Origin of the sequence: Streptomyces sp. MH60 (assembly GCF_002939385.1) — a bacterium.
Lineage (GTDB): Bacteria > Actinomycetota > Actinomycetes > Streptomycetales > Streptomycetaceae > Streptomyces.
The window spans coordinates 1-53676 of the sequence record NZ_MULI01000047.1 but is presented as its reverse complement, the minus strand read 5'-3'; the positions used below and the strand labels follow the sequence as shown (position 1 = coordinate 53676).

General features: G+C 72.1%; 54 protein-coding genes and 3 pseudogenes. 23 read left to right on the top strand and 34 right to left on the bottom strand.

Annotated elements, in window-relative coordinates:
- The 7 genes and pseudogenes from BZZ08_RS25325 to BZZ08_RS25295 form a co-directional block, all read right to left on the bottom strand.
- A pseudogene (locus tag BZZ08_RS25325) lies at positions 1-373 on the bottom strand (ATP-dependent helicase); the annotation flags it as partial.
- 123 nt (positions 374-496) lie between these two features.
- Complete coding sequence (locus tag BZZ08_RS25320; protein ID WP_104634565.1) at positions 497-1078, bottom strand: sugar kinase; 582 nt, start codon at positions 1076-1078, stop codon at positions 497-499.
- Positions 1075-2223 carry an ROK family glucokinase gene (locus BZZ08_RS25315; RefSeq protein ID WP_104634564.1) on the bottom strand — a complete coding sequence of 383 codons (1149 nt, stop codon included), beginning with the start codon at positions 2221-2223 and terminating at the stop codon, positions 1075-1077. The genes BZZ08_RS25320 and BZZ08_RS25315 overlap by 4 nt, the downstream gene beginning before the upstream one ends.
- A gap of 138 nt (positions 2224-2361) precedes the next feature.
- Entirely contained in the window at positions 2362-3156 is a 795-nt protein-coding gene (locus BZZ08_RS25310) for an ATP-binding cassette domain-containing protein (protein ID WP_104634563.1), read from the bottom strand.
- Entirely contained in the window at positions 3153-4193 is a 1041-nt protein-coding gene (locus BZZ08_RS25305; protein ID WP_104634562.1) for an ABC transporter permease, read from the bottom strand. Before BZZ08_RS25305 ends, BZZ08_RS25310 begins: the two co-directional genes overlap by 4 nt.
- Positions 4190-5194, bottom strand: coding sequence for a sugar ABC transporter substrate-binding protein (locus tag BZZ08_RS25300; protein WP_104634561.1), 1005 nt, complete (start codon positions 5192-5194; stop codon positions 4190-4192). Before BZZ08_RS25300 ends, BZZ08_RS25305 begins: the two co-directional genes overlap by 4 nt.
- 218 nt (positions 5195-5412) lie before the next feature.
- Positions 5413-6150 carry a myo-inositol degradation transcriptional regulator gene (locus tag BZZ08_RS25295; protein WP_104634568.1) on the bottom strand — a complete coding sequence of 246 codons (738 nt, stop codon included), beginning with the start codon at positions 6148-6150 and terminating at the stop codon, positions 5413-5415.
- Between the two features lie 128 nt (positions 6151-6278).
- Between BZZ08_RS25295 and BZZ08_RS25290 the strand changes: the two genes are divergently transcribed.
- Together BZZ08_RS25290 and BZZ08_RS25280 are read left to right on the top strand one after the other, a co-directional pair.
- Positions 6279-7292 (top strand): Gfo/Idh/MocA family protein, encoded by a 1014-nt coding sequence (locus BZZ08_RS25290; RefSeq protein ID WP_104634560.1) that lies wholly within the window; start codon positions 6279-6281, stop codon positions 7290-7292.
- Between the two features lie 210 nt (positions 7293-7502).
- Positions 7503-7714, top strand: a pseudogene (locus BZZ08_RS25280) (IS5/IS1182 family transposase); the annotation flags it as partial.
- A gap of 4 nt (positions 7715-7718) precedes the next feature.
- On the opposite strand, the gene BZZ08_RS25275 reads toward BZZ08_RS25280, so the two are convergent.
- The 6 genes from BZZ08_RS25275 to BZZ08_RS25250 all read right to left on the bottom strand — a co-directional run bounded on the left by BZZ08_RS25275 (position 7719) and on the right by BZZ08_RS25250 (position 12910).
- Positions 7719-9314, bottom strand: coding sequence for a polyamine aminopropyltransferase (locus BZZ08_RS25275; RefSeq protein ID WP_104634559.1), 1596 nt, complete (start codon positions 9312-9314; stop codon positions 7719-7721).
- 49 nt (positions 9315-9363) lie between these two features.
- Positions 9364-9804 carry a DUF350 domain-containing protein gene (locus BZZ08_RS25270; RefSeq protein ID WP_104634558.1) on the bottom strand — a complete coding sequence of 147 codons (441 nt, stop codon included), beginning with the start codon at positions 9802-9804 and terminating at the stop codon, positions 9364-9366.
- Positions 9805-9865: 61 nt separating this feature from the next.
- A complete protein-coding gene (locus BZZ08_RS25265; protein WP_104634557.1) occupies positions 9866-10261 on the bottom strand; it encodes a DUF4247 domain-containing protein in 396 nt (131 codons plus the stop codon).
- Positions 10258-10764, bottom strand: coding sequence for a DUF2617 family protein (locus BZZ08_RS25260; protein WP_104634556.1), 507 nt, complete (start codon positions 10762-10764; stop codon positions 10258-10260). The genes BZZ08_RS25265 and BZZ08_RS25260 overlap by 4 nt, the downstream gene beginning before the upstream one ends.
- Positions 10765-10889: 125 nt before the next feature.
- Entirely contained in the window at positions 10890-11606 is a 717-nt protein-coding gene (locus BZZ08_RS25255) for a response regulator transcription factor (RefSeq protein ID WP_104634555.1), read from the bottom strand.
- Positions 11607-11650: 44 nt separating this feature from the next.
- Positions 11651-12910, bottom strand: coding sequence for a sensor histidine kinase (locus BZZ08_RS25250; RefSeq protein ID WP_198601686.1), 1260 nt, complete (start codon positions 12908-12910; stop codon positions 11651-11653).
- Positions 12911-13079: 169 nt separating this feature from the next.
- Here BZZ08_RS25250 and BZZ08_RS25245 point away from each other — a divergent pair, with 169 nt between their 5' ends.
- Complete coding sequence (locus BZZ08_RS25245; RefSeq protein ID WP_104634553.1) at positions 13080-13280, top strand: hypothetical protein; 201 nt, start codon at positions 13080-13082, stop codon at positions 13278-13280.
- A gap of 61 nt (positions 13281-13341) precedes the next feature.
- Here the strand turns inward: BZZ08_RS25245 and BZZ08_RS25240 are convergent, their stop codons facing one another.
- A complete protein-coding gene (locus BZZ08_RS25240; RefSeq protein ID WP_104634552.1) occupies positions 13342-13737 on the bottom strand; it encodes a ribonuclease domain-containing protein in 396 nt (131 codons plus the stop codon).
- Positions 13738-13914: 177 nt separating this feature from the next.
- Here BZZ08_RS25240 and BZZ08_RS25235 point away from each other — a divergent pair, with 177 nt between their 5' ends.
- The gene (locus BZZ08_RS25235) at positions 13915-14691 is read left to right on the top strand and encodes an SDR family oxidoreductase (RefSeq protein ID WP_104634551.1); all 777 of its coding nucleotides are present in this window, start codon (positions 13915-13917) and stop codon (positions 14689-14691) included.
- Positions 14692-14794: 103 nt separating this feature from the next.
- Here the strand turns inward: BZZ08_RS25235 and alc are convergent, their stop codons facing one another.
- Together alc and allB are read right to left on the bottom strand one after the other, a co-directional pair.
- On the bottom strand, positions 14795-15925 hold the full coding sequence (gene alc / locus BZZ08_RS25230) for an allantoicase (protein WP_104634550.1): 1131 nt from the start codon (positions 15923-15925) through the stop codon (positions 14795-14797).
- 61 nt (positions 15926-15986) lie between these two features.
- Positions 15987-17324: an allantoinase AllB gene (gene allB / locus BZZ08_RS25225; protein WP_104634549.1), complete on the bottom strand. Its 1338-nt coding sequence runs from the start codon at positions 17322-17324 to the stop codon at positions 15987-15989.
- 251 nt (positions 17325-17575) lie between these two features.
- On the opposite strand from allB, the gene allR reads away from it, so the two are divergent.
- Positions 17576-18397: an allantoin degradation transcriptional regulator AllR gene (allR, locus tag BZZ08_RS25220; protein ID WP_104634548.1), complete on the top strand. Its 822-nt coding sequence runs from the start codon at positions 17576-17578 to the stop codon at positions 18395-18397.
- A gap of 22 nt (positions 18398-18419) precedes the next feature.
- On the opposite strand, the gene BZZ08_RS25215 is transcribed toward allR, so the two are convergent.
- Positions 18420-18734: a DUF5955 family protein gene (locus BZZ08_RS25215; protein WP_104634547.1), complete on the bottom strand. Its 315-nt coding sequence runs from the start codon at positions 18732-18734 to the stop codon at positions 18420-18422.
- Positions 18735-18887: 153 nt separating this feature from the next.
- On the opposite strand from BZZ08_RS25215, the gene BZZ08_RS25210 reads away from it, so the two are divergent.
- Both BZZ08_RS25210 and aceB read left to right on the top strand, forming a co-directional pair.
- Positions 18888-19511 (top strand): nucleotidyltransferase family protein, encoded by a 624-nt coding sequence (locus BZZ08_RS25210; RefSeq protein ID WP_104634546.1) that lies wholly within the window; start codon positions 18888-18890, stop codon positions 19509-19511.
- Between the two features lie 184 nt (positions 19512-19695).
- The gene (gene aceB / locus BZZ08_RS25205) at positions 19696-21318 is read left to right on the top strand and encodes a malate synthase A (protein WP_104634545.1); all 1623 of its coding nucleotides are present in this window, start codon (positions 19696-19698) and stop codon (positions 21316-21318) included.
- Between the two features lie 62 nt (positions 21319-21380).
- On the opposite strand, the gene BZZ08_RS25200 is transcribed toward aceB, so the two are convergent.
- The 3 genes and pseudogenes from BZZ08_RS25200 to BZZ08_RS25190 form a co-directional block, all read right to left on the bottom strand.
- On the bottom strand, positions 21381-22295 hold the full coding sequence (locus tag BZZ08_RS25200) for a HipA family kinase (protein WP_104634544.1): 915 nt from the start codon (positions 22293-22295) through the stop codon (positions 21381-21383).
- 58 nt (positions 22296-22353) lie between these two features.
- Positions 22354-22962 carry a maleylpyruvate isomerase family mycothiol-dependent enzyme gene (locus tag BZZ08_RS25195; RefSeq protein ID WP_104634543.1) on the bottom strand — a complete coding sequence of 203 codons (609 nt, stop codon included), beginning with the start codon at positions 22960-22962 and terminating at the stop codon, positions 22354-22356.
- Positions 22963-23059: 97 nt separating this feature from the next.
- Positions 23060-23532, bottom strand: a pseudogene (locus BZZ08_RS25190) (ATP-binding protein).
- Between the two features lie 149 nt (positions 23533-23681).
- Here BZZ08_RS25190 and BZZ08_RS25185 point away from each other — a divergent pair.
- Positions 23682-24515: a helix-turn-helix domain-containing protein gene (locus BZZ08_RS25185; protein ID WP_198601685.1), complete on the top strand. Its 834-nt coding sequence runs from the start codon at positions 23682-23684 to the stop codon at positions 24513-24515.
- Complete coding sequence (locus BZZ08_RS25180) at positions 24512-24688, top strand: DUF397 domain-containing protein (RefSeq protein WP_104634541.1); 177 nt, start codon at positions 24512-24514, stop codon at positions 24686-24688. Before BZZ08_RS25185 ends, BZZ08_RS25180 begins: the two co-directional genes overlap by 4 nt.
- Here BZZ08_RS25180 and BZZ08_RS25175 read toward each other — a convergent pair.
- Positions 24675-25289 carry a TOPRIM nucleotidyl transferase/hydrolase domain-containing protein gene (locus BZZ08_RS25175; RefSeq protein ID WP_104634567.1) on the bottom strand — a complete coding sequence of 205 codons (615 nt, stop codon included), beginning with the start codon at positions 25287-25289 and terminating at the stop codon, positions 24675-24677. The genes BZZ08_RS25180 and BZZ08_RS25175 overlap by 14 nt on opposite strands.
- A gap of 47 nt (positions 25290-25336) precedes the next feature.
- Positions 25337-26866 (bottom strand): IucA/IucC family protein, encoded by a 1530-nt coding sequence (locus tag BZZ08_RS25170; RefSeq protein WP_104634540.1) that lies wholly within the window; start codon positions 26864-26866, stop codon positions 25337-25339.
- Between the two features lie 151 nt (positions 26867-27017).
- Between BZZ08_RS25170 and BZZ08_RS25165 the strand changes: the two genes are divergently transcribed.
- The 3 genes from BZZ08_RS25165 to BZZ08_RS25155 all read left to right on the top strand — a co-directional run bounded on the left by BZZ08_RS25165 (position 27018) and on the right by BZZ08_RS25155 (position 30681).
- Positions 27018-28544: an IucA/IucC family protein gene (locus BZZ08_RS25165; RefSeq protein ID WP_104634539.1), complete on the top strand. Its 1527-nt coding sequence runs from the start codon at positions 27018-27020 to the stop codon at positions 28542-28544.
- Positions 28545-28606: 62 nt separating this feature from the next.
- Positions 28607-29875, top strand: coding sequence for a vWA domain-containing protein (locus BZZ08_RS25160; RefSeq protein ID WP_104634538.1), 1269 nt, complete (start codon positions 28607-28609; stop codon positions 29873-29875).
- On the top strand, positions 29875-30681 hold the full coding sequence (locus BZZ08_RS25155; protein WP_104634537.1) for a hypothetical protein: 807 nt from the start codon (positions 29875-29877) through the stop codon (positions 30679-30681). The genes BZZ08_RS25160 and BZZ08_RS25155 overlap by 1 nt, the downstream gene beginning before the upstream one ends.
- Positions 30682-30723: 42 nt before the next feature.
- Here BZZ08_RS25155 and BZZ08_RS25150 read toward each other — a convergent pair whose 3' ends face one another.
- A complete protein-coding gene (locus BZZ08_RS25150; RefSeq protein ID WP_104634536.1) occupies positions 30724-31377 on the bottom strand; it encodes a winged helix-turn-helix transcriptional regulator in 654 nt (217 codons plus the stop codon).
- Positions 31378-31464: 87 nt separating this feature from the next.
- On the opposite strand from BZZ08_RS25150, the gene BZZ08_RS25145 reads away from it, so the two are divergent.
- The 4 genes from BZZ08_RS25145 to BZZ08_RS25130 are packed head-to-tail and all read left to right on the top strand — an operon-like array spanning position 31465 to position 34475.
- Positions 31465-32673 carry a pyridoxal phosphate-dependent aminotransferase gene (locus BZZ08_RS25145; protein WP_104634535.1) on the top strand — a complete coding sequence of 403 codons (1209 nt, stop codon included), beginning with the start codon at positions 31465-31467 and terminating at the stop codon, positions 32671-32673.
- A 27-nt stretch (positions 32674-32700) separates the two neighbouring features.
- Positions 32701-33300, top strand: a complete 600-nt coding sequence (locus tag BZZ08_RS25140) for a histidine phosphatase family protein (RefSeq protein ID WP_104634534.1) — start codon at positions 32701-32703, stop codon at positions 33298-33300.
- Between the two features lie 47 nt (positions 33301-33347).
- Positions 33348-33998, top strand: coding sequence for a hypothetical protein (locus BZZ08_RS25135; RefSeq protein ID WP_104634533.1), 651 nt, complete (start codon positions 33348-33350; stop codon positions 33996-33998).
- A gap of 54 nt (positions 33999-34052) precedes the next feature.
- The gene (locus tag BZZ08_RS25130) at positions 34053-34475 is read left to right on the top strand and encodes an acyl-CoA thioesterase (protein WP_104634532.1); all 423 of its coding nucleotides are present in this window, start codon (positions 34053-34055) and stop codon (positions 34473-34475) included.
- 106 nt (positions 34476-34581) lie between these two features.
- Here BZZ08_RS25130 and BZZ08_RS25125 read toward each other — a convergent pair whose 3' ends face one another.
- From BZZ08_RS25125 to BZZ08_RS25090, 8 genes are all read right to left on the bottom strand, one after another.
- Complete coding sequence (locus tag BZZ08_RS25125; RefSeq protein WP_104634531.1) at positions 34582-35970, bottom strand: nucleobase:cation symporter-2 family protein; 1389 nt, start codon at positions 35968-35970, stop codon at positions 34582-34584.
- A 240-nt stretch (positions 35971-36210) separates the two neighbouring features.
- On the bottom strand, positions 36211-37599 hold the full coding sequence (locus BZZ08_RS25120; protein WP_104634530.1) for an 8-oxoguanine deaminase: 1389 nt from the start codon (positions 37597-37599) through the stop codon (positions 36211-36213).
- A 72-nt stretch (positions 37600-37671) separates the two neighbouring features.
- Positions 37672-39084, bottom strand: coding sequence for a nucleobase:cation symporter-2 family protein (locus BZZ08_RS25115; protein ID WP_104634529.1), 1413 nt, complete (start codon positions 39082-39084; stop codon positions 37672-37674).
- 64 nt (positions 39085-39148) lie between these two features.
- Positions 39149-40084, bottom strand: a complete 936-nt coding sequence (pucL, locus tag BZZ08_RS25110; protein ID WP_104634528.1) for a factor-independent urate hydroxylase — start codon at positions 40082-40084, stop codon at positions 39149-39151.
- 8 nt (positions 40085-40092) lie between these two features.
- Positions 40093-40494 carry a hydroxyisourate hydrolase gene (gene uraH / locus BZZ08_RS25105; protein ID WP_104634527.1) on the bottom strand — a complete coding sequence of 134 codons (402 nt, stop codon included), beginning with the start codon at positions 40492-40494 and terminating at the stop codon, positions 40093-40095.
- The gene (gene uraD, locus BZZ08_RS25100) at positions 40491-41006 is read right to left on the bottom strand and encodes a 2-oxo-4-hydroxy-4-carboxy-5-ureidoimidazoline decarboxylase (RefSeq protein ID WP_198601684.1); all 516 of its coding nucleotides are present in this window, start codon (positions 41004-41006) and stop codon (positions 40491-40493) included. Before uraD ends, uraH begins: the two co-directional genes overlap by 4 nt.
- A 149-nt stretch (positions 41007-41155) precedes the next feature.
- Complete coding sequence (locus BZZ08_RS25095) at positions 41156-41524, bottom strand: helix-turn-helix domain-containing protein (RefSeq protein WP_104634525.1); 369 nt, start codon at positions 41522-41524, stop codon at positions 41156-41158.
- Positions 41521-41787, bottom strand: a complete 267-nt coding sequence (locus BZZ08_RS25090; protein WP_198601683.1) for a hypothetical protein — start codon at positions 41785-41787, stop codon at positions 41521-41523. The genes BZZ08_RS25095 and BZZ08_RS25090 overlap by 4 nt, the downstream gene beginning before the upstream one ends.
- A gap of 142 nt (positions 41788-41929) precedes the next feature.
- Here BZZ08_RS25090 and BZZ08_RS25085 point away from each other — a divergent pair, with 142 nt between their 5' ends.
- The 5 genes from BZZ08_RS25085 (at position 41930) to BZZ08_RS25065 (ending at position 46783) form a co-directional block, all read left to right on the top strand.
- The gene (locus tag BZZ08_RS25085) at positions 41930-42769 is read left to right on the top strand and encodes a TIM barrel protein (RefSeq protein WP_104634523.1); all 840 of its coding nucleotides are present in this window, start codon (positions 41930-41932) and stop codon (positions 42767-42769) included.
- Positions 42770-42817: 48 nt separating this feature from the next.
- Positions 42818-43732: a 2-hydroxy-3-oxopropionate reductase gene (locus tag BZZ08_RS25080; protein ID WP_104634522.1), complete on the top strand. Its 915-nt coding sequence runs from the start codon at positions 42818-42820 to the stop codon at positions 43730-43732.
- A 198-nt stretch (positions 43733-43930) separates the two neighbouring features.
- Positions 43931-45394: a catalase gene (locus BZZ08_RS25075; protein WP_104634521.1), complete on the top strand. Its 1464-nt coding sequence runs from the start codon at positions 43931-43933 to the stop codon at positions 45392-45394.
- Between the two features lie 426 nt (positions 45395-45820).
- Positions 45821-46072 (top strand): hypothetical protein, encoded by a 252-nt coding sequence (locus BZZ08_RS25070; protein WP_104634520.1) that lies wholly within the window; start codon positions 45821-45823, stop codon positions 46070-46072.
- Between the two features lie 66 nt (positions 46073-46138).
- Positions 46139-46783, top strand: coding sequence for a TIGR04222 domain-containing membrane protein (locus BZZ08_RS25065; RefSeq protein ID WP_104634519.1), 645 nt, complete (start codon positions 46139-46141; stop codon positions 46781-46783).
- A gap of 67 nt (positions 46784-46850) precedes the next feature.
- On the opposite strand, the gene gcl is transcribed toward BZZ08_RS25065, so the two are convergent.
- Positions 46851-48635 carry a glyoxylate carboligase gene (gcl, locus tag BZZ08_RS25060; protein WP_104634518.1) on the bottom strand — a complete coding sequence of 595 codons (1785 nt, stop codon included), beginning with the start codon at positions 48633-48635 and terminating at the stop codon, positions 46851-46853.
- A gap of 147 nt (positions 48636-48782) precedes the next feature.
- Here gcl and BZZ08_RS25055 point away from each other — a divergent pair, with 147 nt between their 5' ends.
- Complete coding sequence (locus tag BZZ08_RS25055) at positions 48783-49484, top strand: hypothetical protein (protein WP_104634517.1); 702 nt, start codon at positions 48783-48785, stop codon at positions 49482-49484.
- Between the two features lie 4 nt (positions 49485-49488).
- On the opposite strand, the gene BZZ08_RS25050 is transcribed toward BZZ08_RS25055, so the two are convergent.
- Both BZZ08_RS25050 and BZZ08_RS25045 read right to left on the bottom strand, forming a co-directional pair.
- The gene (locus tag BZZ08_RS25050) at positions 49489-51702 is read right to left on the bottom strand and encodes a trypsin-like serine protease (protein WP_104634516.1); all 2214 of its coding nucleotides are present in this window, start codon (positions 51700-51702) and stop codon (positions 49489-49491) included.
- Positions 51703-51749: 47 nt separating this feature from the next.
- Positions 51750-52292 carry a hypothetical protein gene (locus tag BZZ08_RS25045; protein WP_241965562.1) on the bottom strand — a complete coding sequence of 181 codons (543 nt, stop codon included), beginning with the start codon at positions 52290-52292 and terminating at the stop codon, positions 51750-51752.
- A gap of 369 nt (positions 52293-52661) precedes the next feature.
- Here BZZ08_RS25045 and BZZ08_RS25040 point away from each other — a divergent pair.
- Positions 52662-53676 (top strand): ALF repeat-containing protein (locus BZZ08_RS25040; RefSeq protein WP_198601682.1); only part of this gene is annotated, 1015 nt, incomplete at its 3' end.

Below are 53676 nucleotides of genomic sequence, written 5' to 3'. Positions count from 1 at the left end.
GCAGCCGGCCGCGCGCGGTGAGCCGCAGGGCGTGCAGGGCCGCCGCGCCCCAGCAGGCGGTGGCCGGGTGGGCGGCCGGGTCGTGCCGGGCGCGCACCAGCAGCGGCAGCGCCTCGGCGAGCGGCAGCGACAGCGCGGGTGCGGTCCCGCGCCGCACCCCGGCGCCGTGCCGCCGTACGACGGTCAGCTCCGTCGGTTCGCCGGGCCGGTCTTCTTCCGCCTCCCCGGCGACCGGGCCGCCGGCGGGGTCCCAGAAGGCGATCCGTCCCCCGCGCGGGAGCGGCGCGGGCAGGAAGACGGCCGCGAGCCGCACGGGGACGGACGCCGTCGGCGCCTCGGCCCGCCTCGTCTCCGTCACGGCCACGTCACCCATACGTCCTGTCACCTCCCGCCCGTCTGCCCGATCAGATGTCTTCGACTCTACGGGCGGGGTCTGACAATCGGCTCCGACGGCCTGCCGCCGGGGCCCGGGCCACCTGGCCTGGACCTCCGGGCCCTACGGAACGGTGTGTGAGACGACGTACACCATCGGATAGTCCGGGTTCTCCATGTTCACGACGACGTCCTGGGTCGGCGCCGGGTCCTTCTGCTCGTTGACGACGCCCCACCAGGAGCCGGACCCGCCGAACTCCCAGCCGGTGACCCGCTGGGCGCGGTCGCTGATCGCGATTTTGCCCTTCTTCAGCGCGTCCCGGTCGACGCCCAGTCCGGCCAGGAAGACGTCGAGCCCGGCGGCGGTGGTCTCGAACTGGACGTAGAGCCGGCTGGTCTTCCAGTTGTTCGTCTCGTAGTACGCGACCTCTTCGGCCGGCACCGGGACGGGCACCTCGTAGATGCGGCGCTGCAGCTTGGAGGGCCAGCCCTCGGTCATGCCGGTCGCCGCGTACTTCGCCTCCTTGTCCCGGCCGCTGTCGCGGCTCTGGCTGGCGGAGATCGCGAGGTAGCCGGCGGGGACGCCGATGAGCAGCACGATGGTGATCAGGGTGAGCGCACGCCGGCGGATCATGTGCCGGCGGTCCTCCGCCGCGGGGCCGGTCGCCTCCGGGGGGCCGGGCTGGTGGGGCAGGGATTCCGTCACAGCGACTCCCCGGACGTGCGGCGGGCCTCGGCGTACCGCTCGTAGCGCTCGTACCGCTCCACCCGGCGCCGCTTGGCCCGGCGGAACCGGCGGGCGACCAGCCGGGCCAGGTCGGCGGCGCCCACCATGCCGGCCTCCGGGCCGAGCTGGGCCCGGACGATGCGGGCCTCGGGGCGGTAGCCGCGGCCGGTCAGCTGGCGCTTGAAGGCGTCGCGCGCGGGGCCGATCAGCAGGTCGTCGGCGGCGCTGACGCCACCGCCGATGACGAAGCAGGACGGGTCGAGGGCCGCGGCGAGGTTCGCGATGCCGACGCCGAGCCACTGTCCGATGTCCTGGAGCAGCTCGACGCACATGGCGTCGCCCTCGCGGGCCAGCTCGGTGATCATGGGGCCGCTGATGTCGCCGATGCTGCCCTTGACGTGCTCGATGATCCCGTACGCCACCGGCGAGTCGGCGGCGGCCATCTCGCGGGCCTCCCTGACCAGGGCGTTCCCCGAGCTGTACTGCTCCCAGCAGCCGCGGTTGCCGCACGGGCAGCGATGGCCGCCGGGGACGACCTGCATGTGCCCGAACTCGCCGGCGACGCCGTACTTGCCGCGCTTGACCTGGCCGTCCTCCAGGATCGCGCCGCCGATGCCGGTGCCGAGCGTGATCATGACGAGGTGGTCCTCGCCGCGGCCGGCGCCGAAGCGCCACTCGGCCCAGGCGGCGGTGTTGGCGTCGTTGTCCACCAGGACGGGGACCGCGAGGCGGCCGGCGATGCGGTCGCGCAGCGGTTCGTTGCGCCAGGACAGGTGGGGGGCGAACAGCACGCGGTTGCGGTCGGCGTCGACCCAGCCGGCCGCGCCGATACCGACGGCGTGCACGTCGTGCCGGTCGGAGAGGTCCAGGACCAGCTCGACGATCGTGTCCTCGACGACCTTCGGGCTCTTGGACTTGTCCGGGGTCTCCGTGCGGAGCTTCTCCAGGATGTTGCCGTCGGCGTCGACGACACCCGCCATGACCTTCGTGCCGCCGATGTCGATGCCGACCGTGGGCACGCGGGGTGCCGTGAGGTGTGAGCGGCGTTCCCTGGTGCCCACGGTGCGCAGGACCGGGGCGCGGCGGGAGCCGATGGGGGCGGTGAAGTCGCGGTAGGTGCTCATCGGGTGCGATTGTGCCGCACGCTCACGCCGGGTGCCGAATGGGCGGGGGGTGGGCGGAACGGTTCGTTGCCGGGTGCGGGTGCGTTGTGGCTGGTCGCGCCCGCGCGGCGGAGCCGCACATGGCACAGCCCCGCGCCCCTAGGAGGGGCGTTGCAGTTCGTGGCGTAGATCGTCCAGCTCGTTTCCGCCTGCCATCTGGCGCGTCAGCTCGTCCAGCGTGATGGCGTCCCGCTCGTGGTTGCCCACCATCGTGCCCCGCTTCAGCAGCACGAACCGGTCACCCACCAGGTACGCGTGGTGTGGGTTGTGGGTGATGAGTACGACACCCAGGCCCTGGTCACGTGCCGCCGCCACATATTTCAGGACCACACCCGACTGCTTCACCCCCAGTGCCGCCGTCGGTTCGTCGAGCACCAGGACCTTCGCGCCGAAGTACACCGCGCGGGCGATCGCCACGCACTGGCGCTCGCCGCCGGAGAGGGTGCCGATGGGCTGGTCGACGTCGCGGAGGTCGATGCCCATGCGCAGGAGTTCCGCGTGGGTGGTGCGGCGCATGTGGTCGACGTCCATGCGCTTGAACGGGGCGACGCCCTTGCGCGGCTCGGAGCCGAGGAAGAAGTTGCGCCAGACCGGCATGAGGGGGACGACGGCCAGGTCCTGGTAGACGGTGGCGATGCCGCGGTCCAGCGCCTCGCGCGGGGAGGAGAGACGGGTTTCCTCGCCGTCCAGGCTCAGCGTGCCGCCGTCGTGCTGGTGCAACCCGGCGATGATCTTGATGAGGGTGGACTTGCCCGCGCCGTTGTCGCCCAGGACGCAGGTGATCTCCCCGGCGTGGACCTCCAGGGACACGCCTTCGAGGGCGCGTACGTTGCCGTAGTTCTTGCTGACGTCGGACAGCTCGACGAGCGCCGTACGGCTTCCGGTCTGCGTCATGTGGTGGCCTCCGCGCGCTTGCGGACCCAGGCGTTGAGCAGGGTCGCGAGGAGCAGCATCGCTCCGAGGAAGAACTTGAACCAGTCGGGGTTCCACTCGGCGAAGACGATGCCCTTGCTGGTCATGCCGAAGATGAACGCGCCGACCGCCGAGCCGACGGCGCTGCCGTAGCCGCCGGTGATCAGGCAGCCGCCGATGACGGCCGCGATGATGTAGATCAGCTCGTTGCCGACGCCCTCGCCGGACTGGACGACGTCGTAGGAGAAGAGCAGGTGCTGGCCCGAGATCCAGGCGCCGAAGCCCACTCCCATGTAGAGGCCGATCTTGGTCCTGGTGACCGGGACGCCGACCGCGCGGGCGGCGTCCTTGTTGCCGCCGACCGCGAAGATCCAGTTGCCGGCGCGGGTGCGCAGCAGGATCCAGCTGGCGACGGCGACCAGGGCGAGCCACCACAGGATGGTCACCTTGAAGCCGACGCCGCCGATGGTGATCGTGGAGGCGAAGACGTCGCGGGCGGAGGGGAAGCCCTCCATGTCGGCGATGGACTTGGTGGAGACGGTGCCGTCGATGAGCTTGGTGAAGCCCAGGTTCAGGCCGGTCAGCATGAGGAAGGTGCCCAGCGTGATGATGAAGCTGGGCAGTTCGGTGCGGGTGAGCATGAAGCCGTTGAAGGCGCCGATCGCCAGGGTGACCAGCAGCGACACGCCGACGCCGACCCAGACGTTGGCGGTCATCTGGTAGCTGAACATCGAGGACACCAGCGCCGAGGAGGTGACCATGACGCCCGCGGACAGGTCGAACTCGCCGCCGATCATCAGCAGCGCCACCGGGACGGCCATGATGCCGATCGTCGAGGCGGCGTAGAGCACCGTGCTGAGGCTGGCGGCGCGCAGGAAGCTGTCGGCGAAGAACGCGAAGAAGACGAAGACGGCGATCGCGCCGACGACGGAGCCCAGCTCGGGGCGGCCCAGGAGTTTGCGCAGCGGAGAGGTCTGCAGAAGCCTTTCGTCGGCCTCTTTCACCTGCGTGGCGTTCACCGGGTGCCCCGCTTCGTGTAGTCGGCGAGCGCGGCGGCGTCGTCCTTGGTGATGATCTGCGGCCCGGTGAGCACGGGGCGGCCGCCGCCGAGGACGTCGGCGTTGTACTGGTACAGCCACAGCAGGTCGACGGCCTCGTAGCCCTGGAGGTAGGGCTGCTGGTCGACGGCGAACCCGAGGGTGCCGTCCTCCAGTCCGGCGGCCACCTTGGCGTTGAGGTCGAAGGTGTCGATCTCGGCCTTGCTGCCGGCGCCCTGCTTGGCCTTGACGGCGGTGTCGGCGTAGGGGGCGCCGAGGGTGACCACGGCGTCGACGGACTTGTCGGTCTGGAGCTTGGCCTCGATGGCGGACTGCACGTCCGGCATGCTGGTGCCGTTGACGTAGAGCCGCTGGACCTTGCCGTCGAAGGTCTTCTCCACTCCGTCGCAGCGCTGCTCGTGGCCGACGTTGCCCTGCTCGTGGAGCACGCAGATCGCCTGCTCGCGGCCCCGCTGGTTCAGCTCCTCGCCCACGGCCTCGCCCGCGATCGTCTCGTCCTGGCCGACGTGGGTGAGGGCGCCGAACTCCTTGGACTCCTCGGAGCCGGAGTTCACGGTGATCACGGGGATGCCCGCCTTGTGCGCGCGGGCGAGGGCGGACTTCATCGCGTCGGGCTTGGCCAGCGTGACGATGATGCCGTCGACCTTCTTGTCGATGGCCGCGTTCACGAGCTGGGCCTGCTGCTGCGCCTCGTCGTCGTGGGAGTACAGGAAGTTGATGTTGTCCTTGACCGCGGCCTGCTCGGCGCCGCTCTGGACGATGTCCCAGAAGGTGTCGCCGTCGCCCGAGTGGGTGATCATCGCGAAGGTCCAGCGGGGGGTGTTCACCGCCGCCCTGCCCTCGGCCGACGCGGCCTTGCGGGCGTCCTCGGCGCGCTTGCCGCCGGTGCTGCTGCAACCCGCCAGGGACACCGAGAGTGCCCCTGCCAGCGCGATGCCCACCCATGTCCGAAACCGTGCCACGAGGCCGTGCCCTTCTTGCTGTGCCGTGCTGTGCGCGCGGGGTCTGTCACCACCCCGGCCGGGTTCTGGAAACCCCAAACGCCCCATTGTCCGACACACAAGCGGAGCGCATGCCTCCGGGGACCGGCCGAGGGTCACATTGTCCGGACATTGCGACGAACCCGCGCGGTGGGAGCCGCCGCCGGACGGGGGCGCGGAGGGGACCGGCGGCGCTTCGCTCAGGACCGCACGAGCAGCTGGAACTCGAAGGAGTAGCGGGACGGCCGGTAGGTGTGGGTGCCGAACTCGACCGCGCGTCCCGTGTCGTCGAAGGTGGTGCGCTCCATCGTGAGCAGCGGGGCGCCCGCGTCCTCACCGAGCCGCTCGGCCTCACCGGGGGTGGCAGCGCGGGCGCCGATGGACTGCCGGGCGCTGTGCAGGGTGATCCCGGCGGCGCGCATCAGCCGGTAGAGGCCGGTGGCCTCCAGCGGCCCGGTGTCCAGGTCGACGAGGCCGGGCGGCAGGTAGTTGCACAGGTACGCCATCGGTTCCCCGTGCGTCAGCCGCAGCCGCTCGATGCGGTGCACGTCGCTGTCCTCGGCGACGCCGAGCGCGGCGGCGATCTCCGCGGTGGCCGGTACGACGGTGTTGACCAGGACCTTCGTGGCCGGGCGCTGGCCCGCCGCCTCCAGGTCGTCGAAGAGGCTGCTGAGTTCCAGGGGGCGCCGGACCTTGCTGTGCACGACCTGGGTGCCGACGCCGCGGCGGCGCACGAGCAGGCCCTTGTCGACGAGCGACTGGATGGCCTGGCGGACGGTGGGCCGGGACAGACCGAGCCGCGCGGCCAGCTCGATCTCGTTGCCCAGCAGGCTGCCGGGGGTCAGCGCGCCGTGCTCGATCGCGGCCTCCAGCTGCTGCGACAGCTGGAAGTACAGCGGCACGGGGCTGCTGCGATCCACGCTGAGGTCCAGCGACACGGTCGGGTCCACTTCTGGTTTCGGCACGGGCCGAGCGTAGCTCCGTGCGCAGATGACGGGAAGTTGTGTAGTTCGATTGTCCGGACATACGCATTGACAGGGGGCGGCTGTGAGCCCACCTTGATTCCATGCGCATCGGGGTCATCGGAACGGGCCGCATCGGCACCGTTCACGCCAACACGCTCAGCCGCCACCGCGACGTCGGGTCCCTGATCCTCACGGACGCCGACCTCACGCGGGCCCAGGACCTGGCGCACCGGCTGGGCGAGACGGCGGCGCCGGGAGTGGACGAGATCTTCCAGTGGGGCGTGGACGCGGTGGTGATCACCACGGCGACGCCGGCACACGCGGAGCTGATCGGACGGGCGGCCCGCTCGGGGCTGCCGGTGTTCTGCGAGAAGCCCATCGCCCTCGACCTGCCCGGCACGTTACAGGCGATCGCCGAGGTGGAGGCCGCCGGGACGATCCTCCAGATGGGCTTCCAGCGCCGCTTCGACACCGGCTACACCGGGGCCCGGGAGGCGGTGCGGTCCGGGCGGCTGGGCCGGCTGCACACCGTCCGGGCGGTGACGAGCGACCAGGCCCCGCCGCCGGCCGAGTACCTGCCGCAGTCCGGCGGGCTCTACCGGGACACGCTCATCCACGACTTCGACGTGCTGCGCTGGGTGACCGGGCGGGAGATCGTCGACGTGTACGCCGCCGGGTCCGACGCCGGGCCGCCGATGTTCCGCGCGGCGGACGACGTGGACACGGGCGCGGCACTGCTCACACTGGACGACGGCACGCTGGCGACGGCGACGGCGACGCGGCTGAACGGGGCGGGGTACGACGTCCGCATGGAGCTGGCCGGGGAGCTGGACCAGATCGTCGTGGGCCTGGACGACCGTACGCCGATCGCGTCCACCGAGCCGACCGGCCCCCCGGCCGCGGACAAGCCGTGGACGGGCTTCGTGGAGCGCTTCGGGCCCGCCTACGAGGCCGAGCTGAACACGTTCGTGCAGGTGGTCCGCGGCGAGCGGGCCAACCCCTGCGACGGGCGCGAGGCACTGCAGGCCCTGCGGATCGCGGAAGCCTGCGACGTCTCCCGCCGCGAGCGCAGACCCGTACGGCTGGCGGAGGTCCCCGAGGTGCTCACCACCTAGAAGGCTGTCCCGCACGTTGTGGCCGTTCGGGGTTCGGCGGTTGGTCGGGGATGGGGCGTGCTCCGCTCCGAGTGCCAGGAGGGGTACCAACCGCCGCCGAACCGCTCGAACGGCAAGCTCATCCGGCGAGGGCGGCGCGCTGGAACGCGGCCGGACTCTTGCCACCGGTCAGCACGCGGGTGGGTAGGGCCACCCCTTTCCACTCCTCGGCCGATGATCGCGCTCCGGCCACGCAGGTCTTTCGACAAGGGCACCGTACTGATTGCGGACGGGACGCTCGTGCCCACCCGAGACGACACCATCGCCGAGCGGGTCCACCAACCACCAGGTCGTCATCGATACCTGACACTCGCCACGTCGTCTCGGTGGGCCGCCCAGTACCCGGCAACCGCAATGACTGCAAGGCACGGGCGGAGTCAGGGCGCTTCAGTAGTCGCGCCACTCGTCCTGGACGTATTCGAGCACCGCGGGGTCCATCAGGGTGCTCGGCCGTACGTCGGTGCGGCGGCGGTCGAGGGGGAACACGGTGGCGGCCTTCAGCACCGCCTCGTCCAGGTAGCGGAGCTGCGGCGCGTCCGGGGCGAGCCGCAGCGGCGGGGCCTCGGTGCCGGGGGCGGCGAGGACGAAGCCCCAGTTGCCGAAGCTCGGCACGTCGATCTGGAACTCCGTCGTCGCGTACCCGGCCGTCTCGATGGTCTTCGCGATCGACCAGTAGGTCTTGGGGGCGAAGAACGGCGATCCGCTCTGCACCATGACCTGGCCGTGCGGCGCCAGCGCTCGGCGGAGCAGATCGTAGAACTCCACCGAGTACAGCTTCGCCAGCGACGCCGAGTCCGGGTCCGGGAAGTCGATGATCACCGCGTCGTACCGCTGCCGGGCCTCGCGCAGCCAGGTGAAGGCGTCCGCGTTGACGACTTTCGCCCGCGGATCGTCCAGCGAACCGCGATTGAGCCCCCGCAGCGGCTCGAAGGTGCGCGCCAACCGGGTCATGGCCGGGTCCAGTTCGACCAGGGTGACATGGCGGACGTCCTCGTAGCGCAGCACCTCGCGCAGCGCGAGCCCGTCACCACCGCCCAGGATCAGCACGTTCGAACGGCGACCGGACAGCGCGGGGTGGACCAGCGACTCGTGGTAGCGGTACTCGTCGACCGAGCTGAACTGGAGGTCGCCGTTGAGGAAGAGCCGTATGTCGGGCTTCCCGGTGAAGGCGGTGGAGCGGGTGACCACGATGTCCTGGTACTGCGTGGTCTCGGAGTGGATGATCGGGTCCGCGTACATGTGCTGCCGCGCGGTGACCTCGAGGTCGTCCGCCAGGACGTACGTCGTGCCGAGTGCGGCGAGTACGACGGTGACGCCGGCCAGCAGCCCGGCCTTGACCAGCCGGCCGGTCTGGCGGCGGAAGATGAACACCACGACGATGACCCCGGCGACCGCGTTGACCACGCCGACGACGAGGGCGCCCTGCAACTGGCCGAAGGTCGGCAGCAGGAACAGCGGGAAGCACAGGCCGCCGACGAGGGCGCCGATGTAGTCGACGGCGAACATGTCGGCGACGGCGCTGCTCGCCTCCTGTCTGCGGATGCGCTGGAGCAGCGTCATCAGCAGCGGGATCTCGGCGCCGATGAGCAGGCCCACCACCAGGGACACCACGATCATCGCGGGCATGTAGAGCTGGAGCCAGGCGAAGGCCGCGTACAGCATCAGCACGGACAGGCCGCCGACCAGCGCGAGCACCCCCTCGACCACCGCGAACGCGACGACGGGCCGGTGGCGCAGGGGTTTGGCGGCCAGCGAGCCCACGCCCATCGCGAAGACCATCACGGAGATGACCACGGAGGTCTGGAGCACCGAGTTGCCGATGAGGTAGCTGCCCAGCGCGGTCAGGGCCAGTTCGTAGACGAGGCCGCAGGCGGCGCAGAGGAAGACGGCGAGCAGCAGCAGGAACCGCGCCCCCCGGGTGTGGCGGTCGGCCGGGGGGCGCGAGGGCGTCGCGGTGGTGCGGTCGTCCAGGGTGGAGCTCATGGGGGTGGCCTCGTGGTGGTCCTCGTGGTGGTCCTGGGCGGTGGTGGTCCTAGGAGAGGGCCGCACCGACCATGACGGCGGTGCCCAGGTACATGCCGGCCTGGACCCAGGCGGCGGGGTGCGGGCGGCGGTCGTCCCCGTCGTCGAGGGCCACCTCGCCCATCTGCCCCGGCGTCAGCAGGCCGATGACGATGCCGACCAGCGTCATCACCAGCACCCCGGCCACACCGTAGAGGAGCGTGCTGAACAGGCCGTGTCCCAGGCCCTCTTCGGACTCGCTGGCCTGGATGGCCGACATGATGACCAGCCCGACCGCGACGGACTGGCTGCCGAGGAGCACGGCCGCGCCGCGGTTGCGGTCCCGCCACACCACGTGGAAGAGCTTGCCGGGCGTGACGAGGTCGAGGGCGACGAAACCGACGGCCATCACGGCGAGGCCCACGACCCCGTAGAGCAGGGCCTGCCCGGCCGACTCGAATATCTCGGTCACTGCGTTGCCTTTCTGGAGGGCGTCTGTGGAGGGCGTCGTCGGGGTCGGCGGGCGCCGGGCGTCACTTGCCGGAGCCGGGGCCGCCGCCACGGAAGCTGCTCGGGTTGGGCCAGTAGGTGAGGTGCTGGTGATGCCGGCGGTAGCCGTTGCGGTAGTCCTCGATCTCGATCGTGCTGCCGCTCCGGTACGGCGAGACGGTCACCATGTCGTCGCCGTAGCGCAGGAATTCCTTGCCGTCGCCGGAGGCCCGGTCCAGGGCGTCGCGGTGGCCGTCGATCGCGTCGGCGACCTTGGCCGGCGAACTGTCCTTGTCGAGCCACCCGTTCCCGCCGGTGGAGTACGTCTTGCCGATCCAGCCGCGCGGGACGCCGTCCTCCCCGTCGCTGGAGCAGGCGGAGAGCAGGACCGTGACCAGCACGGCCGCCACCGCCCCGGGTAGGAGTCGGGTGCCGTTCATCGAGCCTCCAGCCGGCTGTGCGTCGATACGATGTGCCCGTCCTGCGGGTAGCTGTGCCAGGTGCGCCAGGCCAGTCCCACGCCGGACCGGGTGTCGCACGCCTCGACAACCACCGCCGTCACCGCTTCCGGAGATCCGGGGAAGACCCCGCACAGGCTGTGCTCCGCCTGGTCCGCGCTGCTCAGGGCGTCCTCGACCCGGGCGCTGAACTCCTCGGGTCCCAGGCATGCCGTGGCGGCGCTGAAGTCGTACGTCCACCCCGCCCATCGCCGGGTGTGCGTCGCCGGCAGTCCCCTGACCGCCTCCGGCAGGCACGCCACGGTCTCCCGCACCGGGCCCGCGAAGACCTGGTGGGACGCGCCGAGCAGCCTCAGTCGTACGGCGAGCCCTCCCACGGACACCTCACGATCTGCGAGCGCCGGCCGCTCGGTCAGGTCCAGAGAGAAGCAGAGCTGGTCCGCGGCCGTATCCAGGTAAGGGGCTTGCAGAGACACGGCGTGCATGCGGTTGCGGCCCCCCGGTCCGATAGTGCTACGAGCGGCGCCGAGTATGGCACATGCCTCAGCCGTGGCCGAAGGCGGCTTACAGGCGGTCTCCTTGCCCGCGGGCGTCGGCCGACGGCTCACCGTCACGGTCCGGAAGAGCCGCCCCGGTACTCGTCGTCCCGGTACTCGTCGTCCTGGTACTCGTCCAACAGCCCCGCGTCGTACGCCAGCAGGGCGATCTGGACCCGGTTGCCGAGGTCGAGCTTGGCCAGGATGCGGGAGACGTGGGCCTTGACCGTGGCGACGCTCATGAAGAGGTGGGTCGCGATGTCGGCGTTGGCCAGGCCGCGCCCGACCGCGACGGCGACCTCGCGCTCGCGGTCGTTGAGGGTCTCCACCCGGGCACGCGCGCGCGTGCGCCGCGCGTCGGGGGCGGTACCGGCCGCCTGCTGCATCAGTCGCCGGGTGACGGCGGGCGACAGGACGGGGTCTCCGGCCGCGACCCTGCGCACCGCGTCGAGGATCTGGGCGGGAGGGGTGTCCTTGAGGACGAACCCGGCGGCACCGGCACGCAGGGCGCGCAGCACCTGCTCGTCCGCGTGGAAGGTGGTGAGCACGACGACCTGGGGCGCGTCCGCCCGGCCCCGCAGCCGCTCAGTCGCCGTGAGGCCGTCCACCCCCGGCATCCGGATGTCCATGAGGACGACGTCCGGGCGGGTGCGGTCGACGAGCGCCCCGACCTCGTCACCGTCGGCGGCCTCGCCGACGATCTCCACGTCGTCGGCGCCGCCCAGCATGAGGGCCAGCCCTGCCCGCACCAGCGGGTCGTCGTCGACGAGGAGCAGTCTGATCGCAGTCATGCGTCCTACGTAACCACGGTCGCCCCCGGCCGCTTGCCGATGTCTCAGTCCCACGGCAGCCGGGCCCGTACCTCGAAGCCGCCGCCGGGTGTCGGGCCGTGCTCCAGGGTGCCGCCCGCGAGCGTGGCCCGCTCGGTCAGCCCGATCAGGCCCTGCCCGGAACCGGGCACGTGGGGCACCCTGCCGCGGGGCGGGGCGTTGCGCACCGACAGGGCGAGTCCGTCGCCCGGTGCTCCGGTGACCGAGACGGTGACCTCGGTGCCGGGCGCGTGCTTGCGCGCGTTGGTCAGCGCCTCCTGGGCGATGCGGTACGCGGTGCGGCCGACGGCGGCGGGGACCGTGCCGGGGTCGGGCACGCGGTCCGCGAGGGTGACCTTCATGCCGGCCTCACGGGACTCGGCGACCAGCGCGTCGAGCGCCGCGAGCGTCGGCTGGGGGCGGCCCGCGTCGTCGGACTCCCCGACCCGCAGGACACCGATGATCTGCCGCAGGTCCTGGAGGGCCTCGTGCGCGCTCTCCCGGATGACGCCCGCCGCCCGGACGACCTCTTCCCGGGGCGCGTCGGGCCGGAACTCCAGGGCGCCCGCGTGCACGCTGAGCAGCGTCAGCCGGTGGGCGAGGACGTCGTGCATCTCGCGGGCGATGGCCTCGCGGGCCAGCCGCTGCGCCTGTTCGGCCCGCAGCCGTGCCTCGGCCTCGGCGTGCCGGGCGCGGTCGCGCAGGCTGAGCAGGAGCTGGCGCTTGGAGCGGACGAGCAGGCCCCAGCCGAGCACCGTGACGGTGAGCAGGAAGGCGATGACGAGGGAGGCGAGGAAGGGCAGCCCGGGTTCCGGGCGCATCCAGTAGTACACGGGCGTCACGGCGAGACTCGCGCCGCCGATCCACGCCGCGTACCGCAAGGGCCGGTGCACGGCGAGGGTGAACAGGGCGGCGAGGACGGCGCCGCCCGCGGTGGCCGAGACCAGGGAGACGGGCACCATGGCCGCGGCCAGCCCGACCGGCCACCGCCGCCGGAGCCAGAGCGCGGCGCAGGCCAGGGCGCCGATCAGCTGGTCCGCGACGGCCAGGGCGGGTGAGAGGTCCGGCTCCTGGTCCAGCGCGTCGGCGGCCAGCAGGCCGATGGTGACCGCCAGCAGGAAGCAGGCGAAGTCGACGACCCAGTCGCGTGCGGTGCGCCGGGGCCGGCCGCCGGGCCGCCGGGGCTGCGGGTACAGGTCCTCGACCAGGGCCGCCGGCAGCACCCAGCGCCGTTTCGCGAAGGCCGGGGGCACCGTGGCCTGTTCGTCACTGTTCACAGTCGACAAATCTACGCAGGGGCGGCGTCCGGAACGGCCGGTCGGCGGGGACCGTCGACCAAAGTCGCGCGGGCGGCGACTTTCGGCGCGCGGCACGCGCGCACCGCCGCCTTCCGTCGGGCTGGACTCGCCCCGCGGCCGATGTGTGTGGGGGTACCGCGGGGCGAGAGTCGGGATCATGAAGCAACTGTTGGAGTTCTTGGGATTCGTCGCCGTGCTCCAGGGCGCGATGGGCCTGGTGCACGAGTTCACCGACTGGAACATCGGTCTGGTGCAGCGGATCGGCGTCCTGGACGGCTACGAGGTCTACGCGAGTGCCGCGCTGCTCGCCCTCGGCGGCGCGCTGTTCGCCGCCGCCGAGAGCCGCACGTCCGGGTGAGCCGAGCCGGGGGGAGCCGGGTCCGGGGGGAGTTCGGGATCCGGACGCGGCGGGCCGGGCCTCAGCAGCCGTAGTCGACGAGGTCGAACGACGCGTAGTGGTCGGCCGTGTAGTAGTCCTCCTGGTTCTCCTCGCCGGTGACGATCCGGCGGGCGCCGCGCGTGTCGGAGCCCGGCGTGATCACCGTGTACTCGTGGTAGTACCCGGAGGACTGGCTGGGCAGGACGCCCTCCCGGTTCTGGAAGACGGTCCCGTCCTGCTCGTACGGGTAGGGACCGCCCTGCTCGATCAGGTCGAGCGTGTCGTGCGCCTGGGAGGGCAGGTCGCTGTAGCAGATGTCGCCGACCGCCGCGGGGGCGGCGCCGGCCGTGGTCGCGGAGACGGTGCCGCCCACGAGGAGGGCGGACAGGACTGCGGCTGCTGCGCCGAGCCGAGCGGCGCGTGGGGGGAATCGCATGCGTTCATGATGACGCGCGTAGACAGTGGCATGTCAATGACAAGACCGTGGAGTTTCCCGGGACGTCCTATGTGTTTTCCGCGTGTTCACACCCCTGTCCGGCACGGCCTGCGCGCCGGTCAGGTCGATGTCCGTTCGCCGCCAGCACGGGCGCGGCGGCCCGGCTGGGATGGAGCCATGAACACCAACACGCACACCAGCCCACTCGCCCCCGCCACCGCTCCCCTGACCGGCCGCACCGCCCTCGTGACCGGCGGCAGCCGGGGCATCGGCGCGGCGACCGTCCTGCGGCTGGCACGGGAGGGCGCGGACGTGGCCCTCACCTACGTGAACGGCGAGGACGCGGCCGAGGACGTCGTACGGGCCGCCCGGGCGCTGGGGCGCCGGGCGGTGGCCCTGCGGGCCGACTCGGCCGACGCGGACGAGGCGGCGGGGGCGGTCGAGCGGACCGTCACGGCGCTCGGCGGCGGCCTCGACGTACTGGTCAACAACGTGGGCCTCGGCCTGCTCGGCCCGCTGGAGAGCCTGTCCACCGCCGACGTCGACCGGCTGCTGGCGGTGAACGTCCGCGGGGTCTTCCTCGCCTCGCAGGCGGCCGCGGCCCGCATGACCGAGGGCGGGCGGATCATCACCGTCGGCACCTGCATGACCCAGCGGGTGCCGGGGCCCGGCGGGACGCTGTACGCGACGAGCAAGTCGGCGCTGATCGGACTGACCAAGGCGCTGGCCCGGGAGCTGGGCCCGCGCGGGATCACGGCGAACATCGTGCACCCGGGCCCGATCGACACCGACATGAACCCGGCGGACGGCCCCTACGCGGACGGGCAGGCGGCCATGACGGCGCTGGGCCGCTTCGGCACGGCGGACGAGGTGGCGTCGACGGTGGCGTACCTGGCGACCGCCTCGTACGTCACCGGCGCGGAGTTCGCGGTGGACGGCGGCCACGCGGCGTAGCCGTCCCAGGCAGACGTGCGCGACGCGCGCCCCGGAACGTGCGCGCGGGGCGCACCGGTGCTGTCCTGCCGGTGCGCCCCGCGGGTCTGTGCCGAGCGGCGGGTCAGCCGCCCAGTTCCTGGTGGCGGGCGGCGAGGTGGGCCGCGCCGTCCTCGGTCAGGGAGCCGAACAGGCGCAGGCGGGAGATGCCGCCGTCGGGGAAGATGTCCACGCGCGCGTGGGTGCCGACGGCCGTCTCGGGCAGCACGAAACGGTGGTTGGTGTCGGGCTGCATCCGGGTGCGCGGGAGCACCTCGCGCCACTCGCCCGCCTCGCCGTCCTTGACGGAGACGGACGCCCAGCCGGCGCTGTTGCCCTTCAGGTACGCCGTGTCGATCTCGATCGCGCGGATCTGCGCGCGGTCCACCAGGCGGTACTGGATCCAGTCGTTGCCCCGGTCGCGGCGGCGGCGGGTCTCCCAGCCGTCGTCCATCTTGCGGGAGCGGCCCGGCTGGATGGTGTTGGTGGCCGGCGAGTAGAAGAGGTTGGAGGCGTCTTCGACCTGACCGCCGTTCTCCAGGGCGACCACGTCGAAGGTGCCGAGGGCGGTGAGCCAGGCGGGGTCCGGGACGACCTCGCCGTACACGCGCAGGCGGGCGATGCCGCCGTCGGGGTGCTGCTTGAGGCGCAGGTGTGTGAAGCGCTGCTCGGCCGAGACGGCGAACCCGTTGGCGGCGTGGCCGCCGACCGCGGTGCGCGGGACGAGGGTCGTCCACTTCACGTCGTCCGCGAGCAGTTCCTCGGGGGACGGGGAGCCCGCGACCGAGGCGGCCTCGACCGAGACGGCCTGCGGGTAGTTGCCGCGGAAGTGGGCGGTGTCGACGACGATGCCGCGGATCACGCCGGGGGCGCCGAGGCGGATCAGCGCCCAGTCGTGGTCGTCCTCGGTGGGCCAGGGGTGCTCGGCCGAGGCACCGCGGCGCCGGCGGGTCTCCCAGCCGTCCATGACCTTGCCCTTGTGCCCGAAGTGCTCGGGGTCGAACTCGGCGGGCCCGGGCACCAGCAGGTTCTCGCGCTGGGCGAAGAACTCGTCGTTGGCGGCGACGACACCCGCGCCGAGCTGCCGGTCGGCAAGGTTGGCGTACTGGGTGAAGGGAAGGTCGGCGGTGCGGTAGTCCGCGTACGGGTCGCCGCCGCCGTAGGGGTTCGCGTCTCCGGTGAAGCTGGCCAACGAGGCGTTCTGCTGGGCCGTCACGGTGATCAGGTGTTCCTTTCGGGGCCGTTCGGGAGGGACTGGGTTCAGGGGGTCCGGGGCGTCAGGCCCGGTCGAGGAGCTGTCCCTTCGGGTCGGTGAACGCGCCGTCCGCCACGACGCGCGTGCCGCGCAGCCAGGTGGACTTCACGACGCCGTACAGGGTCTTGCCCGCGTACGCGGTGACGCGGTTGCGGTGCTGGAGGGCGGCCGGGTCGACGGTGAAGGTCTCGTCGGGGGCGAGGACGGCGAAGTCGGCGTCCCGGCCGGCCGCGATGGCGCCCTTGCGGCCGTCGAGTCCCACCTGGCGGGCCGTGTTCGCGGACATCCAGCGCACCACGTCCTCCAGGCCGAGACCCCGCTCGCGGGCCTTGGTCCACATCGCCGGGAGGCTGAGCTGGAGGCCCGCGATGCCGCCCCAGGCGGTGGCGAAGTCGTCGGTCTTCAGGTCGGCGGTGGACGGCGAGTGGTCGGTGACCACGCAGTCGATGGTGCCGTCCACCAGCGCCTGCCACAGCAGGTCCTGGTTGGCGGCCTCGCGGATGGGCGGGCAGCACTTGAACTCGCTGGCTCCGTCCGGCACTTCCTCGGCGGTGAGGGTGAGGTAGTGCGGGCAGGTCTCGACCGTCACCCGCACCCCGTCCGCGCGGGCCTCGGCGATCAGCGGCAGGGCGTCGCTGGAGGAGAGGTGGAGCACGTGCACGCGGGCGTTGAACCGCTTGGCCTGCGCCAGCAGGGTGGCGATCGCGGTGTCCTCGGCGTCCCGCGGGCGGCTGGCGAGGAAGTGGGAGTACTTGGGGCCGCCCTGCTGCGGGGCTGCGGCCAGGTGGTGCGGGTCCTCGGCGTGCACGATCAGCAGGCCGTCGAAGGCGGCGATCTCCGCCAGGGACCGGGCGAGCTGCTCCTGGTCGAGGTGCGGGAACTCGTCCACGCCCGACGGCGACAGGAACGCCTTGAAGCCGAAGACCCCGGCCTCGTGCAGCGGGCGCAGGTCCTTGACGTTGTCCGGCAGGGCACCGCCCCAGAAGCCGACGTCGATGTGCGCCTTGTCGGCGGCGACCTCGCGCTTGGTGCGCAGGTTGGCGACCGTGGTGGTCGGCGGGATGGAGTTGAGCGGCATGTCGACGAGGGTGGTGATGCCGCCGGCGGCCGCGGCGCGGGTGGCGGTCCAGAAGCCCTCCCACTCGGTGCGGCCGGGGTCGTTCACGTGCACGTGGGTGTCGACCAGGCCGGGCAGGACGACATGGTCGCCGACGTCCTCGAGCCGGGCGCCGTCCGGGACGGGGGCGTCGTACGGCAGGACCGCCGTGATCTTCTCCCCGGTCACCGCGATCGACGCGGCGCGTGTCCCCTCGGGGGTGATGACGCGCGTCGAGCGCAGCACCAGTTCAGCTCCGGACACCCGAAACCCCTCTTTTCTGCCGCCGAGTTTTTCAACGTTCTGTTGAAGTCTCCTGTCGAAGGAGTCTTCATTCCCGCTCCCGTGCCGTCAAGAGGCACCCTTTGGGCGGGCATGCCCACGGCTCAGCCCTGGACGTTTCCACAAAGCGGAATTAGAATTCCAGCAAGCAGAACGTAGCTACGTACAAGCCGGTAGTCAACCGGCCGCCGGGTACGCTTCTTTCCTCCCGCCAGCCCCGAAAGGAACGTGCCGTGCCGACGTCCAGCGCCAGCACCACCGACTCCGCCAGGTCCGCCACCGGCGGCGTCCAGTCCCTGGAGCGCGCCTTCGACCTGCTCGAACGGATGGCGGACGCGGGGGGCGAGGTCGGCCTGAGCGAGCTGTCGGCCAGCAGCGGGCTGCCGCTGCCGACCATCCACCGCCTGATGCGGACGCTCGTGGCCTGCGGGTACGTACGCCAGCAGCCCAACCGGCGCTACGCGCTCGGCCCTCGCCTGATCCGCCTCGGCGAGTCCGCCTCCCGGCTGCTGGGCACCTGGGCGCGCCCGCACCTGGCCCGCCTGGTCGAGGAGACCGGCGAGACGGCGAACATGGCCCTGCTCGACGGGGACGAGATCGTGTACGTCGCCCAGGTGCCGTCCAAGCACTCGATGCGCATGTTCACCGAGGTCGGCCGACGCGTCCTGCCGCACTCCACGGGCGTCGGCAAGGCACTGCTCGCGAGCTTCCCGGCGGACGAGGTGCGGGCCCTGCTGAGCCGTACCGGCATGCCGGCCGCGACCGACAAGACGATCACCACGCCGGACGGCTTCATCGCGGCGCTGGAGGACGTGCGGCGCCAGGGCTACGCGATCGACGACAACGAGCAGGAGATCGGCGTCCGCTGCCTGGCCGTCCCGGTGCCGGACTCCCCCACCGCCGCGGCCATCTCGATCTCCGGCCCCGCGGGCCGTGTCACCGAGGCCGCGACCGACCGGATCGTGCCCCTGCTCCAGCAGGTGGCGGCGGAGCTGTCGGAGGCCCTGCTGAACTCGAACGGCTCCAACGGCTCGAACGGCAACCCGGCCGCCTGAGGCACCCTTCCCCGCACCGGGCTCAGCGGCGCGGCGGGTCCCCGAACAGTTCCACGGCGTGACGGACCTCCGTCAGCCCCGGCGCGAGGGCGCTGACGGAGCCGATCGCACCGGCTATCAGCAGCAGGGAGCGGCGCAGCCGTGCCGCTTCGGGGACGCCGTGGCCCGCCATGGCGGCGAGGTCGGCCAACTCGTCCTCCGCGATCCCGCGGTCCGGGAAATCGGCGGGCAGCAGGGCGAGTTGGCGGCGCAGCCGGGACACGGCGGTCCGCAGCGCCACCACCCTCACGTCCTCGTCGCCGACGGTCACGTGCCTCTGCCCCAAGCTCCGCAACACAGCCCTCCCCCTCGTACCCCGTTGTGCGCGGGCCAGTAAACGCCACCCCGCGCCGCGCGCGCCACCGCGCGGACCGAAATTCAGTCTCCGGAAAGTCTTCGGACATCCCGCGCACGCCGGAGCGTTTGGCGGGCGGTCAGGTATGCAGGGGGCATGACCGACAACGAGGGCCTGACAGAAGACCAGGTGGGCGGCCGGGTGGCGGGGCTGCTGCTGGCCGCCGGGGGCGGCCGACGGCTCGGCGGCCGCCCCAAGGCGCTGCTCGAACACCATGGACATCCACTCGTCGAACACGCGGTCGACGTGCTGCGTGCGGCCGGCTGCACCCGCGTACACGTCGTACTGGGGGCGCGCGCCGAGGACGTACGCGCGCGGGCGGCGCTCGACGGCTGTGTTCTCGTGGACAACCCCGGCTGGGAGCAGGGCATGGGGTCGTCGCTGCGCGCCGGGCTCGGCTCGCTGGCGGGGACCGGGGCGCGGGCCGCGCTGGTCTGCCTGGTGGACCAGCCCGGCATCGGCGCCGAGGCGATGGCCCGGGTGCGCGCCGGATACCGGGACGAGACGTCGCTGGTCTCGGCGGCGTACGCGGGCGTGCGCGGGCATCCCGTACTGCTCGGCGCCGCGCACTGGGCGGGGATCGCGGCGACCGCCACCGGGGACCGGGGTGCCCGCGCCTATCTGAGGGAACACGAGGCGGAGATCGCCCTCGTCGAGTGCGGGGACGTGGCACGGCCGTACGACATCGACACCGAGGCAGACCTGGTCCACCTTGAGTGAGGGAGATGGCACCGAGCGCCACCTTTCCTCGACCCGGAGAATCTCGACATCAACAAACCATTGAAGTTCCACGATGAGGAAACTACTATCCACTGACCAGAAGCACTCCGCTGCACGGCGAGTGCGTAATGCCCCATACGCACCCTCTGGCACCCGGTGCCACCGCTGAAGGAAGTGACAGCTCATGTCCGCACCAGCGCCGTCCACGCTGGCCATCGTCGACGCCGAGCCCCTGCCCCGGCAGGAGGAGGTCCTCACCGATGCGGCGCTCGCCTTCGTGGCCGAGCTGCACCGGCGGTTCACGCCCCGGCGTGACGAGCTCCTCGCCCGCCGTGCGGAGCGCCGCGCCGAGATCGCCCGCACCTCCACGCTCGACTTCCTTCCGGAGACCGCCGCGATCCGCGCGGACGACTCCTGGAAGGTGGCCCCCGCTCCGGCCGCGCTGAACGACCGCCGCGTCGAGATCACCGGCCCCACCGACCGCAAGATGACCATCAACGCGCTCAACTCGGGCGCGAAGGTGTGGCTCGCGGACTTCGAGGACGCCTCCGCGCCGACCTGGGAGAACGTGGTCCTCGGCCAGCTCAACCTGACCGCGGCCTACACCCGCACCATCGACTTCACCGACGAGCGCACCGGCAAGTCGTACGCCCTGCGCCCGGACGCCGAGCTGGCGACGGTCGTCATGCGCCCGCGCGGCTGGCACCTCGACGAGCGCCACCTCCAGGTGGACGGCCGCCCGGTGCCCGGCGCCCTGGTCGACTTCGGCCTGTACTTCTTCCACAACGCGCAGCGTCTGCTGGGCCTCGGCAAGGGTCCGTACTTCTACCTCCCGAAGACGGAGTCCCACCTGGAGGCCCGCCTGTGGAACGAGGTGTTCGTCTTCGCGCAGGACTACGTCGGCATCCCGCAGGGCACGGTGCGCGCCACCGTCCTGATCGAGACGATCACGGCCGCGTACGAGATGGAGGAGATCCTCTACGAACTGCGCGACCACGCCGCCGGGTTGAACGCCGGGCGCTGGGACTACCTGTTCTCCATCGTCAAGAACTTCCGTGACGGCGGCGCCAAGTTCGTGCTGCCGGACCGCAACGCGGTGACGATGACCGCCCCGTTCATGCGGGCGTACACCGAACTCCTCGTCCGCACCTGCCACAAGCGCGGCGCGCACGCGATCGGCGGCATGGCGGCGTTCATTCCCTCGCGCCGGGACGCCGAGGTCAACAAGGTCGCCTTCGAGAAGGTCCGGGCCGACAAGGACCGCGAGGCCGGTGACGGCTTCGACGGCTCCTGGGTCGCCCACCCCGACCTGGTCCCGATCGCCATGGAGTCCTTCGACAAGGTGCTCGGCGACAAGCCCAACCAGAAGGACCGCCTGCGCGAGGACGTCGCCGTCGAGGCGGCCGACCTCATCGCCATCGACTCCCTGGACGCCAAGCCGACGTACGCCGGTCTGGTCAACGCCGTCCAGGTCGGCATCCGCTACATCGAGGCGTGGCTGCGGGGCCTCGGCGCCGTCGCCATCTTCAACCTGATGGAGGACGCGGCCACCGCCGAGATCTCCCGCTCGCAGATCTGGCAGTGGATCAACGCGGAGGTCGTCCTCGACAACGGCGAGCAGGTCACCGCCGACCTGGCCCGCAAGGTCGCCGCCGAGGAACTGGCCAACATCCGCGCCGAGATCGGCGACGAGGCCTTCGCGGCCGGCAACTGGCAGCAGGCCCACGACCTGCTGCTCACGGTGTCGCTCGACGAGGACTACGCCGACTTCCTGACGCTGCCGGCGTACGAGCAGCTGAAGGGCTGACGCCGCACGCGCCCGCACGCGCCCCTGGTGCCGAGGCTCGGCACCAGGGGCGCGGGCGTGTGTCAGCCGAGGTGGACCGACCAGTCCTGCTCCGCGGGCGGCTTGCCGTGCAGGTCGGGGACCCGCTTGAGCCAGTCGGGCCGGCCCCGCTGCGTGCGCGCCGCGCGGGCGGCGTTCTCGGCGGCCAGCTCCTCACGGCTCGGGAAGCCGGTCGGCAGCCACTGGCGGGAGGCCCGTACGCGCGCGTGCAGGTAGTCCACGTAGGCCGCGCGCACCTTCTCCGGCGTGTCGAGGTCGCCCTCGCGGGTCAGCCAGGACTCCGGCACCCGGCCCACCACCTCGCGCAGCAGCTCCCGCGTCACCTTCGGCGCCAGCTCCGCGTCGGCGGCCGGGAGGTCGGGCGCGTAGTGGCCGAGGGCGTGGTGGCGGAAGTCGTACGCCTTCTCCGGTGGGGAGGCGCCCCAGCGGTGGTGGAAGACGAGCGCCGCGCCGTGGTCGATCAGCCACAGCCGCGGGGGTGCGGTGCCGAGGGTGGGCCAGACCATGAGGTTGGAGCTGTGCACCGTCCGGTCCACGTTCACGGTGAGGGCGTCCAGCCAGACGACCCGCCCGGCTTCCCGCGCGTCCACCGGGAACACCTCGGCCAGCTCGGGCGTGAAGTCGGCGCCGCCCGACAGGTAGTCCATGCCGAGGTTGAGCCCCGCGCTGGCGTGCAGCAGGTCCCGGACCTCCTGGTGCGGTTCGGCGTCGGCGATCGCCGGGTCGAAGTGCGCGAGCACCAGCTCCGGCACCCGCAGCCCCAGCTCCCGGGCCAGCTCCCCCACGACCACCTCGGCGACCAGCGCCTTGCGCCCCTGCGCGGAGCCGGTGAACTTCAGGACGTAGGTGCCGAGATCGTCGGCCTCGACCACGGCGGGCACGGAGCCGCCGGAGCGCAGGGGCTCGACGTAGCGGGTGGCGGTGACTTCGGTGAGCATGGGACGAGCATATGGACGCGCACGCCCGAGCGCGGAACGCGCCGACCGGCAGGCACGTTCAAGCCGTCCCGCAGCGGCCGCGGAGGATGTCCACACCCTCCCCTTCGAGGTCGTCGCAGTACGTCGCGCGGCCGGTCATGGCCATCACCAGGGCCACGGTGGGACCGGACACCACGGGCCCGGAGCCGGTCGTGAAGGCGCCGTCGACCGCGGCCAGTCGCAGCCCCGCGATGCGCTTCTTGGCGACGACCACCATGTCCGAGCCCTGGTAGTACTCGGCCACCCGTGTGACGACGTCGATCGGGTAGTCGCGCCGGATGCCCAGCGGACGCCGGATGTCCTCGCCGTGCACGAGCGTCTCGCCCAACATGGCGATGGCGGGCAGGGGCGGCTTGGTCGTGCTCGGGACGACACGCCTGAAGCGCGCGAGGGTCTCCGCCGGATCCGCTCCCAACTGCTCGGCCAGCCGCACGGCGACCTGCTTGTCGAAGTCGAACCGGCAGCGGATCACCCCCGCCAGCCAGCGCACGGTGTTGAGGCTCGCGCCCGCCGTGAGATGCGCCAGTACCTCGCGCACCGTCAGACCGGTGCACAGCGACGGCGTCGCCCACTGCTCGTCGGTCAGACTGGCGAGGTCGGCCGCGAGCGCCGCTCGCTCCGTACGGATCGAGGGCCAGACGCCGGTCTGCTAAGGATCAGTCATGCGAGAAGGTCTCCTGTCATCGGCCGCGTGAGCGGGGGTGGGGTGGTCGTGAGGGAGACTCTCATCCCCGCGCGAAGTCATCGCCCGTGAGTGATCTTTGGCCACGCGGCGGCAGATCCAGTTCCGCGCGGACCGTCTTGCCGACGGGGACGCGGTCGAACACGCCCCACCGGTCCGCCAGCGCGTCCACGAGCAGCAGCCCGCGCCCGTGCTCGGCCTCCGGAGCCGCCGTGACCGTCGGGCGGCGCTCACCCCGGCTGTCGGACACGTCGATCCGCAGCGTGTACGCGTCCAGCCGCAGCAGCACCTCGATGTCCCCCCCGGCACCCGCCCGTGCGTCACGGCGTTCGCCGCCAGTTCGGCGACGAGCAGCGCGGCCGTGTCGGAGACCGCCGAGCCGTACGAGACACCCCACGTGTCCAGCCGGTGCAGGGCGAGGTGGCGGGCCAGGCGGGCGCCGCGCGGGGTGGAGCTGAACCGTTGTACGAACACACGCGCGGTGACCGGGGGTCGAGGGGTGGAGGCTGGTCTCATGCCGCCCATCCCACCTGCGGAGAAGCCGTACCACCAGATCAGCGACCGGTACGCACGGTGAGCGTACGGGTGCGGACGGTGGACAGTAGGAGTAACCGTCCGTGACCATGGGCCCGTTGAGTGGGCGTGACGGGTGGGAGGTGTCCTGGATGACGGACGGTACGGGCGGCGCGGGTGAACCGGAGGCGTCGGACAGCCTCAAGGCGTTCGGCGAGGTCGTCAAGGCGTTCCGCAAACGGGCGGGGCTGACCCAGGAGGAGTTCGCGCCACAAGTGCGGTACTCGGTGCCGACGGTGGCGTCCATCGAGCAGGGGCGGCGGTTCCCTCCGACGGACTTCGTGGAGCGCGCGGAGGAAGTGCTTGACGCCTTCGGGGCGCTTCGAGGTGCGGCACGGCATCTGTCGCGGCAACCGGGGCTGGCGAGCTGGTTCCGGCAGTGGGCGCGGTTCGAGGCGGAGGCGGTGAGTCTGTATACGTATGAATGCCGGTTGATTCCGGGGCTGTTGCAGACGGAGGCATACGCGCGCACGCTGTTCACGAACCAACTGCCGCCACTGGGTGACGATCAGATCGAGGCACGGTGGGTGGCACGGGCTGAACGACAACGGCTGTTGAGGGAGCGGCCGAACACGGCGTTCAGCTTCATTCTGGAGGAACATCTGTTCCTGCGGCGCATGGGCGGAGCGCAGGTGACCCGGGAGCTGATCGACCACGTACTGGGGCTGGCGGAGCTGCGGAACGTGGAGGTACAGGTGATGCCTTTGGTACGGAATGCCCATGCGGGGATGGCCGGCCCGATGCAACTGCTGGAAACACCCGACACTCGTTGGTTCGCCTACAACGAGGGGCAGCGCGGAGGCATGTTCGTGTCCGAGCGGAAAGAGGTCAGCGTCCTTCAAATGAGGTATGCCAGGATGCGGTCACAGGCCCTCTCCCTCGACGACTCCCTGGGCCTGTTGCGGCAGATGCGAGGAGCCTCATGAACACGACGGAACTGTCCTGGTTCAAGAGCACGTACAGCAGCAGCGGCGACGGCGACTGCGTCGAGGTGGCCTCCTGCCCCGACACAGTCCACGTCCGTGACTCGAAAGTGCGGCACGGGGACCAGCTCGCCGTGTCCCCGGAGGCCTGGGTCCGCTTCCTCACAGACCTGTGAGGAGTCCCGCCAGCGGGGCCGGTGGGCGTCGGCCGTCCAGCGCCTCCACCAGGAGGCTGCCGTAGCGGATCTTGCGGCCCTTCCTGGTGCTGAGGAAGCGGCGCAACTGCTGCTCCCGGGGGCGGCCGTGCTGGGCGGGCTGGGCCAGGAAGGTCTGCCAGGGGCGGAGTTCGTCCTCGGCCCGTATGACCTCCTCGACCCGCTCCGGGCCCAGCGCCCGGATCATCTCGTCCTCCAGGTCGGCCACGCAGACGTGGAAGTCGCGGGCGGCGCCCGCCCGCTGCCAGCCGCGGTCGTAGAAGGGCTCCTCGCGGGCGTCGCAGAGGCCGGTCAGGCGCAGGCCGAGGCCGGGCGGGCCGAGCAGGCCGGCGTAGCGGCCGACGCTCATCGCGCCGCCCATGGACACCACGGCCACGCCTCCGGCGCTCAGGTCACGGTCCTCCAGGGCGGCCAGGGCCTCGACGGCCGCGAGGTCGCTGGGGCCCTCCAGCAGCACCGCCGTCCGCAGGCCGAGGTCCACCGCCAGCTCCGCCGCCGTGTCCGAGGCGCCGCCCGCCGCCCAGCGGGCCAGCTCGTCCCGGAACGCGTCCATGTCCGCCATGCGGTGAGTGTGCACCACCGGGGCGCGGCCCGGCACGGGATTTCCGCTCACGCCCCGCGCAGCGGGTTGGGCAGGGGGCGGTAGCGGGCGTCGGCGCCGTCCGCGCCGGTCCAGCGCAGCAGGAGGTTGGTCTTGGCGGGGAGGGTGGGAGCCGCGAGCAGGGCGGGGATCTCGGGCAGGTCGTGGCGGGCCAGTTCGCGGCGGACGGCGGGCCAGGGGTCGAGGCCGGGGTGGTGTTCGGCGAGGGCGGCGGCGATCTCGTACAGGTGGTTGACGACCAGGCAGTAGACCAGGCGCTCCCAGCCGGCCGCCCGGGGGGTGTCCGGCAGCAGCTTGACGCCCTCCGCGTCCCGGAACAGCGCCTGTACCGGCATGCCGGTCGCGTCGACGGCGACCAGGGTGTTCTGCAGGTGCGCCTCCAGGACGACGCCGTCGTCGGCGAAGGCGGTCAGGACGGGCGGGACGACGGCGGTGAGGTACGCCTCCCACCAGGCCGCCGGGTCCGCGGTGGCCGTGAGCGGGCTGCCGGGGAAGCCCTCCACGAGCGCGGCGGCCAGGAGCGGGGTCGCGCCGGGCAGCAGGTGGTCCCGCAGGCCGTCGCGGACGACGACGGCCAGTTCCTCGAAGGCGAAGTCCGCGGTGCGGTGGCCGCGGTCGCCGAGCCAGGCCGCGGGGGGTCCCACGGCGGCGAATGCCTCGGTGACGGCGGTGTCGGTGCGGCGCAGTCGCATCAGGTCGTGGCGCCACAGGCGGCGGATGTCGTTGGTGACGCGCACGTCGAGGCTGAACTTCAGGAACAGGTCCTGTCCGGGCAGGTACTCGGGCGCGTACACCGTGCGGATCGCGGCCGTCGGCCAGGCGAAGAAGCCGGTCGTGCCCACCCGGACGAGCCGGCCGTCGGCGAAGGCGGGGGCGAGGGCCGGTGCGGTCAGCTCCAGCTGCCAGGGGTGGGCGGGCAGCAGGCGATAGCCGGGCGGGGCCTTGCCGAGGGCGTCCAGGGCGGCGGTGTCGCCCTCGTCGACGACGGTGTCCTCGCGCACGGCGAGCAGCGTCAGCGGGAAGCGGGCGTGCGCCTCGGGCGCGTACGGCAGCCACCCGGCGTGCGGGCCGCCGCCGCGTGCCTTGGGGGCGGGGTGGTGGGTGTGGCCGGTGAGCAGGGCCTGCTCGGAGCGGAGGTACGGGTCCGCGGGCGGGGTGGCACGGGCGCGTGCCGCCAGCAGCGCGGCCACCGCGTCGCGGCTGTCGGTCATCTCGGTGGGCAGTTCGTGGTTGCCCACACCGGTGTGCCGGCGCAGCGCCTCGGCGACGAGCTTCACCAGTTCGGCGTGGTCGACGCGGTGCCAGCCGTCCGCCGTGCGGACCTCCGGTTCGGCGGGCCGGCGGCCCCGGCGCACCCGCAGCAGTCTGCCGCCGGGCAGCCGGTACACGGGGCGGGCGCCGGGGCCCGGCAGGGGTTCGGCCACCTCGCGCAGCAGGCAGTTCAGCAGCGGTACGGCCGCGTGGGCGTCGGCACGGCGCGCCACGTCGTCCCGGGAGTCGGCGCCGGTGGGCGGGGGCAGGAGATCCACGCGTTCCACTCGTTCCCTACGGTCGGTCCATGGCGGAGAGGACGGAGACGATCAGTATGTCTCTCGTCATGACCCTCGTCGGCCCTGCGCCGTGACGCCGTACCTGTACTCGTACCCGCAGCAGTATCCATACCCGTATCCGTATCCGAGGAGCCAGCTCGTGCATCGTCCTCCCAGCGCAGCGGCCGCTTTCGCCGACGAGGTGGCGGCCGTCCGCCCCGCCCTGGCCGCCCGGTTCACGGCCGAGCGGCCCGGGGCCCGCGCGGCCGTGCTGTCGCGGCTGTGGCGTGCCCTCGCCTTCGAACCGCTGCCGTGGATCGAGGGCCGGGAGCGGTCCGGGGACGGACTGGTCCTGCGCCTGCGGGACGGCCGGCGGCTGACCGGACCGGCCGCCGACCCCTACCGCACGGACGCGTACGTGCCGCTCGTCCGACTGGACGAGGCCGCGTACGACGACCCGGAGCGGCTGATGACCGACCTCGCCGTACCGCACTCGGCCGCCTTCGCCGCCGAACTCGGGCACAGCGCCGCGTCGTTGGCGCTGTCGCGCGCGGCGCAGCCCCGGGCGGCGCGGGAGGGGGCGTCGGGGAATCACCCGGACGAGTGGCCGGACAGCGACTGGGGCTGGGAGCGGCGGGTGGTCGACGGGCATCCCTACCATCCGGGCTGCCGTGCGCGGCCGGGGTTCTCGGTGGCCGAGCAGTTGGCGTACGGGCCCGAGCACGGGCCGGTGGTGGAGCTGGGGCTGGTGCCGGTCCCGGCGGCGGAGTGCCTGGTGACGGGGGTGTGGCCGCGGGAGCTGCGGGACGGGGGGCGGGTGCTGGTCCCGGTGCATCCGTGGCAGGCGGCGCACGTGCTCAAGCAGTCGGTCGGGGCCGGGCCGGCCGCGCGTCCGCTGATGTCCCTGCGGACCCTGGCGATGCCCGGCTCGGTGCATGTGAAGACCGCGCTGAGCGCCCGGCTGACGTCCTCGGTGCGGGACATCTCGGTCGCCTCGATCGCCGCGTCGGCGGACCTGTCGGCGTTCGGGGAGCGGCTGGCGGCGCGGATGGACGGCCTGCTCCACGTGACCCGCACGCCGGGCGCGGCCACCGCCCACTCCCCCGACCTGGCCGCCGTACTGCGCGAGTCGCCCCAGGTGTACGCCTCCGGGGGTGAGCACGTCGTCCCGGTCGCGGCGCTGGCGACCACCGGACTGCCGCGCTCCCCCGCGTGGCTCGCCGCCTTCGCCCGTGTCGCGCTCACCGTCGGGCTGCGCGCGCTGGAGCTGGGCGTGGCGCTGGAGGCCCACGGCCAGAACCTCCTGGTCGTCCTCTCCGCGACGGGCGACCCGCTGCGCCTGGTCTACCGCGACCTGGCCGACATCCGCGTCTCCCCGGCCCGCCTGGCCCGGCACGGGATCGCCGCCCCCGGCCTGCCCGCCCGGATCCGCACCGACGAACCGGTCGCCCTGCGCCGGAAGCTGTTCGGCTCGCTGGTGGGCGGCGCGCTGGCGGCGACGGCAGGGTCGGGCCCGGCACTGCGCAGCGCCCTGGCGGCGGCCGTGCCCGAACTGCCCCGCACGCGGGACACGGTGGCCCTGCGCGAGGAGCCCCTGCCGGTGAAGGCCCTGACCGCGATGCGGACTTCACCGGGGAGTACGGGCGATCTGTGGACGGAGCTGCCCAATCCGCTGCGGTGGAGGTGAAGTCGGGGCATCGGCGCGGTCTCGTTTTGGAGCGCGACACCACTGATCAATAAGATCCGCCGATGATCACAAGAACACGGCTGGCGGCGGGTGCCTGTGCCCTGCTCGCCGCGCTGGCGGCCGGGATGGCGTTCCCGGCCGGGGCGAGCGCCGGTGAACCCACGGGTGAGGACGCGCCGAAGGTCGACCTCGTGCTCGACGTCAGCGGTTCGATGCGGACGCGGGACATCGACGGCGGCACGCGCATGGCGGCGGCGAAGCAGGCGTTCAACGAGGTGCTCGACGCGACGCCGGAAGAGGTGCGGCTGGGCATCCGGACGCTCGGCGCGGACTATCCGGGCGACGACCGCAAGACCGGCTGCAAGGACACCGCGCAGCTCTACCCGGTGGGCCCGCTGGACCGCACCGAGGCGAAGACGGCGGTGGCGACCCTGTCGCCGACGGGCTGGACGCCGATCGGGCCCGCGCTGCTCAAGGCGGCCGACGACCTCGACGGCGGCGCCGGTTCCAAGCGGATCGTGCTGATCAGCGACGGCGAGGACACCTGCGCCCCGCTGGACCCGTGCGAGGTGGCCCGCGAGATCGCGGCCAAGGGCATCGGGCTCACCATCGACACGCTGGGTCTGGTCCCCAACACCAAGATGCGGCAGCAGCTCAGCTGCATCGCCGAGGCGACCGGCGGCACGTACACCTCGGTCGAGCACACCGAGGAACTGACCGACAAGGTCAACCAGTTGGTGGACCGCGCGGCCGACCCGGTGGTGACGCCGGTCGCCACCGAGGGCGCGGACGCGTGCGCGAAGGCGCCGACGCTCAAGTCGGGGCTGTACACCGACCGCGAGGAGTTCGGGCAGCAGCGCTGGTACCGGGTGGACGTGGAGCCCGGTCAGGAGCTGCGGGCCTCGGTGAGCGTGGCCGCCGACCGGGCCGTGAACCCGTCCTACGGGGTGCTGCTGCGGGCGGTGACCGTGCACGGCCGGGAGATCGTGCGCGGCGAGGCGGCGGGCAACGGCCGCACCGACGTGCTCTCGACGGGGCTGCAGTACCCGAAGGCGGAGAGCGACGACGATGCGGACGCCGCGGCCGAGGCCGTGTGCCTCCAGGTGACCAACTCCTTCTCCGTCGCCTCCGGCGTGAAGACCACGCCGGGACTGCCGCTGGAGCTGACCGTCGACGTCGTGGACGGTCCGGGCGACTCCGACGACGTGGCCGCCTTCGGCCTCGGGCGCGGCTGGTGGCTGCTCGGCCTGCTGGTGCTGGTCGGCTTCGTGGCCGGTCTGCTGTGGGGCTGGCTCTCGCGCTGGCGGTTCGCGATCTGGAGGACCAACTGATGCGATTCACCCGAGTGCTGACGGCGTCCGTGGTGCTGCTCGGCCTCGCCGCGGCTCCCGCGGCGGCCGACTCCTCGCCCTCCGCGAGCCCCGCGCAGGACGGTGACGCGCCGACCACGGCGGGCACGTCCTTCCGTACGGCGGCCGAGTTCGAGCAGGGGCAGGTCGCCACGGCGAACGGTGCCGCGGGCGACTACCTGTACTGGTCGTTCCCGGCCGACGCCGGGCAGCGGCCCACCGTGAAGGCCACGGTGAAGCTGCCCGAGACGCACGCCGCCCAGACCTGGCGGGTCGACGTGTACGACGGCCTGCGCCGCCGCCAGGCCTGCCAGTGGGGCGCCCAGGCCCGCACCGCGGACGCGGGCACCTCCTCGGTCGAGCTGGCCTGCGTCCTGCGCACCGTGCGCGCCTGGACCGAACCGTGGGCCAACGACCCGCTGCCGGGCACCTATTACGTCCGGCTGACGGCGGTGAACGTGCCGGCCTCCGACCTCGGCGTGCCGGTCTCCGCCGAGGTGCGGGTGGACTCCAAGGACATCGGCGGGGCCGCCGCGGTGGACGGTTCGCTGGCCGAGCCGCTGGTGCCGGGCATCGCGGTGACGTCCGGCGCCGACGAGGGCGACGAGGAGGACCGGAGCGCCGTGCTGTCCGCGATCGAGCCGGAGGACGGCTGGTCGTCGGGCTGGTGGTCGGACCGCTGGGTGTGGAGCGGGATCGGGGCCGTCCTGGCCGCCCTCGCGGGCATCGGCGGTTACGCGCTGACCCGTGGTTCGGGACGGCCGTCCCGGGTGCCGCCGGGCGCCTGACACACCATCAGGAGGCCCGCTCCGGCGGGCCTCCTGCCGTTTTCACCCCTCCCGCAGCGCCTTGGCCGCCGGGCCGTCGCCGCTCACCTCGACGCGGCCGTCGCGCACCGCCTCCCGCAGGCCGACCTCGCCCCGCCCGAGAGCCACGCACGTCACGGCGTCCAGCACGAGCCGGGCGTCGGGCTCCCCGGGCGCGGACCCCTCGCCGTACACGGACCCCTCCGCCGAGCCCCGTGCCGCCGTGCCGGCGTACAGGTGGAACTCCCCCTCCTCCAGCCGGACCTCGACCAGTCCCTCGCCCGCCCCGGCCTCCCGCAGCGCGCGCAGCAGGGGCAGCGCGAACCAGTGCGCGCGTACGGCGTCGGTCGGCCGCCGCTCCCCCAGCTCGCCGGCGCCCCACGCGCCGAGCGCCTCCAGGACGGGCAGCAGGCCGCGTCCCCGCGCGGTGAGTTCGTAGACGTACGCGGCGCCGGGCGGGGGCAGCCGGCGCCTGGTCGTCAGTCCCTCGCGCTCCATGTCCTTGAGCCGCGAGGCGAGTACGTCCGTGCTGACGCCGGGCAGGTCGGCGTGCAGGTCGGTGTAGCGCCGCGGGCCGGCGAGCAGCTCCCGGACGATCAGCAGGGTCCAGCGGTCGCCGACGGCGTCGAGCGCGCGGGCGGCGGAACAGTACTGGTCGTAGCTACGGCGAGGTGACATGCGACGCAGTGTAGACAAGTTGTTGGACTTTCCAAGCTGCTACTTGGTAAAACCAAGCAACACCAGATTCCGGAGGGGAAGCCGCGCATGGAGTTCCGGCAGTCGAACAAGCTCAGCGAGGTCTGTTACGAGATCCGCGGCCCGGTCATCGAGCACGCCAACGCGCTGGAGGAGGCGGGGCACAGCGTCCTGCGCCTGAACACCGGCAACCCCGCCCTCTTCGGCTTCGAGGCGCCGGAGGAGATCGTCCAGGACATGATCCGGATGCTGCCGCAGGCGCACGGCTACACGGACTCGCGCGGCATCCTCTCCGCCCGCCGGGCCGTCGCCCAGCGCTACCAGGCACTCGGCCTGGCGGTGGACGTGGACGACGTCTTCCTCGGCAACGGCGTCTCGGAGCTGATCTCCATGGCCGTACAGGCCCTCCTCGAGGACGGCGACGAGGTGCTGATCCCCGCCCCCGACTTCCCCCTCTGGACGGCGGTGACCACCCTCGCGGGCGGCACGGCGGTGCACTACCTCTGCGACGAGCAGGCGGAGTGGTACCCGGACCTGGCCGACATGGAGGCGAAGATCACCGACCGCACCAAGGCGGTGGTCATCATCAACCCCAACAACCCCACCGGCGCCGTCTACCCCAAGGAGATCGTCGAGGGCATCCTCGACCTCGCCCGTCGGCACGGCCTGATGGTCTTCGCCGACGAGATCTACGACCAGATCCTGTACGACGACGCCGTGCACCACTCGGCCGCGTCCCTCGCCCCCGACCTGGTGGTGCTGACCTTCTGCGGCCTGTCCAAGACGTACCGGGTGGCGGGCTTCCGCTCCGGCTGGCTGGTGGTGACGGGGCCGAAGCAGCACGCGAAGGACTACCTGGAGGGCCTGACCATGCTGGCCTCCATGCGCCTGTGCGCCAACGCGCCCGCCCAGTACGCCATCCAGGCCGCGCTCGGCGGCCGCCAGTCCATCCGCGAACTGACCGCCCCCGGCGGACGGCTGCACGAACAGCGGGACGTGGCCTGGGAGAAGCTCAACGAGATCCCCGGTGTCTCCTGCGTCAAGCCCAAGGGCGCGCTGTACGCGTTCCCGCGCATCGACCCGGCGGTGCACAGGATCCACGACGACGAGCGGTTCGTCCTGGACCTGCTGCTGCGGGAGAAGATCCAGGTCGTCCAGGGCACCGGCTTCAACTGGCCGAGCCCGGACCACTTCCGCGTCCTGACGCTGCCCCACGCGGAGGACCTGGAGGCGGCGATCGGGCGGATCGGGCGCTTCCTGAGCGGCTACCGGCAGTAGCCGCGTCCCCGGCCGTAGCCTGGGGGCATGGGTGATCTTTTTCTGGTCCGGCACGGTGAGACCGAGTGGTCGCGCTCCGGACGGCACACCGGGCTGACGGACGTCCCGCTGACCGAGAAGGGGCGGGAGCAGGCGCGGAGTCTGGTGCCGTTGATCCGGTCGCACCGGATCGGGGCGGCCTTCGTCAGCCCTTTCCAGCGGGCAAGGGAGACGGCCGAGCTGATCGGGCTGCACGACGTGCGCATCGAGCCGGACCTGCACGAGTGGGACTACGGCGGCTACGAGGGGATCACGACCGTCGAGATCCACCGGAGCCGTCCCGACTGGTTCCTGTTCACGGACGGGGTGGCGCCCGGACCGCCTGACCGTCCCGGGGAGACGCCCGAGCAGGTGGGCGAGCGAGCCGACCGGGTGCTGGCCACGGTGGAGGCGGCGTTCGCCAACACCGAGGGGTGCGTGGTGCTGGTGGCGCACGGGCACTTCCTGCGGGTGCTGACCGCCCGGCACCTGGGCCTCCCGGCATCGCACGGGGCACTGTTCCAGCTGGGCACGGGCACGCTGTGCCGGCTGGGCACGGAGCACGGGCGACCGGTGATCGCCGCCTGGAATGTCAGACCCCCGTCGTAGTCTTCGAAGGCGTCACGGGTGAGCCGACGAGAGAAGGGGGGCACGCCGTGGCACTGTCGCCCACCGCCGCGCAGCGGCGTGTCATCGAGGCCGCCGATCCCGTCACCGGACGGCTGAGGGGGACGCCCGCCCAGCTCGCGGCGCTGGTGAAACGGGGGCTCGCCTTCCGGCATCCGCGGCCGCCGCACGACCACTTCCTGACCCCGGCCGGGCACCGGATACGGGAGGCGGCAGCCGGCCCGGACGCGGTGGCGGTGCCGCCCGAGGCGCCCGCCGCACCGGACGCCGGAGGGGTGTTCGCCGCGCGGGTCGGCGGCGAGGAGACCGCCCCGGGCGGCAACGGACCCGCGCGGCTGCGGGAGGTGCGCGGTGCCTGGCAGGGGCTGCTGGAGCTGCGCCGGATGACGCATCCCGACGGGAGCACGGACCGGCCGTGCGGGTGGGAGCGGTCACATCTCGTGCGGGCCGCCGCGCTGGCCCTGGAGGCGGCGGGGCACCGTCCGGCCGGGCCGGGCGGCGACGACGGATACCGGGTACGGGCGACACCGCAGCCGGAGGCCGTCGCCGTGTACGAGCCGGACGGCGGCGCGCTGCGGGCCTGTGCGGCGACCTTGGAGCGGGCCGGCTGGCAGGTCGGGGAGCACACCGAACCGCGCACGCGGGCCCGCTATCTGCTGGCCTCCCCGCGGAAGGTGTGACGGCCACATGTCAGGATCGGTCCGTCAGTACGTGTGCGACGAGAGGCAGCAGCGGTGAGCGAGCCGTTTTCCGTACCGGTGACCGTCCGCGGGTACGAGACCGACACCCAGGGCCACCTGAACCAGTCGGTGTACCTGAACTACGCCGAGCACGCCCGCTGGTCGATGCTCCAGGCGGCCGGAATCCGGCAGGCCGACCTGGTCGCCCGCCAGGTCGGTCCGGTGGCCCTGGAGACGACCATCCGGTTCCGGCGGGAGCTGCTCGCCGGTGACGAGGTCACGGTGACCTGTGCCTTCGAGTGGGGTGAGGGCAAGACCTTCCGGATCCGGCAGCTCGTCGTCAAGCCGGACGGCACGGTCGCCGCCGAGATCGAGGCCGTCGGCGGACTGATGGACCTGGGCGAGCGCAGGCTGGTGCCGGACCCGCGGCAGCGTTTCAAGGAACTGGCGGCGCGGCCGGAGCTGTTCGGGCTGTAGTGCGACGGGTGCCGCACAGGCGGGGTCGTCAACGGCGGGCGGGGGGCCGGCGCCCCTGTGCAGAGGTACCGGCCCCCCGCCCGCGGCCGTGCGTCGGACGCTCGGGTCACGGCATCGCCGCCGCCCGGGACGACTCGGTGATCTCGTCGCCCGCCTCCATCGGGTGGGTGACGTCCTCCGCGTCGCGTTCCCGGCCGCCGATGTGGTTGAAGACCAGGTTGAGCAGGACCGCGGCCACGCAGCCGGTGGAGATGCCCGAGTCCAGGATGATCCGCGCGTTCTCCGGGAACGCGTGGTAGAACTCCGGCGCCGCGATCGGGATGATGCCGACGGCCAGCGAGACCGCCACGATCAGGACGTTGTTGTCCTTGTCCAGGCTGGCCCGGACCAGGGTCTGGATGCCGCTGGCCGCGACCGAGCCGAAGAGGACGACGCCGGCGCCGCCCAGCACCGGGCGCGGGACGACGGCGATGAGCGAGGCCGCCATCGGGCACAGGCCCATCAGGACCAGGAAGCCGCCGCCGACCGCGACGACGTAGCGGCTGCGGATCTTCGTCATCGCGACCAGGCCGATGTTCTGGGCGAAGGCGCTGCACATGAAGCCGTTGAAGACCGGGCTGAGGGCCGAGCCCAGGGTGTCGGCGCGCAGGCCGGCCGCGATGGTCTTCTCGTCGGCCGGGCGGTCCACGATCTCGCCGAGGGCGAGCATGTCGGCGGTGGACTCGGTCATCGAGACCACCATCACCACGCACATGGAGATGATCGCGGCGATCTGGAACTGCGGTGCGCCGAAGTGGAACGGCGTCGGGAAGCCGACGACGGCCGCGTCCGCGACCGGACCGAAGTCCGTGGCGCCGAACGGGATGGCGACGAGCGTGCCCGCGACCAGGCCGAGCAGCACGGCGATCTGCTTGACGAAGCCGCGGGTGAAGCGGCGCAGGAGCAGGACGATGACGAGCGTGATCGCGGCCAGGCCCAGGTTGGTCGACGAACCGTAGTCGTCCGCCGCGGGGGCGGGGCCCTGCGCCCAGCCGAAGGCGACCGGCAGCAGGGATATGCCTATGAGGGTGATGACGGTGCCGGTGACGACCGGCGGGAAGAACCGGATCGCCTTGCTGAAGAACGGCGCGGCGATGAAACCGAGGAGTCCGGCGACGATGACGGCGCCGAAGATGATCGGCAGCGCGTCGGACTTGTCGTCGGTGGAGGCGACGACGGCGGTCATCGGGGCGACACCGGCGAAGGTGACGCCGTTGACGAAGGGCAGTCGGGCGCCGATCTTCCAGATGCCCAGCGTCTGCAGGAAGGTCGCCAGGCCCGCGGTGAACAGGCAGGCGCCGGTGAGGAAGGTCAGCTCGGTGGCGCTCAGGCCGATGGCCGCGCCGACGATCAGGGGTGGGGCGACGACCCCGGCGTACATGGCGGCCACGTGTTGCAGGCCGGTCGTCGCCATTTTGAGTGGCGGGAGTTTCTCGTCAACAGGGTGGTCGGCCACGGCGGCGTTCCTCCGGTCGTTTACACGTCGACTCTGACGTGGGTGTCAGGGAGGTGGAGCTAGTGGTGGTCGTGCGGGACCGGGACGGACCGTTCGGGGGAACGGGCGACCGCTCCGGGGCGTGCGCGCAGGGGCGCACACCCCGGAGTAGGCCACCGTGGACCCCGCTCGGGTCCACGGTTACCGGCCGGGAGCCGTCCCTCCCGGCCGGAGATCAAGTGGTGTTCTGTTGTACGGGGTTCAGCCCTGCGCGGCGATCCGCGCCAGGCGTCGTGCCTCGTCGCGGGTGGAGCGGGCGAGGGCGTCCTCGTCGGCCGTGAGCAGCCTGCCGTCCTCGACGATCTGCCGTCCGTTCACGAACGACGCCGTGACCGGGGCGGGGGCGCCGAAGACCAGGGCGGTCACCGGGTCGGCGATCGAGGAGTGGGCGAGGGTGTCCATCCGCCACAGCACCAGGTCGGCGAGCTTGCCCGCCTCCAGGGAGCCGGTCTCGGCGGACCGGCCGAGGACCCGGGCGCCGCCGTGGGTGCCTAGGCGCAGCGCCTTGCGGGCGTCCAGCGCGGCCTCGCGGTGGGCGCCGAGGCGGTTGATCAGCAGGGCGTTGCGCAGTTCGGTGTGGAGTTCGCCGGACTCGTTGGAGGCGGTGCCGTCGACGCCGAGGCCGACCGGGACGCCGGCGGCGAGCAGGTCGGGGACCCGGGCGATGCCCGCGGCCAGGCGGGCGTTGGAGGACGGGCAGTGGGCGACGCCGGTGCCGGTGCGGGCGAAGGCGGCGATGTCGGAGTCGTTCATGTGGACGCAGTGCGCCATCCACACGTCCTCGCCGAGCCAGCCGGTCGACTCGAAGTAGTCGGTGGGGCCCATGCCGAACAGCTCGTGGCAGAACTTCTCCTCCTCCACGGTCTCCGAGCCGTGGGTGTGCAGCCGTACGCCGAGCCGGCGGCCCAGTTCGGCGCCCTGGCGCATGAGTTCGGTGGAGACGGAGAAGGGCGAGCAGGGGGCGACGGCGACCTGGGTCATCGCGTCGAAGGAGGAGTCGTGGTGTTCCCTGACGGTGGCCTCGGTGGCGGCGAGCGCGTCGTCCAGGCTCTCCACCGCGAAGTCCGGCGGCAGCCCGCCGTCGGACTCGCCGCGGTCCATGGAGCCGCGGGCGAGGGTGAAGCGGACGCCGATCTCGCGGGCGGCGCGGATGATCGCGCCGGACAGGTCACCGGCGCCCCGCGGGTGGATGTAGTGGTGGTCCGCGGCGGTGGTGACGCCGCCGCGGGCCATCACGGCGAGGGAACCCTGGGCCGCCGCGTACGCCATCGGCTCGTCGAGGCGCGCCCAGGTCGGGTACAGGGCGACCAGCCAGTCGAACAGGTTGTGGTCGGTGGCCAGGCCCCGGGTGAGCCACTGGTAGAAGTGGTGGTGGGTGTTGATCAGTCCCGGTGTGACCAGGTGTCCGGTCGCGTCGATCCGGCGTACGACGTTCTCCAGGTCCTGGGGTGCCCCGCCCGCGCCGACGGACTCGATCCGGTTGCCGGCGAGCACGACGTGGCCGGAGGCGTACTCGGTGTCGCCCGCGTCCACGGTGGCGATCGCACCGTGCTCGATGACGGTGCGTCCGGTTGCCGATGATGCTGCCATGCTGCTTCCTTGCCTTTCGGTGGGGCCCGTGGGCGGGGAGTCGAGTACCCACGGGGAGGGCACGGCAGGACCCTAGGAGGATTTGAGTGCCGGAACCGGTTGGCGGCTCCGGGTGCCGAGATGGTGGAAGAAGAGGTTGAGGGCGACCGCGACGATCGCTCCGGCGCTGATGCCGGAGCCCAGCACGGTCTGGGCCCAGGCGGGGAACTCGGCGTAGAAGGTGGGCGCCGCCAGCGGGATGATGCCCGCCCCGAGCGCCACGGCGACCAGGATGATGTTGGAGCTGTCGTCCAGCCCGGCCTCGGAGAGCGTACGGATGCCGCTGACGGCGATCGAGCCGAACAGCACGATGCCCGCGCCGCCCAGGACCGGCATCGGGACCAGGGAGACGACCGCGCCCAGGACCGGGAAGGCGCCGAGGACCAGCAGGGTGGCACCGGCGACGGCGACGACGTAGCGGCTGCGCACCCGGGTGAGGGAGACGACGCCGACGTTCTGGGCGAAGGCGGAGGTGGGGAAGCCGCCGAAGACGGGGCCGACCAGGGTGGCGAGGCCGTCGGTGCGCAGGCCGCGGGTGATGACCTTGGCGTCGGCGCGGCGGTCGCAGATCTCGCCGAGGGCGAGCATGCCGGCGGACGACTCCGTCATCAGGACCAGCATGACGATGCACAGCGACAGGATGGCCGCGGGCTGGAACTCGGGGGCGCCGAAGGCGAAGGGCGTGGGCAGCGCGGCGACCGGCGCGGACCTCAGGGCGCCGAAGTCGGCCATGCCGAACGGGACGGCGGCCAGGGTGCCGATCAACAGGCCGAAGAGCAGCGCCACTTGCTTGACGAAGCCCCGGCCGAAGCGCTGGATGACGAGGATGACGGCGAGGGTGAAGGCGGCGAGCGCGAGGTGGCGCATCGAGCCGAAGTCGGCGGCGGTCTTGTCGCCGCCCTGGGCCCAGCCGACCGGGACCGGCATCAGCGTGACGCCGATGAGGGTGATGACGACACCCGTGACCAGCGGCGGGAAGAAGCGCAGGAGCCGGCCGAAGAACGGGCCGACGGCGAGGCAGAAGACACCGGCGACCATCACCGCGCCGTAGACGGCGGGGAGTTGGCTGCCCTTCGCGTTGGTCTCGACGATCGCGAGGATGGGCGCGATGCCGGCCGAGGAGGCGGCGTTGACGAACGGCAGGCGGTTGCCGACGAAGCCCTTGACGCCGAGGGTCTGGAGCAGGGTGGCGACGCCCGCGATCAGCAGCGAGGCCGCGATCAGCCGGGTGCGGCCCTCCAGGTCGAGTCCGCAGGCCTGGCCGATGATGAGCGGAGGAGTGACGACGCCCGCGTACATGGCGGCGATGTGCTGGAGCGCGGCGGGGACGAGCCGCGAGGGGTGGAGCTTCTCGTCAACCGGGTGCACGGACGTGACGGCGTCCTCGGTGTGCACCGGCGGGGTGGTGCCAGGGCCGGTGGCGGGCCCTTTCGCAGGCAGTGCCATGGTGTTTCCTCCGGTGTGGCGCGCCGCCGGCCCCGGGGGCGGGGCCGGCGGCGCGCCTGCCGCGTCAGAGGTTGGTCATGTCGACCGGGATGAGTTGCTCGGCGCCGTCGCGCAGGATGGTGGCCTCGATCAGGCCGTAGGGGCGGTCGGCGGCGTAGTACACGGCGCCGTCCTTGGCCTCGTTGTCGATCCCGAAGGGCGACAGGTCCGAGCGGAAGTGGTGCTTGTTGGGCATCGAGAAGCGGATCTCGTCGACCTCGTCGCGGGAGTTCAGCACCCGCACACCCATCTCGAAGAGGGTCTGCTGGAGCGAGTACGAGTAGGTCTCGGCGAACGCCTGGAGCGCGTGCTTGCGCACCCCGCCGTAGGAGCGGTCCCAGTCGGGGGCGTGCGAGTCGATGCCGTCCCAGTTGTGCCGCCACCAGGTGGAGACGGTGGTGGCGAGGATGCGGTCGTGGTCCTCCGGGAGGGTCGTGTACTTGTCCTTGAGGAAGCCGAAGAACTCGGAGTTGGTCGAGTTCAGGACGGTGAGGTCCTTGAAGCCGGAGAGCACCTGGATGCCGTGGCCGTCGTAGGTGATCTGCGCGACGCGGGTCTCCTGGCCGGTGCGGACGAAGGAGTGGGCGATCTCGTCGGCGCCGACGAAGCGGGCGCCGCCCTTCGACGTCTCGATCCGCTCCCAGCCGTACTCCTCGACGCGGATGCGGGCCCGGTGGATCGGGTCGTTGTTGTCCACGAAGTGGCGGGCGAGCTTGACGCCGAGGTCCTCGGCGCTCTCGATGCCGTGCTCCTTGGCGAAGGCGAACACCGTGTTCTTGGTGGTGTCGGTCGGCAGGACGTTGGCGTTGGAACCGCTGCGGTGGACCTCCTCCATGTCGCCGGACAGGGCGACGGAGACGTTCAGGTCCTTGATGTGGTGCGTGTCGCCGTCACGCGTGATCTTGACGACGCGGTTCTCTGCCTTGCCGTACTGGTTCTGTCCCAGGACGAAACGGGTCATGGTGTCGGTCAGCTCCCTCGGTAAACGGAGTAGCCGAACGGGTTGAGCAGCAGCGGAACGTGGTAGTGCTCGCCGGGCACCACCGCGAAGGTGATGGTGACCTCGGGGAAGAACACTGGCCGGCCGTTCTCGCTGTCCCGGAGCGCGGGGGCGTCCTGCTGGGCCGCGGCTTGTTTCTTGGCGAAGTACGTCTCGGTGTCGAAGTCGAGCCGTACGTGGGTGGTGCCCTCCGGCAGGGCCGGGAGGTCCTTGCACCGGCCGTCGGCGTCGGTCGCGGAGCCGCCGAGTGCCTGCCAGTCCGCTTCGCGGCCCGCGCGGGCGGCGAGGTGGACGGCGACGTCCCCGGCGGGGCGGCCGGCGCTGGTGTCCAGGATGTGCGTGGACACGGAGGCGGTGGTGCTGGTGCTCATGGTCGGGCGTCCTGTTCGACGAGTCGGGTCAGGCGGATGCGGTTGATCTTCCCCAGTTCGGCGCGGACGATCTCCCGCTCCTGCTCGGGCGAGTTGCCGATCCGCTCCTTGACCGCGTCGCGCATCTGCTCGCCGGTCCGGCCGGTGGCGCAGATGAGGAAGACGTGGCCGAACTTCTCCTGGTAGGCCAGGTTCAGTTCGAGCATCTCCGCCTTGAGTTCCTCGGCGGCGCCGGCCATGCCCGCCTGTTCGCGGGACGAGGTCGGGTCGCCCGGCTTGGGACGGCCGATCGGCGGGTGTCCGGCCATCGCCTCGGCGAGGTCCTCGGCACTCAGTTCGGCCATGGCGGCGTCGCTGGCGGCGTACAGGTCCTCGGCGGTGGCGAAGGGGCGGGCGGCGAGCAGGCGCCGGGCCCACGCCGTGGAGGCGCACGCCTCGTGGAGTTCGGCGCGTGCCGAGGACTCCTCGAGGGTGTTGAAGCGGGCCAGGCCCGACGCGGAAGTGGACGTCACGGGAGCCTCCGTGGCCTTGTGCTGAGCGGGCGTGCCGATAGCTAACGCCCTCGGAAACAAGCCGTCAACACTTTGTTGAAAATTCGGGGTCAGAAAAGCCGCCGCCCGGTTACCGGACGGCGGCTGGCGGTGGTCGGGAACCGTGCAGGTCAGGTGCCCTTCTCGCGGTTGAGGTAGTTGTACACGGTGAAGCGGCTGACGCCGAGGGCGCTCGCGACGGTCTCCACGCCGTGCCGTACGGCGAAGGCGCCGCGGGCCTCCAGGGCCCGTACGACCTCCTGCTTGGCCCTGCGGTCCAGGTCGGCCAGCGGCCTGCCCTGCCGGCGTTCCATGGCGGCCAGGATGTGGTCCAGGGAGTCGGCGAGCTGGGGCAGGCGGACGGCGACGACGTCGGCGCCCTCCCACGAGAGCACGACGTCCTCCAGGCCGGCCTCGTCCGGCGGCAGCATCTCGCCGCCCATGGCGTCGACCAGCGGCTTGACGGCCGCGATGAACGGCTCCTCGGCGGGACCGGTCACCGCTCGCCCCCTCGCTCGGCGTCTTCTCCGACCACGTTGACCTGGAGCGAGATCCGGGTGGCACCGGCCTCCAGGGAGCGGCGCAGCAGCGCGTCCACGGCGGTGAGCACCCGGTCGGCACCGCCCTCGGCGGTGTTGCCGAACGGGCCGACGTCGACCGCGTCCAGCTCGGCGGCCTCGACGACCTCCCGGGCCACCACCGCGTGCGCGGGCGCCTCGTCCAGGTCGAAGGGTTCGGTCGTGAACTCCACTCTCAATCGCACGCGGTCAACCTAACGCGGGGTGACCGCTTTGCGCCGCCCCCTCTTGACAACAGCCGCGCTCCCCGGGCAACCTTCCATCAAGCAGAAACGAACTTCCGTAATACGGAAATACACCCTCAAGCGGAAGGGAGCGCGGCACCCTATGGGATTCGCAGACCAGCGCTTCAACGTCAACCTGTCGATCCTCTTCACGGAACTCCCGCTCCTGGAGCGCCCCGCGGCCGCCGCCGCGGCCGGCTTCACCGCGGTCGAGCTGTGGTGGCCCTGGATCGACTCGCCCGTCCCCGAGCAGTCCGAGCTCGACGCCCTCAAGTCGGCGATCGAGGACGCGGGCGTCCAGCTCACCGGCCTGAACTTCTACGCCGGGCGGCTGCCCGGACCCGACCGGGGCGCCCTGTCGGTCCCCGGCGAGGAGTCGGACCGGTTCCGCGCCAACATCGACGTGGCCGCCGACTTCGCCCGGTCGCTGGGCTGCACGGCGCTCAACGCCCTGTACGGCAACCGCGTCGAGGGCGTGGACCCGGCCGAGCAGGACCGGCTCGCGCTGGAGAACCTGGTCCTCGCGGCCCGCGCGGCCGACCGGATCGGCGCGATCCTGCTGATCGAGGCGCTCAACCGGCCCGAGTCGCCGCTCTACCCGCTGGTGTCGGCACCGGCCGCGATCGGGGTCGTGGACAAGGTCAACGAGGCCACCGGTCTCGGCAACGCCAAGTTCCTCATGGACCTCTACCACCTGTCCATGAACGGCGAGGACCTGCCGCAGGTGATCGACGCGTACGCCGCGAAGACCGGCCATGTGCAGATCGCCGACAACCCGGGCCGCGGCGCGCCCGGTACGGGCTCCCTCCCGCTGGAGGAGCTGCTCGACCGGCTGGCGAAGGCCGGGTACGACGGCTGGGTCGGCCTGGAGTACAAGCCCGGCGACGACCCCAGCGCGCAGTCCTTCTCCTGGCTGCCGGCCGAGGCCCGCGCGGCCCGCTGAGCGCCACCCCGCAGGAATTCTCCACAGATTTTCAGAGAGGTACCCATCATGAGCACGCTGCGTGATTCCTCCCACCCGACCCTCCCGACGGTTGCCTGGGTCGGTCTCGGCATCATGGGCTCCCCCATGTCCGAGAACCTGATCAAGGCGGGTTACCAGGTCACCGGCTTCACGCTGGAGCAGGAGAAGCTGGACCGGCTGTCCGCCGCCGGCGGCACCGCGGCCGGCTCGATCGCCGAGGCCGTGCGCGACGCCGACGTGATCGTCACCATGGTGCCCGCGTCGCCGCAGGTCGAGGCCATCGCCTACGGCCCCGACGGCATCCTGGAGAACGCGAAGTCCGGCGCGCTGCTGGTCGACATGTCCTCGATCACCCCGCAGACCTCGGTGGACCTCGCGAAGGCGGCGAAGGACAAGGGCATCCGCGTCCTGGACGCCCCCGTCTCCGGCGGCGAGGCCGGTGCGATCGAGGCCGTGCTGTCCATCATGGTCGGCGGTGAGCAGGCCGACTTCGACGAGGCCAAGCCGCTCCTGGAGGCGCTCGGCAAGACCATCGTGCTGTGCGGTCCGCACGGCTCGGGCCAGACCGTGAAGGCCGCCAACCAGCTGATCGTCGCCGTGAACATCCAGGCGTGCGCCGAGGCCGTGGTCTTCCTGGAGAAGTCCGGCGTGGACCTGAAGGCCGCCCTGGACGTCCTCAACGGCGGTCTGGCCGGCTCGACCGTGCTGACGCGGAAGAAGGACAACTTCCTCGCCCGCGACTTCAAGCCGGGCTTCCGCATCGACCTGCACCACAAGGACATGGGCATCGTCACCGACGCCGCCCGCAACGTCGGTGCCGCGCTGCCGGTCGGCGCCGTGGTCGCCCAGCTGGTCGCGTCGCTGCGCGCCCAGGGCGACGGCGGCCTGGACCACTCGGCCCTGCTGCGGGCCGTGGAGCGCCTCTCCGGCGCCCAGGTCTGACGCACCGCCCCGAGACCTCCGGGTGGCGCCGCCGCTGACACCTGTCCTGTCGCGCCCGAGCGGCGGCGCCACCCGGAACCCACTTCAACAAACTGTTGACGTGCCAGTGTCCGAAATCTAGGCTCCACACCCTAAGCTCCACGAAGCGGAAACGAGTTTCCGCTGAACCCTCGCTCAGCAGGTCACGGAAGGTCCACGATGTCGCAGCGCGTGCTCACCACCGAGTCCGGTGCCCCGGTCGCCGACAACCAGAACTCCGCCTCCGCCGGCATCGGCGGCCCGCTCCTGATCCAGGACCAGCACCTCATCGAGAAGCTCGCCCGTTTCAACCGGGAGCGCATCCCGGAGCGCGTGGTGCACGCCCGCGGCTCCGGCGCCTACGGCCACTTCGAGGTGACCGACGACGTCACCGGCTTCACGCACGCCGACTTCCTGGACACGGTCGGCAAGCGCACCGAGGTCTTCCTGCGCTTCTCCACCGTGGCCGACTCCCTCGGCGGCGCGGACGCGGTCCGCGACCCGCGCGGCTTCGCGGTGAAGTTCTACACCGAGGAGGGCAACTACGACCTCGTCGGCAACAACACCCCGGTGTTCTTCATCAAGGACCCGATCAAGTTCCCCGACTTCATCCACTCCCAGAAGCGCGACCCGTTCACGGGCCGCCAGGAGCCGGACAACGTCTTCGACTTCTGGGCGCACTCCCCCGAGGCCACGCACCAGGTGACCTGGCTGATGGGCGACCGCGGCATCCCGGCGTCGTACCGCCACATGGACGGCTTCGGCTCGCACACCTACCAGTGGACGAACGCCGAGGGCGAGTCCTTCTTCGTCAAGTACCACTTCAAGACCGACCAGGGCATCCGCTGCCTGACCGCCGACGAGGCCGCCAGGCTCGCGGGCGAGGACCCGACCTCGCACCAGACGGACCTGGTGCAGGCGATCGAGCGGGGCGTGTACCCGTCCTGGACGCTGCACGTGCAGCTGATGCCGGTGGCCGAGGCGGCGAACTACCGCTTCAACCCGTTCGACGTGACCAAGGTGTGGCCGCACGCCGACTACCCGCTCAAGCGGGTGGGCCGGCTGGTGCTCGACCGCAACCCGGACAACGTCTTCGCGGAGGTCGAGCAGGCCGCGTTCTCCCCGAACAACTTCGTGCCGGGCATCGGCCCCTCCCCCGACAAGATGCTCCAGGGCCGTCTGTTCGCCTACGCGGACGCGCACCGCTACCGCCTGGGCGTCAACCACACCCAGCTCGCGGTGAACGCCCCGAAGGCCATGCCGGGCGGCGCCGCCAACTACGGCCGCGACGGCCTGATGGCGTCCAACCCGCAGGGCCGGTACGCCAAGAACTACGAGCCGAACTCCTACGACGGCCCGGCCGAGACCGGCCGTCCGCTGGCGGCCCCGCTCGCGGTCTTTGGCCACACCGGCACCCACGAGGCGCCGCTGCACACCAAGGACGACCCCTTCGTGCAGGCCGGTGCGCTGTACCGGCTGATGAGCGAGGACGAGAAGCAGCGGCTGGTCGCCAACCTGGCCGGCGGCCTGTCCCAGGTCTCGCGGGGCGACGTCGTCGAGAAGAACCTCGCGCACTTCCACGCGGCCGACCCCGAGTACGGCAAGCGCGTGGAGGCGGCGGTCCGCGCCCTGCGCGAGGACTGATCCACCGGCTCGCGCACGGAACCCGGCGGGGAGGCCGGGGCCGTGTGCGCGGCCCGCGCAGGCACCGAAGCGGCCCGGATGAGGGGTGACCGCCAGGTGCCGGCGCGGGCAGGGCGAGGACCGCGGCGGCCAGCGAGCCAGTGCGGTGGTGAAGGGCACGGACGCTTCTCCTACGACCTGAGGAGAGGAGCCGTTCCGGCCCGTCGCACCGCCGCGGTCCCAGCCACACGCCCCTCGTCCCCGAGGGGCCCGAAGATCCCGTCCGGCGGCGCGAACGACCTGTCGCGCCCAGCCTCGCGCCGCCGGACGGACACCACGTGAAGAACCTTCACCGGCCGAGCGGCGCCGGATGCGGACGGTCCCGCATCCGGCGCCGCTCGGCGTTCACCGGGTGCGGATCCGCCGCCCGCGCAGCAGCCTGGAGGCATGGCAACGGCACACCCACCCGAGCACCCGCACATCGTCGTCCACTCCCCCGCTCTCGACGGCTCCCGCCGGGTCACCTCCGGTGCGCAGACGCTGGGCGTCGCCTCGCACATCGACGACGTCGCCGAACTGCTGCGGCTGGCCGACCTGTACGTGACCGACGTCGAGTCGAGCGACCTGGTCGAGTGGCAGGGCGGCGGCCCGGAGGACTGGCCGGGGCTGCACGAGCACCACGGGCACCCCGGTCGCTGAACGCGCGTAGGAGCCCCCCGCAGCGGGCACAACCCCGGGAACACGGGGGCGCACGGGGGTGGGGTCGTGGACGGTGGCACGGAGATCGGGTGGGAGCCGCATCAGATCGCGCTGCTGGGCGGCGGCCCGCCGGGCGCCGTCACGGTGGCGTTGGTCGCGCTGCACCTGCTGGGCGCCGTCGAGACCGGCCCCCGCAGGACGCTGTGCGCGACGGGACCGGAGCCGGAGGGCCTGGGTCCGTTCGAGGGCACCGTCCTGGACTGTCTGCACGAGCCGCTCACCGCGCGCGAACTGGTCCGGCACCCGGACGTGCGGCTGGCCCTGGCCCTGACGCGCATCCCGCTCGCCGAGCACGGGCTCCTCGGTCACCCCCGGCTCAGGCCGACCCGCGGCGCCCGTCGGCACGTGGAGTTCCGGCGGGAGCGGCACCCGCTGCCGGCGGTCAGGCACGGGCTGACGGACGAGGACACACTGCTCGCGGTCTCCCTGCACGGCGATGCCGCCCTGCGCCTGCTCCTGCCGCGCTTCGCGCTGCGGGCCGGGCTGACGGCCCCGGGCGCACCGGCCGACGGTGTGCGCTTCTCGCTGGGGCGGGGCAGGTTCCCGAGGTGGCGCGACGAGTACGAGGACTCGGTCCCGGGCGACGGCGGTGGCGGCACGGGCCACGGGGACCACGCGGGTGGCGGCCCGGGCGGCGGCGGCCCGGACTGAGCGCGCACACGGGGAAGCGGCCCGTCCCCTGAGGAACGGGCCGCTCTCGCCGCTCGGCGCGGGTGTGTCAGACCTTCAGCGTCCTGACCGCGGTCGGGGCGTGCCCCGGCTCGGTGGCCACCTCCTCGAACTCCACCACGTTGGAGATGTCGTTCGTGCCCGACATGGAGATGTTGGTGACGCGCTCCAGGATCGCCTCGACGACGACCGGCACCCGGTGCTCGGCGGCCAGCTTCTTGGCCTGCTCCAGGGCCGCGCCCAGCTCGTTCGGGTCGGTCACCCGGATCGCCTTGCAGCCCAGGCCCTCGGCGACCTTGACGTGGTCGACGCCGTAGACGCCCAGCTCGGGCGAGTTGATGTTCTCGAACTCCAGGTTGACCTGGAAGTCGATCTCGAACGCCCGCTGTGCCTGGCGGATCAGGCCCAGGTAGGAGTTGTTCACCAGGACGTGCACGTACGGGATCTTGTGCTGCGCGCCGACTGCCAGTTCCTCCAGCATGAACTGGAAGTCGTAGTCGCCGGAGAGCGCCACGACCTGGGCGTCCGGGTCGGCCTTGGCGACGCCGAGGGCGGCCGGGACGGTCCAGCCGAGCGGGCCGGCCTGGCCGCAGTTGATCCAGTGCCGGGGCCGGTAGACGTGGAGCATCTGGGCGCCGGCGATCTGGGAGAGGCCGATGGTCGAGACGTACCGGGTCTCCGGGCCGAAGGCCTTGTTCATCTCCTCGTAGACGCGCTGCGGCTTGATCGGGATGTCGTCGAAGTGCGTACGGCGCTGGAGGGTGGCCCGGCGCTCCTGCGCGGCGGCGGCCCAGGTGGAGCGGTCGGGCAGCTTCCCGGCCGCCTTCAGTTCCTTCGCGACCTCGACGAACAGCTTCAGGGCCGCCTTGGCGTCGGAGGCGATGCCGTAGTCCGGGGCGAAGATCTTGCCGATCTGGGTCGGCTCGACGTCGACGTGGACGAACTTCCGCCCGGCCGTGTAGACGTCCAGCTTGCCGGTGTGGCGGTTGGCCCAGCGGTTGCCGATGCCGAGGACGAAGTCGGACTCCAGGAAGGTCGCGTTGCCGTAGCGGTGCGAGGTCTGCAGGCCGACCATGCCGGCGTTCAGCTCGTGGTCGTCGGGCAGGATGCCCCAGCCCATCAAGGTCGGCACCACCGGGGTCCCGGTCAGCTCGGCGAACTCCACCAGCAGGTCGGCCGCGTCGGCGTTGATGACACCGCCGCCGGCCACGATCAGCGGGCGCTCGGCGGCGTTGAGCAGGCCGATGGCCTTCTCGATCTGGGCGCGGGTGGCGAGGGGCCGGTAGACCGGGAGCGGCTCGTAGGTCTCCGGGTCGAACTCGATCTCGGTCGTCTGGACGTCGATCGGCAGGTCGATCAGGACCGGGCCGGGACGGCCGGAGCGCATCAGGTGGAAGGCCTGCTGGAAGACGCCGGGGACCTGCGCGGCCTCCAGGACGGTGACCGCCATCTTGGTGACCGGCTTGGCGATCGAGGCGATGTCGACGGCCTGGAAGTCCTCCTTGTGGATCACCGCGGTCGGCGCCTGGCCGGTGATGCACAGGATCGGGATCGAGTCGCCGATCGCCGAGTACAGACCGGTGATCATGTCGGTGCCGGCCGGCCCGGAGGTGCCGATGCAGACGCCGATGTTGCCCGGGTTGGTGCGGGTGTAGCCCTCGGCCATGTGCGAGGCACCCTCGACGTGGCGGGCCAGGGTATGCTGGACGCCGCCGGACGCCTTGAGCGCGGCGTAGAAGGGGTTGATCGCCGCACCGGGCACACCGAACGCGTCGGTGACGCCCTCGCGCTTGAGGATCTCAACTGCCGCTCGGGCAGCGGTCATACGAGCCATCGAGTACTCCTGATCCGGCTGTCGGATTCGCACTCCCGTCGCGCCCCGCGGTGAGCTTCTTCCGTAGCAACTTCCGTATAGCGAAATTTGTTTTCTACGATCTGGAAGTAATGTAAGTGGGCAGCCGGGGGCCGTCAAGGGAGGACGATGGGGGTCATGTCCGAGACCATCTCGGTGTGCTGCACCGCCTGCGGGCGCCGGCACCGCTACACGGCCCCGTCGTATCCCTGTGCGTGCGGGGCGCCCGTCGCCCCGGAACTGGACCCGCGCGGGGCCGCGACCGCGGTCACCCACCGGGCGTGGGACGAGGAGTGGATCGGGGTGCGCTGTGCGGCCTGCGGGGCCGAGAGCCGGTGGCCGCGCCCGGAGCTGGGCTGCCCCTGCGGGACGGTGCTGTGCGTGCCGGTGGACCCCGCCGCCACCGGCCGGTCCGGGCGCACCCCGGGGTCACGGGTCCCGGCGCACCGGGCCGTTCCGATCCGCACCGCCCGCGACGCGGTCACCGCCGCCGTCCTGTACCTGCGCGGGCTGGGCCACCGGGACGTGCGCCGCGCCGAGCAGCGTCCGCCGGCCGGCATCGGCCTTGCCGCGCCCGGCATCGCCGTCCAGGTGGACCCGACGGTGGGCCCGGCCTCGGTACGGGACGTGGAGTGCCTGTGGCTGACGGCGATGGCGGAGTCGGCGCGGGGCGTGTACTTCTCGCTCGCCGGATACGCCGAGGACGCCCGGGTCCGTGCCGACCGGCTGGACGTCGCGCTCTTCGTGCTCGACCCGTCGGGCGTGCCGCGCCCGGCGAACGCGTCGGCCGTGGCGCTGGACGCCACGGCCGACTGGGAGGGATCAGGCTGAGCGACTACCTCGCCGCGTGCCCGAAGGCCGTACCGACGGCCGGGAGGCCGCCCTGACCCGGCTGGTACACGGTGGGCGCGGCATTGGGCTCACCGAGGGTCACGTTGGACATCGGCAGGGCGTACAGCGCGCCGGTGGCGGTCGGACCGTAGGGCATGCCGACGTACAGGTGGGTGCCGGTGAAGTGGATGCTCGAGCCGAGGCGCTGGTTGGCGCCCGGCGCACCGGGGACACCGTCGCCGTCGCCGGACTCGATCCACTTGTCGTTGGCGCCGGGCGAGCCCAGCATCGAGAAGACGTGCACCGCACCCGCCTTGGCCGCGGAACCCAGGGCCTCGTCCGGGATGCCGACCGCCATCTTCATGGTCGCCTCGGTGCTCACCGCACGCGGCGCGGTGTTGACGGCGGTCAGCGTGGACCCGAAGTGGTCGCCGGCCTCGGAGGCGCCGGAGACGTCGTCGTCACCGGTACCGGAGGAGTATCCGTCGAGCTGGGTGTAGGTGCCCGCCGCGGTGACCCGGAAGGTGGTGACGCCGCCCGTCTCCGCCTTGCTGACACCGTCCACGTTCAGGGCCTCGCCCGGGGAGCCGACGGCCAGGAGGGAATCGGCGGCGCGCGCCGCACCCGCCGGACGGTACGGGGCCAGTGCCAGGGCCGCGCCGAAGCGGTCCCCCTTCTCGGCGCCGCCCGAGACGGTGTCCAGGTCCTGGTCGAGGCCGAACAACGGGGTGGGCCTCTTGTCGCTGTTCAGCTCGTGCGAGAAGACCGCGAGGTTGCCGGCGGCGTCGTCACCGTTGATGTTCTCGTTGGGGGCGCCGATGGCCAGGTGGTTGGCGTCGGCCGCGAGTACCGTGCCGAAACCGTCGCCCGCCTCCACCGCCCCGGGCACGCCGACCCCGTCCTGGTGGACGGAGACGTTGGTCCCGCCGCGCACGTAGAACGCCTCGCCGGCTCCGGCGGCATCGCCCAGGCCCTCACCGGGCACGCCGATGACGACGAAGGGTTCGCCGGCGGCCGTGGTGCCGGCGACCATCGCCTGCCCCATCAGGTCGCCGTTCTCCGGCGTGGAGGCGCTGATGGAGCCGTTGCCCGTGGCCTGCTGGAAGTGGGCGTTCTTGACGGCGCCGGTGCCGATGCCGCCGGGTGCGCCGTACAGGACGTCGGCCATGCCCGCGTCCACGGCGTCGCCGAGGTTCTCGCCCGGGGTGCCGACGGCCAGGTCCGTGCAGCCGTCCTCGTTGTAGTCGACCGTGGCGATGGCCTGCCCGAAGAGGTCGTTGGCCTCGCCGCCGCCCGGCACCCAGTCGAGGTCCTGGTCGATCTGGGCGGTGCCCTTGCCCCCGCCGAGGACGACGCGGACCAGGCCCGCCCGGGCGTCACCGCCGACGGTCGCCTCGGGGTCGGCCACGGCTATGTCCTCGACGCCGTCGCAGTTGAAGTCGGTGATCCGGTTGGCTCCGACCTTGGAGGCCACCCAGGAACCCAGGTCGTCGACGCGGGCGACCACGCCCCCGGTACGCGTCTCGGCGGCGTCGATGCCGAAGCAGCCGCCCTGGTAGGAGCGGCTGCTCAGGGCGGCCAGCTGCTTGGCGCCGTTCACGGTGCGCACCAGCGGGCCACCGGTGTCGCCCATGCACGCCGCCACGTTGTCCTGGCCGGTCACCGTCGCGGTGGTGGCGTCGGCCGCGTCGACCGAGAAGGCACCGGTGTGCAGGTTCAGCGGCGCCCACTCGGTCTTCGTACGGCCGTAGCCGGCGAGCGTCAGCTCCTCACCGGCGGTGGGCGCGGTGGCGGCCAGGGCGACGGGGGCGACGTTGGTGACCGGCCGGTTCAGCCGGGCCAGGACCACGTCGCGGTCGGTGCGGGGCACCAGCTCGACAACGGTGCGGACCGCGCCCCCGGTGCCGGTGAGGTCGGCGCGGCCGATGGTGGCGGTGGTCGTGCGGGCCGGTTTGCCGGCGGGCACCGCGAGGCTCTCGGCGGGGTTGTCGGCGAAGCAACTGGCCGCGGTGAGCAGCCACTCGCTGTCGACCAGGACGCCGGAGCAGCCGCGGTCGTGGTCGCCGACGACGATGCGCGCCGCGTAGGCGTGCGTGGTGTCGGAGGCGGCGGAGGCGGGCCCCGTCACGGCGGCGGCGGGGACGGCGGTCATGACGAGCGGTCCCGCGGTCAGGGCGGCGGCCAGTGCGGCGAGGCGCACGGGTCTGGTGTGTCGCATGGTTGAGTTCCTTGGTGGGAGATCCGGCTGAGGCGTGCGGCTGGTCGCTACTTGGAGGTCCTGATCTCCACGAGCAGGTGCTCACGGTTCTGCTCGTCGGCGCTCTCGCCCACCGGGGTCCAGGTGTTCTTCTCGAGGTCGAAGGACTTCTCCTCGTCCCCGACGGTCATGTCCACCTGGGTGTCGTAGTCGTTGCCCCGCATCGAGTACACGGCGGGGATCTCCAGCGTCAACCGGCCCGAGTCGCCCACCACCTTGAAGCAGACCTTGCCCGCGGTGCGCCGCGCCAGCACCTCGATGTAGCCCGTGCCGCCGGCACAGTCCACCAGCGTGATGTGGCCGTCCCCGCGCTTGAGCAGGATGCCCTGCTCCGCCTCGATCTTGTCCGCCTGCGGGTAGTCGAAGTCCTCCACCGCGTACCCCGGCGCTTCGTCGGCGACGGACACCGCCGGGCCGCCGGCCGCGCCCTGCGGCACGGACGCCAGCAGCCCCCACGCCAGGGCGCCCGCGGCGGCCGCCGCGACGAGGGTGCGCGCGATGAGCCGGTTCCTCTTTCGTGAATTCGCCGCGACAACGACGTTTTCTCTCATGCCGATCCTTAATCAATTCGCGTGCGGCCGAGTGTCCGCGTCCGGTCGATATTCCGGGGCGGAATTCACTCACCATGCCGTCGAGCCTGACCATGCCACGTCAAACCGACACCTCCTGTCCACCCGTTCAACTACCTCAAATTGGACGTCAGTTGAGGAGCAGGCGTGACGTCTCTCACGTTTTGCAAAGGTTGTGCGACTCTCCGTGAAGAAGTTGTGTAGATCATTCACCGCATTTCGAGAAGGTAGCTGACGTCACATCACATCGCCTTATACGCAATTGCTTTCCCCACCGAAGCGCGCTCAAATAGGCACGGCCCATCGCGCGCATTCGCTGCCGCCACCCACGACGCAGAGGACAACTCACTTATGCAGACGATGTTCTGGAGCCGCAGACGGCTGCTCGGCGCGGTCGCCGCCGCCACCGCCGTGGCCGCCGCTCCCCTCCCACTCGCGCGGCCGGCCCGCGCGGCCGACGCGGAGGACCCGGCGGACGGCTCGCTCGTCCTGCCGGACACCGACCGGGCGAAGGTGGTCAAGGCCTGGTCCACGGGTGGCCGGGCCACCAAGGCCGCGGCCGCCTACGCGCTCTACGGCACCGACACCGACATCCGGACGTTCCTCACCGAGACGCTGCCGAAGGTCACCGCGGAGGACAACCGCGTCGCCGTCTCCCGGCTCATCTTCCGGGCCGGCAAGGGAACGCGCCGCGAGGCGTCCGCCGCGCTGGACAACGGCGACGCCGCCGTCGCGGCGTTCCTGGGCGAGGGGTACAAGCCCGCCCTGCTGGAGGACCTGGCCGTGACGACGTCCGTCGTGTCGAGCACCGGCGGCAAGGGGGTCAGGCGCGAGGCCTCCGCCGCCCTCGACGCCAACACCCAGGAGGCGTTCGAGGACTTCCTCACCGAGGGCCAGTACGCCGGCGCCCTGGAGGACGCCCAGGTGCAGGTGTCCGCGATGCTGGTCGGCGCCGGGCCCGAGGTGCAGAAGTACGCGGACCGCGCCCTGAGCGGCACCGCGTCGGACATCCAGTGGTTCCTCGACACCGGCCAGCACATAGCCCGGGCCCGGGACCAGGAGTCGGCGACCATCGCCGAGCTGGTGGCCGTGGTCGAGCGGGAGGGCAAGCAGGCCCAGGCCGAGACCGACCTCGCCGTCGAGGCCTCCGAGCGGGCCCTGACCGCCGCCCAGAAGGCCAAGGAGGCCGCGGAGAAGGCCGCCGCCGAGGCCGCCGCCGCCAAGGACGACGTACGCAAGTCCGCCGCGGCGGCTCGGAAGGCGGCCAGTGCCGCCAAGGGCGCGGCCAACGCCGCCCGCGACGCCATCAGCGCCTCCAACGCCGCCGTGGTCGCCTCCCGCCGTGCCTCGTGGGCGGCCGCGGCCG

Coding starts and splice junctions, on each gene's coding strand:
- BZZ08_RS25315 (WP_104634564.1), bottom strand. CDS start 2,223: ATGAGCACCTACCGCGACTTCACCGCCCCCATCGGCTCCCGCCGCGCC.
- BZZ08_RS25310 (WP_104634563.1), bottom strand. CDS start 3,156: ATGACGCAGACCGGAAGCCGTACGGCGCTCGTCGAGCTGTCCGACGTC.
- BZZ08_RS25290 (WP_104634560.1), top strand. CDS start 6,279: ATGCGCATCGGGGTCATCGGAACGGGCCGCATCGGCACCGTTCACGCC.
- BZZ08_RS25275 (WP_104634559.1), bottom strand. CDS start 9,314: ATGAGCTCCACCCTGGACGACCGCACCACCGCGACGCCCTCGCGCCCC.
- BZZ08_RS25265 (WP_104634557.1), bottom strand. CDS start 10,261: ATGAACGGCACCCGACTCCTACCCGGGGCGGTGGCGGCCGTGCTGGTC.
- BZZ08_RS25260 (WP_104634556.1), bottom strand. CDS start 10,764: ATGCACGCCGTGTCTCTGCAAGCCCCTTACCTGGATACGGCCGCGGAC.
- BZZ08_RS25255 (WP_104634555.1), bottom strand. CDS start 11,606: ATGACTGCGATCAGACTGCTCCTCGTCGACGACGACCCGCTGGTGCGG.
- BZZ08_RS25245 (WP_104634553.1), top strand. CDS start 13,080: ATGAAGCAACTGTTGGAGTTCTTGGGATTCGTCGCCGTGCTCCAGGGC.
- BZZ08_RS25240 (WP_104634552.1), bottom strand. CDS start 13,737: ATGCGATTCCCCCCACGCGCCGCTCGGCTCGGCGCAGCAGCCGCAGTC.
- BZZ08_RS25235 (WP_104634551.1), top strand. CDS start 13,915: ATGAACACCAACACGCACACCAGCCCACTCGCCCCCGCCACCGCTCCC.
- BZZ08_RS25210 (WP_104634546.1), top strand. CDS start 18,888: ATGACCGACAACGAGGGCCTGACAGAAGACCAGGTGGGCGGCCGGGTG.
- aceB (WP_104634545.1), top strand. CDS start 19,696: ATGTCCGCACCAGCGCCGTCCACGCTGGCCATCGTCGACGCCGAGCCC.
- BZZ08_RS25200 (WP_104634544.1), bottom strand. CDS start 22,295: ATGCTCACCGAAGTCACCGCCACCCGCTACGTCGAGCCCCTGCGCTCC.
- BZZ08_RS25185 (WP_198601685.1), top strand. CDS start 23,682: ATGACGGACGGTACGGGCGGCGCGGGTGAACCGGAGGCGTCGGACAGC.
- BZZ08_RS25180 (WP_104634541.1), top strand. CDS start 24,512: ATGAACACGACGGAACTGTCCTGGTTCAAGAGCACGTACAGCAGCAGC.
- BZZ08_RS25175 (WP_104634567.1), bottom strand. CDS start 25,289: ATGGCGGACATGGACGCGTTCCGGGACGAGCTGGCCCGCTGGGCGGCG.
- BZZ08_RS25160 (WP_104634538.1), top strand. CDS start 28,607: ATGATCACAAGAACACGGCTGGCGGCGGGTGCCTGTGCCCTGCTCGCC.
- BZZ08_RS25155 (WP_104634537.1), top strand. CDS start 29,875: ATGCGATTCACCCGAGTGCTGACGGCGTCCGTGGTGCTGCTCGGCCTC.
- BZZ08_RS25150 (WP_104634536.1), bottom strand. CDS start 31,377: ATGTCACCTCGCCGTAGCTACGACCAGTACTGTTCCGCCGCCCGCGCG.
- BZZ08_RS25145 (WP_104634535.1), top strand. CDS start 31,465: ATGGAGTTCCGGCAGTCGAACAAGCTCAGCGAGGTCTGTTACGAGATC.
- BZZ08_RS25140 (WP_104634534.1), top strand. CDS start 32,701: ATGGGTGATCTTTTTCTGGTCCGGCACGGTGAGACCGAGTGGTCGCGC.
- BZZ08_RS25120 (WP_104634530.1), bottom strand. CDS start 37,599: ATGGCAGCATCATCGGCAACCGGACGCACCGTCATCGAGCACGGTGCG.
- BZZ08_RS25115 (WP_104634529.1), bottom strand. CDS start 39,084: ATGGCACTGCCTGCGAAAGGGCCCGCCACCGGCCCTGGCACCACCCCG.
- pucL (WP_104634528.1), bottom strand. CDS start 40,084: ATGACCCGTTTCGTCCTGGGACAGAACCAGTACGGCAAGGCAGAGAAC.
- uraH (WP_104634527.1), bottom strand. CDS start 40,494: ATGAGCACCAGCACCACCGCCTCCGTGTCCACGCACATCCTGGACACC.
- BZZ08_RS25085 (WP_104634523.1), top strand. CDS start 41,930: ATGGGATTCGCAGACCAGCGCTTCAACGTCAACCTGTCGATCCTCTTC.
- BZZ08_RS25080 (WP_104634522.1), top strand. CDS start 42,818: ATGAGCACGCTGCGTGATTCCTCCCACCCGACCCTCCCGACGGTTGCC.
- BZZ08_RS25075 (WP_104634521.1), top strand. CDS start 43,931: ATGTCGCAGCGCGTGCTCACCACCGAGTCCGGTGCCCCGGTCGCCGAC.
- BZZ08_RS25070 (WP_104634520.1), top strand. CDS start 45,821: ATGGCAACGGCACACCCACCCGAGCACCCGCACATCGTCGTCCACTCC.
- gcl (WP_104634518.1), bottom strand. CDS start 48,635: ATGGCTCGTATGACCGCTGCCCGAGCGGCAGTTGAGATCCTCAAGCGC.
- BZZ08_RS25055 (WP_104634517.1), top strand. CDS start 48,783: ATGGGGGTCATGTCCGAGACCATCTCGGTGTGCTGCACCGCCTGCGGG.
- BZZ08_RS25050 (WP_104634516.1), bottom strand. CDS start 51,702: ATGCGACACACCAGACCCGTGCGCCTCGCCGCACTGGCCGCCGCCCTG.
- BZZ08_RS25045 (WP_241965562.1), bottom strand. CDS start 52,292: ATGAGAGAAAACGTCGTTGTCGCGGCGAATTCACGAAAGAGGAACCGG.